Raw genomic sequence first — 57671 nt, forward strand, 5'->3', positions numbered from 1 at the left:
CTGCAAAGTCAGGACAAAAATAAATCTCTCGCAGTTCTGGAAACAGGTGAAGGGTGTATTGTTGTTCCTGAATACAATGCTGCATGGACTTGTGACCGGCTGCAACACCGCCCTGGTTAGTAATACCGACGATAATCCAATCTGGTGAATAGGAGCGAATTGCAAGATCAGCTCCAGGAACAATGTGCTGATCCTGAGGATATTGAAAGTACTGCTGACCGCTCAGGGGTTCACGGACTGTGCCGTCCAAATCCACCATCATTAAGCTCATGGCATTCCTCACAAAAAGAGACTGGAATGGCATTAATCCTTGCGCTCTGGATAATCCTCTGAGGATTTGGGATCTAGCTCCCACCGTCGATCGTCCCTTTCCTCCAGTAACTCGTTAATCCTAACGTCTGTGTGGTCATCAATTTCGACCCCCACTGCTGCGGCTAATTCCTCAACAACATCCTGGTCGGGCGTACCTGCCGTCCCACCAACTGCCTCATCCCCAACGGCACTTGCCTGTTCATAGTTGGCATCCACATCTCCCCCGGTCAGGACAGGGCTAGCATCGCTGTTGTTGAAATGATCGTCACTTCGTCGGGAAAATCTACCTGCTCGATCGCTCGGCCGACCCTGAAGTCCAGTGCCACGAGTCTCCGTCTGTTCCTGAGGCAAGTTACTGACCACCCCTGCATCATCCGGCTCAGATACCACACCGTCATCGTCAGCAGCAAAATTATCATCTGTGTCATCCACAGCAACCGTATCAATCACAGCCTGATCAAACGGCACTTCCTCTAAGCCGGTCTCAGATTCTAAACTTTCCACTTCAGGTGGATTTGCTTTTGTCCTTGCCTTCGATCCCGGTTCAGGATTCAGTTCTTCGGCATTTTTCCCAATCGTTTTGGCATTTGCGGTTGATTTGGAGTGCTGATTTTTGTCAAGCATAATCGCATATCCTGAAGAACATCAATTGAACAGTAAGGCGACAAATGATTGAATTAAAAAGTGAGATTTAGGCTCAAACTTTTCTTTTTTAAGAGACTGGGCAAATTTGTGGTCTTTAAAATTTTCTTATCTACACCGTAGCGAACGATCGATTCAATCAACTCTTCATCTGGATAGATATGAAAACTGATATAGCGTTCACAAATTGTTTGTGAACAAGGGGGTAGGGGCAACGCCCCCACACCAGGGGTTTACCCCTGCACCCCGTTCAAATCCTACGGAGGATAGCTATATAAAAATAGATATGAAAATAGATATGAAAGCTGCGATCGATTTTTACAATGCCATTATCTTTCTCAAAAGAGATACAGACAATTGAGGCGGGCAAGATGCCCGCCCTACAAGAGTGCTCAGAAACTACCGATGGGTAGTTAGATTGGTTTAACTTTGACTACACATCGCAATCAAAGACATCACTTCGCTCCGGCTGAGTTTTTCCTTACCTTCAATCAAAGCATCCAGAGTGGCGTGGGCTAGAGCCAGCGGAATACGGCAAAAGTCCAGGGCGGGCCCGTCCGGCAATGCCGCAGCATAGGCATCCGCCAGGGCAAGATTGCGTTGGGCGTAGCTATGCATTTGGGCGGCTCCCCACCCCTCTGGATAGAAGTTGACTCCCCGCTCCAGGTCATCGGTATGATTCCGCAAAATGTTAACCGCCTGGAGTCCGCGACCAAATCCAAGGGCCTCGGTGCGATCGGTCTGAGTCCCGTCGTACCAGGCCCACAAGTCCGACAGCATCAACCCCACTGCACCTGCCACACTGAACGTGTAGCGATCGAGATCTAATTCAGTTTGAATTTTCCAATTGACATCCGCCCAATTTGCCATCCGATCGGACATGGCAGCCGTTGCATCCCAAATCCGAGGGGCGATCGTACCGGGAGCTAGCAGGGCCCATTCTCGAACGCGCAATGAAACTTCAGGTAAAACATCCTGGTGAGGTTTGAGTTCTGCTTCAAAGGCATCTACCGCAAAGCCGTTTACTCCCGTCTGCATCGTTTGACTGATCGATCGCAAAATTTTCGCCTTGAGCGCGTTTTCCAATTCAGGATGGTCTTCCACTTCATCGATCGCCCGCATGCACAGGTAGGCGGATGCAACTGCCTCTTGCAATCCACGCGGTAGCCGACTGATGGGAATATAAAACGTCCGACTCGTCTCTTTAAGAATCTCTAGGGCATCTCGATATAAATCCATACGTTGCACTCCTCAACTTGCTGCTAGTTGTACTGTGAACCCCAGAAAATTACTGTAATTTAGGGGCTATAAATTGAAAATCCTCCTACACCGTACAAGAGAGTAGCTCTTTTTTAGATAGACGTTCCGTAGCTACCCCATGCACAGGAATATCGATCGATATCGCCCCAATGCAGTGAGGGGAAAATGTTGGCGGTAGAGATGATAATTCAGGTAAAAGTGACAGGGAAAACCCGTTCCCGTGAATTCAACTTCATCCCAACGCCCGTCTGCACTCTGGGTAGTGAGTAAATATTGCACACCCGCTTGAATAGCGGTCTCGGCATAATCTCCGATCGCATCTCCGGCAGACATCAACCCAATCAAAGCCCAGGCGGTTTGAGATGCAGTACTTACCCCCTGCCCCTTCAACGACGAATCATTGTAGCTGCGACAGGTTTCACCCCATCCCCCGTCTGGGTTCTGGCAACTGAGTAACCAGTTTGCACCCCGTTCAATAGCCGATCGATACTGTTGCGGAGCGACTAAAGCCAGAGCAGTCAAAGCTCCACTCGTTCCATAGATGTAGTTCACCCCCCAGCGACCAAACCAGCTCCCGTCAGGTTCTTGTTCTTGAATCAGGTAGGAAAGGGCGCGATCGAGGGATTGGGAAGAGAGAGAGGAGAGAGGAGAGAGGAGAGAGGAGTCAGGAGTCAGGAGTCGGGAATCAGGAGTCGAGAGGGAGGAGAATGTTTGATTCCCGATTCCTTTTAACCGTCCTACCATTTCCAGGACTCGTGCTGTGACATCAGCCGTATTGGGATCAATCATGGCTTTGAGATCGCCATAGGGCAGGAGGTTGAGCCAGTCCTGATTGTTATCAATATCAAAGGCGGCCCAGCCTCCGGGTTGGCATTGCATCGAAGCAATCCAGGCAATGGCCCGATCGATCGCTTGCTGCTTCAAGGGTTCATCAGGCAGTTGAACGGCGTTGAGGGCCATGACGACCACAGCGGTATCATCCACGTCCGGGTAGAAGCGATTGATAAATTCAAAGGCCCAGCCCCCCGGTTTGCCCTGACGATTTTTCACCGCCCAGTCGCCATAGTCGAGAATCTGCTGCTGGAGGAGCCATTCTCCTGCCTGAACCAGGGAGGGATGATCAAAGGCAATGCCCGAATCCACCAGCGATCGCATTACCAGGGCCGTATCCCACACTGGAGAAACGCAGGGCTGCACCCAGTAGGTATCCTCGGTTTCAACGGCGAAATGGTCGATCGCCTGAAGTCCACGCACCACGATCGGGTCGTGAACCGAATAGCCTAAACTGCGTAGGGCCAGCATCGAATTAAGCATGGCGGGAATGATGCCACCCCAGTCTCCAGTGACTTCCTGCCGTTCCAGCACCCACCTTTCTGCCGCTTGCAGTCCCTCATTGCGGAAAGGCACCAAGTTCAGGCTTTCAGCAAACTTAAAGGCGTGATCCAGCTCGACAAATAGATCCGTCCAGTCGCCATTTCGCGGCAGTTCATAGGTGCGCTGGCTACCCTCAACGTACAGTTCATCTAATGTAATCGCTGGATCAACCACATACACGGGCTTGCGATCGAACACAATGATTAGGGGAACCGTACTGCCCCTGGCCCAACTCGACAGCTCATAAATATTGAATGGAAATTGATCGGGCAACAGCATCAACCAGGGCGGAATGGATGGCAAACCGCGCCAGTCGTAGCAGCCAATCAACGCCAGATGAAACTTGGTAAAAATTCGAGTCTTGCTGATGCCCCCCCGGCTCAGGATAAACTCCCTGCCCGTTGCAAGTCCGGATCGCTGGCGGACACTCCCAGTAATCGCAGAGCCGTATAAGCTTCTACGGAGGTACTCAGTTCCCCGCCATCGCCATAGAACAGCTCCCATCCTCCATGTTCCCGCTGCTGCGATCGGAGATACTGTTCTGCCTTAGCCAGGGGACGAGTGGCATCTGTGCCCCAAATTTTGTGCAGCAAAACCACTTCTGCCGTAATGGTGGCATTGGACTCTAAATCTGCCCACCAATACCCCTCTGAATGCTGTAACGAAAGCAAATAGGCTTGGCTACGGACGATCGCCTCGTCGAGTTGGGCTGGGTCAAGTTGGGCTGGATTGGGTGCTGGACTTTCTTTGGCTGGTGTTCCTCCTGAACTTGAAGATGCTTTCGATTCATCGTATTGAGTCTGCATAGGATACCGTTCACTCACATCAACATTTGCGGCTTACCCTTGCGATTCCTCTACCCCTTTTCCCTAGTCCTTCATTGTTAAGCTTTGTCTCAAAGCTAGAATACTGTATTGTGCGTCATGCTCCCTAACCTTGGCAACACTCCAATGGGTCAAATTGATCTAGCGTTACTCCTTTTGTCATCTCCCTTCTTACTGATTTCTCTGCGATCGTTTTCCCTGCCATCCCTCATACTCTTGTTCCTCACTCTCCTCTCCCTGATTATCTGGCTCTATCTATTAGTCCTGCGTGGACAGTTCTGGCGTTCCGATCAGCAACTCGAATCCGCCTCCTTTTCGCTCCCGCCAACTCCCAACTCCCTCCCCTCCATCTGCGCCGTTATTCCGGCTCGCAATGAAGCTGATCTGTTGCCAGCCACAATCCGATCGCTCCTGACTCAGGACTATCCTGGAGATTTCACGATCATTGTCGTGGATGACCACAGCACCGACGGTACAGCTCAAGCAGCGATCGAGGCGGCTGAGTCCCTTCAACAGGCTCATCGACTTCAGGTGATGCAGGCTGCCCCGCTGCCTTCTGGATGGACAGGAAAGCTCTGGGCAATGGAGCAAGGGGTACAAAAAGCACAAGCCGCTGCTCCCGACTACCTTCTGCTCACCGATGCCGATATCCAGCATGATGCGCTGAATCTGTATCGTTTGAGCAGCAAAGCCGTTCAGGACAGTTTATCCCTCGTGTCCGTGATGGTACGGCTACGGTGTGACAGCTTCTGGGAGCGGCTATTGATTCCAGCCTTCGTATTTTTCTTTGAAAAGCTGTATCCCTTTCGATGGGTGAATGATCCCTGCAATCCTACTGCTGCCGCCGCTGGGGGCTGTATTTTAGTACGACGGGAAACCCTCAATGCGATCGGGGGTATTGCCTCCATCCGAGATGCTCTAATTGATGATTGCGCCTTAGCACAAGCCGTTAAGAGCCGTCCCCCCCTCCTGGATCCCGACTTCATGGGCACGTCGAAATTCGCCCCTACTTCCGACTTTATGGGCGCGTCGAAATTCGCCCCTACTTCCGACTTTATGGGCGCGTCGAAATTCGCCCCTACTGACTCCCCCTACACCCCCATCTGGCTCGGTCTGAGCGATCGCACCCTCAGTCTCCGTCCCTATTCTTCCCTAAAAAGCATTTGGGATATGGTGGCTCGCAGTGCTTACACACAGTTAGATTATTCCCCTTTGCTACTGGCGGGAACGGTAGTGGGAATGGCGATCGTTTATCTGATTCCACCCCTTAGCTTGATTCTGGGGGTGGGGATTGGCAGTTGGGAGATTGCCCTGGTTGGATTGGCTAGTTGGCTATTGATGACGATCGCCTATTTGCCAACGGTACAGTTCTACCAATGTTCTCCTGGGTATGCCCTCGCTCTACCTGGAATTGCTTTTCTGTACAACCTGATGACGATCGATTCTGCGTGGCGACATTGGCGGGGGCAGGGAGGAGTTTGGAAGGGAAGGGTATATGAGAGAGGAGTGAGGAGTGAGAAGTAGGGGCGCATTGCGATGCGCCCATAAAGTCAGAAGTAGGGACGAATTGCGATGCGCCCATAAAGTCAGAAGTAGGGGCGAATTTCGACGTGCCCACGAAGTAATTTCATATAATTCACCCCGTCGAGGGGACGAATTCCGTTTTCCATAGATTTGTGTCATTCCTGCGATTGCGATTCGTTCTTCAACATTCCCTCACATTTCTCCCCTAAGCTTGAAGTGAGTGAGGAGCGATCGAATTACGCGACAGGCAAGAATTGAGTGCCAGCAATAATGTCAATTCTTCTTGGTTTCACCCGCTGATTGCCAAAGGTTTAAGGAGAGCGTCATGTTTGAGAGAATTTTAGTTGCAATTGATACATCGACTGGCGACAGGCACGTTTTTGATACCGCTTTATCCCTTGCCCAACTCACCCAGGCCCGTCTTTTATTAGCTCACGTCTTGTCTGATTTAGACACAATGAATGATTCAGATACGCGCAGGCGTGGAGATGCTGAGGGAAATCCTCACTACGATGAAATGCCGAGGTTAGCAAATGCTCCCGCACACCATGCAAACGGTTTGGAAATGCTGCGACAGTTCCATGCGATCGCCAAGGCCTCCGGGATTGGAGCTGATATTGCCCAACCCCTTGCCAATCCGGGAGATAAAATCTGCAACCTGGCGATCGACTGGGGGGCTGATCTGATCGTGATGGGACGGCGCGAACCCGAAGATTTACAAACTTCAACCCAGAGCAGCGTCAGTGATTATGTGGTTTGCTCTACTTCCTGTCCCGTGCTGGTGATTCAGCATCAAAAGTGCGATCGTGCCAGCGGATACCGCAACCAGGTGGCAATCATGCATTGAGGCAAATCATGCATTGAGGCAAAAGGCAACAGAGTAGACGGTATGAGCGTCACTCCTCAGCTTCGATCGTCTCAATCTTTTTGCCACTGGCTGTAAAACTAGCTGTAAAACGGAGAGGGGGGGATTCGAACCCCCGTTGGGTCGCCCCAAACTTGATTTCGAGTCAAGCGCATTCAACCGCTCTGCCACCTCTCCGGGTATGGGGTATCTTTGCTATTCTACTCTGTCTAGTTAACGGTTTTGAGGGAGATTGGCAAACTGACCACGAATTAGGCAACCAGACGAGGCAGGGAAGCCTTAACTTGTCTCGTCTTCTCCTGAGTTAAACAACTCAAACACCTGACGGCAGAAAAGTTTTAGCTTTTCTTTCACCTCATCGGTGGGCTGAGTGTTACCCACAAACCGCCAGTTTTCGATCGTTGATAATCGCCACTGTTCCCCCAGGTGAGTAAATCCGGCTGCCTCCAGCCCAATTGCCCGTCGAGTCTGGGTCATGGGATCGGAGTAAAACCGAATTTGCACCAAAACACTGCGGCTCTGGAGCGATCGACTCCATCCTGGTAAATGAAATCCGATGTCGATCGAGTCTGGATCCATCCATTCCTGAGTATCCGGATCGTTGGCCCAGGGTTTGAGATCCGCCCTGGCATCCGGAAACTGAGCCTTAAATAAATTGACAACGGCAGCAATCCGGGTGGTTACTTCAAGTCCGATCGCCTGTTCTGCTGCATTCACTCGACTTTACTCCTGCAATTGATCTGGATTGTGCGTCAACCGGGACAAGGGATGAAACGGTTCGATCAATATTCTTCGTACCGTTATGTCCCACGGTCTGGCAGTGTTGGGTGATACGATCCAGCTTGAAATTACTGGAAGATGATCTTAACAAACCAGCCTCGCAGGGAAAAGCTGATTCAATGCGAGATCGCAGCAGCAAAACGCGGGTTGAGCCACCACGCCGAGACGTATCGTTCACATCGGATCACTGTTTTGGGCGATGATCTGTCAGGTCGATTCTCATCCAGTTCCAATTGGAGTGCTGCAATCTGCGCCCTGCCCCCTGCCTGCCCCCTGCGAAAATCTCCTTGATATTTTCAACAGATTCAGACAATCTGAGAACAGTTGCTCGATCGACTGCTGCGGCCCCTTATGCCAGAAAACTCCCTCTACTGGCTGGATCAGATTCAACCATCCCACCGGGCATCGGTCGGCGATAAAGCCTTTCACTTAGGATTTCTGGCACAGCGAGGCTATTCGGTTGTTCCTGGAATCGTGGTAGCAGCGGAAGTGTTTCAAGCCTCTTTAGAGCAAATTGAGTGGACAGAACCAATGTTCACCGATTTGCCCAATTCTTCCCTGTATCTGGATGTAGATAATCCGCGCCAATTGCAAGCGGTCGCTCAAAATATTCGGCAGACCTTACAATCCGCTATTCTACCCGACGGTTTGCTCGATCGCCTGGAGCAATATTGTCAGCAGTGGCACTCTCCCGCGTTAATCCTGCGACCGTCGCTTGCTTTACCGTTTGGACTGGATCCAACTGTGAGTTTAAAAACGACAGGCTTACTGGAGGCAAGGGTTTGCCCAGTGAACAAAGACGCGATCGCGCAAAGCCTGAAGCAGGTGTGGGCAGAGTTGTTTCGGGCGAGAAGCCTGCTGTACTGGCAGCGTTTGCACATTCAACTTCAGCAGATTCGCCTGGCGGTTTTAGTGCAACCCATGCGATCGGTGCTGGCCTCTGGAACTGCTCAACTGCATGATACTCAACTGGAAGTGCGCGCGGTTTGGGGCTTGGGGCAAGGGCTGGTGAATGGTGAAATTATGCCCGATTATTACTCCGTCGATCGCCAAACAGGAACCCATACCGATCAACCAGGCATCAAGACGATCGCCTATGATGTATCGCCACTTCTCAGTACCCCCCCGATCGGCACTGCAAACCGACTCCAGGGAACCTATCAAAGTCACCTGGTTGAGTTTGCACAGTCCACTGATCCGGTCTTGACCACAGCACAGTTGCAAAGTTTGGTGCAGCTTGTAGAACAAACGGCGACCGAACTGGGAACCTTGCTGGAACTGGAATGGATTTTGCTGGATCATCCGTCTGACCATGATGCCTCGGACTCAGAACCACAGTTTTGCCTGACTCAGGTGATTCCCCATTTAGGAGAACGGTTTCATCGGCCAACAGGTTCGGCTCAGAATTCCGCTTCAGTACCCACTGCATCCTATGTCGGGTTGGCTGCTGCTCCCGGACAGGTAGCTGCCACTGCCTGGGTGATGCCCCAAACTGCAATGGGTTCGCATCCTGCCAGGCAAAACGTGGAGATTCCGCCTGGCTGCATTCTGGTTGCTCCCACCATTACACCCGATTGGTTGCCCTGGATCAAAAACGCGGTGGGAATTGTCACCGAACAGGGGGGATTTACCAGTCATGGGGCTGTGCTGGCACGAGAACTGCGAATTCCAGCAGTGACAGGAATTGTCGATGCCACTCACCTGATTCAGACCGGTGAGAAGCTTCTGGTCGATGGCGATCGGGGGGAAGTCCGGCGAGGTAATGCGGTTGAAACGCAGGAAGCACCTACCTACCCGCAGGATAGATCAGGCACTCGAATGCCTGCCAAGCCATTATTCACCGCCTTTGATCTCGACCCCATTGAAGCAGCCTCGGCTCAGGTGGAAGAACTTTCCCAAACGCCAGCCACACAACTGTTTGTTACTCTTAGCCAACCCAATCTGGATCCCCTTGCCGATTTACCGATCGATGGAGTAGGACTGCTACGGTCTGAACTCATGATGCTAGAACTTCTGGAACAGCGGCATCCCCAGCAATGGTTAGCCCAGGGACAAAAAGCTGAGTTAACCCAGCGCATTGCCCAACGAATTCAGCAGTTTGCTCAAGCCTTCTACCCACGCCCCGTTTTCTATCGATCGTCCGATCTGCGCTCCCACGAGTTCATGCACCTGGAGGGAGGAGATGGGGTGCCGGAACTGAATCCTGCTTTAGGAATGCGAGGAACGTTAAATTATCAGGTCAACCCAGCCCTGTTTGAGGTGGAACTGGCTGCCCTCCGCCAGGTGCAACAGCAGGGAGGAAATAATGTCCATTTGATCTTGCCATTTGTGCGAACGGTGGAAGAGTTCAGGCGATGTCGCCAACGGGTTGAACAAGCTGGACTGCGCCAAAATCCTCATTTTCAACTGTGGATTATGGCAGAAGTTCCGTCGGTGTTGTTGCTGCTGCCCGATTATATTGAAGCTGGCGTGCAAGGGGTGTCTATTGGTAGTAATGACCTGACTCAGCTTTTACTGGGAATCGATCGGGAGCAACCCCAAATGGCCTTTGCGTTTGATTCTCACCATCCTGCGGTCATGCGAGCGATTCAGCAAATCATCCAGACGACTCGACGGGCCCAAATCCCCTGTTCCATCTGCGGGCAATTGACCAGCCAATACCCTGAAACGATTAACGCTCTTGTGCGCTGGGGTGTGACCGCAATTTCGGTAGAGTGGAATGAAATTGAACCCACCTATCAGGCGATCGTCCGAGCGGAACGGCGGTTATTGTTAGAGGCGGCTCGTCGTCGGTTGGAGGGAGGGGAATAGGGAATGGGGAGTGGGAATTGAGAATAGCAGCAGGCGTTAGGGAGAGGAGGGATTTGCGCTGGGAGAGAGGACAGGATCGGGGTCAGCTTCGGGAGAAGTGAACTGATTTTCGATCGCGTCTTCGTTGTCGGCAGTCGGCAGGAGGGGACGAACCACCAGAAAACCTGCACCGAAGGCACTAACCATAATGGCAATCACAATGAAGGTGAGCCAGAGTCCACTGAAGTCTCTTTTAGGACGGGGTGGAGCTTCCGGTTCGGTAACGGGTTGAGCAACTTCAGGCGATCGCAGTTGGGCCGCAACGGCCGAAGCGGCAGCAGTTTCTTCTAAAGTGGGCAACGTTGAGTAATCGCCCCCAGACTGAGGTTTGCCTCGACGCGGCTTTCCGGTTGGCGGATTTGCGGCCTGAGCAGTGGCTGGATGGGTTGCAGGCTGACCATTGACGGAGGATTGGGTTGGTTCAACCAGCACTTGCAGATTCATCGCAGCTTTGACAAATCGCTGAATTTCTTGCCGGAGTCGCTGATTTTGTAAGGTCAGATCCTGATTCTTACTATTCAAAGAATCCACCATTGCTCGCGTGGCCTGTAGTTCTGCGGCCAGTTCTCGATACACTGAAAGAGGAACAGAAGCGGATGGGGATTGTCCAGACGCGCTCGGAGTTCGGGTTACAGGATTGGAATTCGCTTTTGATTTCATTGCCTCGAACAGAGTTGGTAAATTACGGTACGAGTAGAAAAATATATGCCCATGAATCATAGTGGAATTTAAAATTTTTGACACCGATTCGTTCAAAAATCTTGTTTTTCTTTTCGATCGCCTGTTCCATATGACCTAGATGGCTCACTCTGCATTGATCTAAGATCTTTAATCTGTGCCTTGTCAGCAAATCACAATCAATCACACTTACTATGCAAGCTGAACGATCTTCTCAATTCCAGGATGCAGAGGTTATGACGCAGGCCGCCCCTGATGCGGATCTGAACGCTGCTGAAATGAAGTATGGTGAACGCCATATCGCTGAAGGGAAATTAATCACTTTCCCCAACCCCCGCATTGGCCGACGTTATACGATCGACATTACTCTGCCCGAATTTACCTGCAAGTGCCCGTTTTCAGGCTATCCTGACTTCGCCACCATTCATATTCAGTACGTCCCAAACGAAAAGGTAGTGGAACTGAAGGCCATCAAGCTATACATCAACAGCTACCGCGATCAATACATTTCCCACGAAGAATCCGTCAATCAAATTCTGGATGATTTTGTGGCAGCCTGCGATCCCCTGGAAGCAAGGATCAAAGGGGATTTCTCTCCCCGCGGCAACGTTCACACCGTGGTTGAGGTTTATCACCAAAAGGCAGAGTAATCTCCGTTGGGCAGGCAGCGTTCGACTGAGCGTTCGACCTGAGCTTACGCCGAAGTCTTGCCTGCCTATAAATCTGCATGTTCAAAGCATTTGTTTTTTCAACTAAAAACTTCAGTAGCGGGCAATTCACCCATTCCCCCTACTGCGATCGGTTGATTTGTGGCAATTCAACTGGCAATTCAGCTGGCAATTCAGCTGGCAATTCATGATTCCTCGGAGCATAGACATCTGGCTGCGATCGGTGATATTCCGGCGATTGATGGCATTCAGCGATCGAGTGACATAAGGGATCTGCAATCAAATAGCATCCCAATTTTAAAAAATCGACTGTAAGGGCGCACTGCTGTGCCCCCTAACGGGTATGTTATTTTGCCGCATCTCCTAAGGCCATTGACATCCGGTTTGATTAAGCTAGAACTAGATCAAAACCTGTATTAACATCCCTGTCTTAACCCTTATTCATACTGGAAATTCATACTGGAAAATGCCATGAAAATTATGATTGCCACGATCGCATCCGTCCTTCTGCCCTTGAGTTTTGCTTCTATGGGCTGGAGTCATGAAGTTCATATCGCCCAGGTGAATCAATCCGATGCCGAGGCTCTGGGAACCCAGGAGCTTGAGCGCAATACGCAGGACGGCATTGATACAGAACAGTTAGATACGCTGGCGACGCAGATTAATCGGGAAGTGAATGGCGATCCGAGTGAGCCGCAAGGCCCATCCGTGCATGAGCTTTTGAATTTGCCGCCTGGGCTGGTGATCCGAGGGACTACTTTAGGAGGTTTGGTGGTTGGCGGAGAGCTTTAAGATTGGACAGCTCCACATCGCTGAACCAAATCATCTATTGCGGATTCAGTCGATCGGGTATTCCCTCACAACCGCCAGGAATCGTCGATCGGGTGTTCCTGCCCCCCCATCGACAGCAATATTCTCGTTGCTCCGGTGAGAGTCGCTGGACGTTAGTGAAGTCGGCGTTTTCCACTACTGCCCCAGTAAATTCGCCAGTGGTGTAATTGGGAATATCGTGGGGGGTACGAGGCGTTGCGGTTTGGGCTGATCCATAGAATAACCGCGTCCCCATCAGGTCTGCCCCAGCAAGATTAGCCTCCAGCAGAACCGTGCGGGCTAAATTTGCCTTGACCAGATCACAGTTCATCAAGTTGGCACGGATCAGGTTAATGCCGCTTAAATCCGTCCAGCGCAGGTCTGTCCCTGAGAGATCCGCACCCGCCAGCATGATCCCCAGATCCACCACGCGCGTTCCATAATTTCGATCCTCTGCATATCCACCCAATCCGTCCAGAATGGCTCGTCCCAGCCGACCATCTCGCTTCAGGGGAGTCAGCAGGCGCGATCGAGACAAAAATCGCAATACCTTTGCCTTACCGTTGGCATCCACACTGCTTAAAATTGCCGCTGTGCGCCCCTCCGCAATGGCCCGTTCCAGGGGCAAATCTTCCAGCAATCCCTCTTCATCCAGCACCAGTTCCGAAATTCCCTGGAAAAAAGCATCGATCGTCTGCTGCTGCGTAATGATGTTTTGTTGAATGGTCAGATCCTTAGAAATGACGTACTGTCGCCACGCTACATACACCGCCAGAATTGCAATCAAAATTTGTCCAATCGCCCCAATCACTTCACCGGTCGCGCCGATCGCCTCCCAGTTCAGCCGATCTAACCAGCCGCCCCATCTGCGCCAGACTCCGCTGATTTGCAACAACCCAAAGAGCGCGGCAACAAACCCAATCAAGCTCATGGTCAGAGTGCGCTGTTGAGGAGACAATAACTCCACCACCACCGTTTGCACATCTCTCCAGATCACCCGCAGGGAAATCAGCAATGCCACCACTGCCCCAGCCAGCCCCAACCAGCCCAGATTTAAACTCAGTCCTACCAGCATGACCCCGATCGCAGTCAGGATCAGCAAGCCGTAGGGCGGAGACTTGGATTGAGGCGGATCAAAATTCACCGGCGATTTGGGCATAAACCCCCTGGAGTTTGGCAACTCTTGTTGGGGTTGGACAAAGGAGGGTTGAGTTCCAGAGAGTGAACGAGTCTCGACAACATCCGGCGAATGGGTTGAAATCAGACTTTCCTGGGCAGCCGATCGGGAGCGATCGGAACGGCTGGACTGGACTTCTGCAGAATTTTCTTCGGCAAGGGATTGAGGCTGATCAGAATCGGACATCATAGGCGTAGTTGGGTAGGGGGTTGGGGTTGCATCTGTAGGCAGGCTGAGCCATACCGGGACTCTAAGGAGTAATCCGAGCTAAATTATATAATTCGTATCCTATGGGATCTGAGGTAGTCCTATCGATCGCTCTATCAAATTGACGGGAATCAAATTGACGATGAAGTTGCAAATTTGCCTTCCGTGTTTTTTCGGTAGCTTAATTTTCGATCGCGGCAATTGAGTTTGAAGGGATAGATGACTCGATAAATTTACGCTTTGAATGGAAGAATCTTCCGCTTCAAACCACAGGAAAATTCAGAAGATTTGCGGTTTTGATGGATGGGGTACGTGTAACAAAATTGATGGTGAAAATTGAATTGCGTCAGGCACCTTGCTTATACCCTGTCGTGTCCGTCAATCCGTTGATTTTCCAACCTGTTGATCTTCCAACCCGTTCATTTTCTGACTGAGCTTCAAGCCTTGATTTCTTGCCGGGTGGGCATTGCTCACCGGGTGTATCCCACGTTTGCATTTGCCTGACGGATTGTTCACAGAGCGTTCACTGGCAGGCAAGATGCCTGCGCTACAGAAATCGATCATTTTGCAGCAATGGGATGCTGCCCGCGCACTGGCCTTGAGTCAGTGCCATTCAATCATCATTCCTTCATTCCCTTCACTTTCCTACTATGAAAAATTTACTTACGACCGGGTTCGCGTTGACGACAACCCTGGCAGGGCTTTTGTCCGTTGCAGCACCCGCAAACGCCTTTTCCTGGAATAATTCCTGGACTCAACCGACGGTTCAGACCAAAGCTGAAACTGGGTTTGATGACACACCCTTTCAACAGTTTGTTCAGGCAGAACGGGTGGCTTTGCCAAACATTGGACAGTTCGTGCTGAATCCAGAGAAGCTGTTTTTGAAGTTTGACCATGAGGTGATGGTTTACTTCATTAATGAAGGGGCTGGATATCGCAATCAGCTTGCCTTTGAAGCCACCGGAGCTACAAACGCCACTGGCTTGGTGTTCAACGATATTTCCTCGCCTGAGTCTATTTTGTCTGAAAGTAACGGGGCCCTGCGGAAGGGAGATGGGGTGAGCCTGGGAACGATTTCCGGCGGCACACAGCTAGACTTCTGGCTGCGGGCAAATGGTTTCAACGGTGGCACAAACATCTTTGGAACGCAAACTGAATCGAACCTCGATCGACTCCAGCACGTTGTGGCCTATGCCTACCAGAACTTCATTATTCTCGGCTTTGAGGATCTGTATGGTGCATTGGGAGCAACGGGAATTGATCCATTGACGGGCAAAATGAACGAGCGATCGGATCGAGACTTCAATGATGTGGTAGTGGTAATCGACATTGGAACCGCGAACCTGAATCACCTGATGGGAGTTCCTGAACCATCCACCGTACTGGCACTGACTGGTATGACGATCGTTGGCATTTTTGGGCTGCGTCGTAAGGCTAAACCCGCTTAGGAATGCAATTGAATAATCTGAGATTCTTGAGGGGTGGGCATCTTGCCCGCCCAAGCCAAAGTCAATCAGTCAACCTATCCCAGACTATCTTTGAGGGCATAAACCACTTGCTCTTGCTGACTGGCCTCTAGCTCTGGAAACATAGGTAGAGACAGCACTTCCTGTGATAGTTGCTCAGATATCCTCAACTGTCCTGCCCGATCGCCCAACTCAGCGTAGATGGGCTGAAGGTGAAGCGGTTTGGGGTAATAGACCATTGTTCCCACCTGCTGCTGCTGAAGCTGCTGACGGACGCGATCGCGGCAATTATGCGGCTCTTCAATGGTTGAACCTGCCTCAGGGGGAAGTACCCGAATCGTGTACTGATTCCAGACGCTTTGCCCGCCTTCCGTTTCCTGGGGAATCATAATGCCAGAAAGGGATTGCAGCAGCTCATGGTACCGACCCGCGATCGCCTGTCGTTGGGTATTCCAGCGATCCAGGTAGTGCAACTTGACGAGCAGAATGGCTGCCTGCACGGCATCCAAACGACTATTCACCCCGATCGCCTCATAGAGATAGCGTTGTTTTTGACCATGATCCCGCAGAATGCGGAGTTGATCGGCAATGGCGGCATCGTTGGTCGTAATTGCCCCTCCATCGCCGCAAGCCCCCAAATTTTTGGTGGGATAAAAGCTAAAGCAGCCGATGTGCCCAATGCTGCCGACTCGCTGCCCTGCCCAGGTGGCTCCCGTTGCCTGAGCGCAATCTTCAATCACCCAGAGTTGATGGGCTTGAGCGATGGACATCAGGCGGGTCATGTCTACTGGTTGCCCAAACAGATGCACTGGAATAATGGCCTTGGTGCGATCGGTAATGGCAGCTTCTACCTGGTTCAGGTCTAAATTATAGGTGTGCAGATCGGTGTCCACAAAAACGGGTTTCGCGCCAACAGCACTAATGACTTCAGCCGTTGCGACAAAGGTAAATGGAGTTGTAATAACCTCATCTCCTGCACCGATTTGGAGCGATCGTAATGCCAGAAACAGGGCATCTGTTCCAGAGTTACAGGCGATACATTCGGTTGTCCCCGTATAGGCAGCAAACTGTTGTTCAAACGTTTGAACCGTCGAACCGCCAATATATTGACCCGATGCCAGTACCTCTGAGGCGGCTGCCCGGATTTCATCACCAATTAGTTTGTATTGCTTGCTGAGATCGAACGACGGAATAGAATTCACTCTGTTACACCACACACTCTTCGATAAAGCGGACACTGACAGAACGGACAAGCAAACCCAATCATAATCGACAGGGATTTAGCCGTAGGGATTGGAATGCCAAAAACCCTGCCAAGGTTTCCGACAGGCAATTATTATACTCACAGTCCTAACCGCGATTCAGTTGTCAATAGCCACAATTTGCACCGCATCAAACTGACTCAGGCAAATTCACCACCGTTTGGTCTGCTTTTGCCATATTAAGCTGACCGATTTGCTTGAGTAAATCTAGGAACGCGAAAACGGCCGGAATGTGGAGGGAGTTTTCTAGAATAATCACCCCAATCACCCGCTCGAAGGGGATAGGCAGGCTACGCACTCGAATTCCGGGAGGCAACGGTTCGGCAGCCAAAAGGGGCAGAATCCCAACGCCTAACCCCTGCTTTACCATGCTGACGATCGTAGAGTCCTGGTTGATTTTGTGGACGATGTTGAGGGCGGGCGCAAAGGTGGCGAAGTGTTTGTAGAGATCCATTTCGCAGGGTTGGTCTTCTGGGGGCAAAATCAGGGGCAGTTGAGCGAGCTTGTCCCAGGTGAGGGAATCGGGCGGAGCGGCAGCAGCGGGAGTTAGAACCGGTGGCGGAAATAAAACCACGTATTCATCGCGCAACATCTCCCAGGCGGCAAATTCATCACTGGTGGGCAAGTAGGTAAAGCCGATGTCAGCCCGACCATCCCGTAGAAGTTGTTCAATATCCGTATGAACCCCGCATTCCACCAGGGTAGTAGCCACTCCTGGGAATTGGCTATGAAACTGAGCAATCACCGCAGGCAGAACGTGGGTTGCCACACTGCGGAAGGCAGCAATTCGGACTTGTCCCCCCTTCAGGCTTCTTTGGGACTGGGCTTCCTGCTGCATCTGATCGAGTAATTGCAAGACTTCACGGGCATAGTGGGTGATGCGTTCCCCAACCGGAGTTAGCGTTGCTCCATGCCGTCCCCGCAAAAATAGCGGTACGCCCAACTCTTCTTCCAGGGAGGCGATCGAGTGGCTAATGGTGGATTGAGTCAGATTCAAGGATAGAGCTGCTTCACTGAAATTACCGACCTCGGCGACTGCAACAATGGCTCGAAGCTGTGAAAGATTCATAGTGATACTGCTTCATCTCCTGCGTAGACAGCCTCCTGATCGATCGTGCCACTAGAAACGGTTGCCGCATTCCTCCAGGTGTATGAATTCCGTCGATAGCATCTATTGATGTAATAGTTTGTAAACCTTTGAGTGGCTGGATAGGGTGGAGAAGAGACGAATTTGGAGGAGTGTCGAAATGAGAACCTCTCATGTTTATCATCCAGTCCAGGCGATTCGGCGCTGGTTAACTCAGCGTTTGGTGAGCAGCAATGAGCTACAGGTCTGGCAAACCACCGATCGCGCTGGACAAACCTACTGGCACGCCTATGATCCGGTCACGCATGCCTCTGTTGTGTGTCAGTCTGAATCAGAAATGGCTACATGGATTGAGGAGGCATACTACACCACCCGATTTCACCCCTCGGATTATTGGCTCGATCGCCATCGGTTAATGCCATCCAGATAGGCCATTCCCAGGTCAGTCATTTCATCAGCCGGGCTATGCGGAACTTCTTTGCCGCAACTCCAGTCATATCCCAAACGATGCTTGTGATAGTCGATCGCCCCATGAAGCTAACTGAATTTACAGTCCAAGTGTGGCGAGGGCTGATAAGATCCAGCTAAATTTGAGATCTGCAATTTGACCCGGCTGACTTCCATGAATGACACCATCCTCGACGTTCGCAATCTTCAAGTGGAGTTTCTGACCAGCGAAAGCATCCTCACAGCCGTTGATGGCATCTCCTTTCAGGTGAAGCGGGGACAAACCGTGGGAATCGTAGGGGAATCGGGGTCGGGGAAATCTGTCACCTCCCTGGCGGTAATGGGCCTGGTTCCCAATCCGGGACGAATCAGCGGCGGTGAAGTTTGGTTTCAGGATACGGAAGATCAGGAACCGATCGACCTGGTGAAGCTTCGCCGGGGACAGATGCAGCAATATCGAGGCGGGCGGGTGTCGATGATTTTTCAGGAACCGCTCAGTTCGTTGAACCCGGTTTATACCTGCGGCTTTCAAATCATGGAAGCAATCCGGCAGCACGAACCCAATATTTCTCCAGCAGCAGCCCGTCGTCGTGCAATTAATTTGCTCCAGGAAGTCAAGCTCCTACCCAGCGATGAGGATTTGCAGCAGCAATATCGAGATCAGTGGCAAAAGACTCATCCGACCAAAGCCCTGTCCGATCGAGAGCTATCGAAGCAGGTGAGTGAACACAAACACGCCATTCTGAAACGCTATCCCCACGAGCTATCTGGCGGACAAATTCAGCGGATCATGATTGCCATGGCCATCTGCTGCAATCCCTCTTTGCTCATTGCCGATGAGCCAACTACTGCGCTGGATGTTACCGTTCAGGCTCGCACCCTCGAACTTCTGCGGGAATTGCGCGATCGGCGAGGGATGTCGATTATTTTCATTACCCACGATCTGAGCATTATTGCTGAAATTGCCGACTGGGTGGCAGTGATGTATCAGGGCAAAATCGTCGAGTATGGTTCGGTCTGGGATATTTTCTCTAATCCGCAGCATCCCTACACTAAAGGACTGCTCGCCTGCCGACCGCAACCCGATCGCCGTTTGCAGTATCTCCCCACCATCACTGACTTTATGGAAGTCACGACAGACTCCAATGGTGAAATGCTCATCCAGGAAAAAGAGCTATCTGTGGAGCAAGCCCTGCGGATCAACTCAGAAATGAGCACCGCTGATTCCAGTCAGCGCATGGCAGATCTGGAGCAGAACGCTCCCTTGCTCTCAGTTGAAGATCTTCAGGTGAGCTACCCCATTCGCGGCATTTTTGGGCGGACTCAACGGTATGTGATGGCGGTCAATGGCGTTTCGTTTCAGGTGTATCCGGGGGAAACCCTGGGATTGGTGGGTGAGTCGGGCTGCGGTAAGACGACGTTGGCGCGAACCCTGCTGCGCTTAGTGAAGCCCACGCGAGGCAAGATTGTGTTTGAAGGGGTTGACATTGCCCCGTTGAGTAACAATCGACTCCGACAATTACGCCGGGATATGCAAATTATCTTTCAGGATCCCTTCAGCTCGCTGGATCCCCGGATGACGATTCAGGAGGCAATCACGGAACCCCTGAAAATTCACGGTATCAATATGAGTCGGCGTAACCGGGCCGAACGAGTGGAATATTTACTCGATCGCGTCGGCATTAATCCGAAGTGGGCGAACCGTTATCCCCATGAGTTTTCGGGCGGACAGAGACAGCGGATTTGCATTGCCCGTGCCCTGGCTCTCAATCCGAAGTTTATTATCTGCGATGAGTCGGTTTCTGCGCTGGATGTATCGGTGCAGGCGCAAGTTTTGAACCTGTTGAAAGAATTACAGCAGGAGTTTAACCTCACCTATATTTTCATCTCCCATGATCTGAGTGTCGTCAAGTTTATGAGCGATCGAATTGTCGTGATGAATCGAGGCAAGATTGAAGAAGTGGGCCCCGCCGAAAGCATTTACTTGACCCCTCAACAGCCCTATACTCAACAATTGATCGCGGCTATTCCCAAAGGCTCACTGGATTCTATCCGCGAGCGACAAACCCAACGAGGTTTCTTAGTCAGCTAAGGAGTATGCGGAAAAATAATGTACCCGGTAGGGAACGCATAGCAGTACATCCTGACAACAGATTTCTGCAAAGATTGGGATGCTGTTCTATGGCAGATTCTTAATTGCAGGGTGGGTAAGTCGTGAGAAACGGGGACAAACGAGCGCCTGTCCCCATTAGAAAACCCCATTAAAAAGTAGACCCGTTGAAGAGTAAAAAACCAAACAACGCTATACGCCCGGATTTTCTGACTTGTCCACTTCAGGAACAATATCAGGACGTTCCTTGCCTTCCCAACCGGGTGGACGCTTGGAGTTATACCAGGCAATAGAACCGATCGTAACCGCAGCGATAAAACCAATAATAAGAACCGCAGTGTACGCGATCGGAAAACTGGGTGCTTGGGTGACAGGGTCTGCAACTAATAAGTTCATCATAATGAACCTCTCATAGATTTCACGTCGTTATCCACATCACCCTACCAATCCATAGAAGGGTACACATCTGCCTTTTTATGGAGACAGACTTCACCCCACCGAAGTAAGTCTGGCTGACCCAACGAACCTATCTCTTTAGAGCGAAGCAAAACCAATTGCCAGTCTTTATTGTGGAATCATAATTGCTTGGTGTTGTCTTTGCCGAATGCTCATCAAAGCAGTGAGTTCAAGGGCGTAACTCGTCAACTGCTCAGTCAACTCAATGACACCGCTTCGTTTCGTTCACTGTTCCTCGGCGAATTGACCCAGCAAGCTGAGTACGACTGAGTTGAATGTGTTGACTGATGAATATACGCGGTTACTGAAGCTGATTCGTCAACCGAATTGGATAGCCAGAACCTATGCAGACATTAGGAGGAATTACTGTGATCAGAACAAATGGCATGAATCGAGTGCGGGTAGCAGTTCTCATTGAAAATTCGTTTGAAGACTCAGAATTTCAGGTTCCATATACTGCTTTGAAGCAAGCCAATGCGGAAGTCACGGTGATTGGTTCGCGCATGAATGAGGAATATCACGGCAAGCAGGGTAAGGTTTCCATTCGTCCTGATGCCACTGCCGCCGAAGTGCGAGCGGAAGATTTTGAGGCGATCGTCATTCCGGGCGGAGGCGCACCGGATCTGATGCGCACCAACCCCAATGTGGTTCAATTAGTGACAGAAGCGATCGCGCAGGACAAGGTAATCGCAGCCGTTTGTCATGGTTCCTCAGGTGTTGATTGAAGCAGATCAGCTTCGAGATAAGCAGGCGACCGGCTATCGGGCCATTCGTAAGGATATGGAAAATGCGGGAGTCACCTATGTTGACGAACCCGTTGTTGTAGATGGTAACTTAATTACAGCCCGCCAACCCAGCGATTTGCCCATGTTCACTGCAACCTTACTGGGTCGGTTGGGGTTAGCGATCGAAGGCATGCTATTACCTGATCCCAGCGATCGGATGGTGGAATGGTGGCAGTTTGCCGAACGGTGGGGCGGATCAAGCCGTCAAGACATTCTCAACGCGCTGAACACGGCGATCGTTGGTGAGCGATATACGTTAGCTTCCTTTAAACACTACGCCAACCGAGTCACTGATCCAGAACTTAAGTTGGTGCTGGAGGAAATTATTGCCACCAAAGAACGCCATACGGTGCTGTTGGAAGAACGGCTCAACCTGTTTAGTGAACAAATTACCTGGCAGGCAGCGGGAAGTGAAGCCTATGCTACGCTGCAAAGCTGGTTGCTGCAAAATATTGATGATACGGCGATTTTGCGACGTGCTTTAGGCGATATTCAAACCGGGCTGGTTGATGCCAATCATTTAAGCAGCCAGATTACCGACCCAGTTACAACAGAGCTATTTACCCAGATTGCTCAAAACTTGCACCGTTGCGAACTTCGGTTAGTAGAGCTATATCGTGCTCGACGGGGAGAGCAGGTTGAACCCCCGTTACCAACGACGATCGCAGCCAGCTAGCCCCCTGAGGTTGAAAGGCGATTCATCAGCAATCGCCTTTTTTTTGCTTTTACGAGTGCGCTTTTACGGGTGTGCTTTCACGGCTTTGATTGCGGCTCTATCCCCCTCCCCATCACACCCCGACTTCTGCCAGCAGTTGGTGCATTTCTTCTGCCGATAATCCCTGCTGAATGTAGCGAGGAGATTGGGGAGTGTAGGGGCTTTGTAATCGATCGACGGTCATTATTTTTGCCGTTGCAGGTAATACGGGAATATCCGGATCAAAGTCTGTCGATCGCATTAAAGAACTGGAAAAGCCCTTAAAGATAGCAATCTGATCCGTGTCTCCTTGATCCTCGATCGTCACGAGTAACACTTCCTGCGGTCGCTTCAAGGTGTATTGTTCCAACCGCCATCCTAAAGACTGTCTGTCACTCATTGCTCCATTGCTGTGCGTCCCTGCCGCGCCAGTCGAAAGATGACAAAGTGACCCAGGTAGAGCAGATAAATAATCAGCCCTGCAATCCCCAAAAATCCTAAAAATCCAGGGGTGTAGTTGGGATGGAACGCATTTTTAAACCCAAAGGGCGGATCAAGCCAAACCTGACAAAAGGGGGTAGTAAAGGCCTCGCGGGAGAAGGCGCACTGTAGAAACGGAATCGATGCAATTACGCCTAGTACGCAGTACACCGTGGTTGCCCATCGCCAGGACGTAAAGGCCAGTTTGAGTTGATTCCGGGGTTGATCATCAATCTCCTCATTGATATCTGCCCAAAACCACAGTCCGATCGGAATCAGCACTCGCGCCATGACACTGGTGAGAAAGCTGAAGGGAAAGCCGCCAATCATCAAATACACGGTGATGGCTAACAGGCTGGATACGCGCCAGTAAATGATGAGCAATCGCTGCATGGCTTCCACTCGTTTGAATAAAGCCCAAATCAGCAAAACCAGGGGAAGGATAACGGTGAAGACCACTGCCAGACGGTAATCCATCCAGACTAGCGATCGCAGCAATTCTTGGGACATAGTAGGAGAGTAGGGAATGGGTTTAGACCACTCTCTATATTACTTAAGATTATTGAGAAAACGACTCCGGTCACGAGTTCGTTGCATCATGTCGCTTGTTGACCAGGGTGGGGAATACTGCGGGCACATGAACTGAGTTAAACCTTTTCCTGGACAAGGGTACAGAATTGGTCATCACCTGACCCATTTACCCCACCCTACAGGCTTCAGATGCGCCATTTCCATCTACAGTCCACTGATCCGGCTGTACCAGCGTAGCAGCACCCTGGCCAGGCGATCGGAACTGTGGCGCACTAACCCCTGCTCATCTTCATCCATGACATTGGCTAAAATGGCGCGTCGTCCCAGTTGCCGGACGGCTTCCCGATCGAAATATACGGGGTGAGAGCTTTCCTGGGCATAGCGGATCATTGATTGGGCCGAGGGTGAAGTTTTCTGTACCAGAACCACATCAAACAATTGCCCACCGCAGACTTCATCGATCGTGCGAATGTGATCAGATACAGTGAAACCGTCGGTTTCGCCCGGTTGGGTCATGATGTTGCAAACGTAAACTCTGGGCACCTGAGAGCGGGTAATCGCCTCTGTGATTTCGGGAACCAACAAATTTGGCACAATGCTGGTATACAGGGAGCCAGGGCCAATAATAATAAAATCTGCCTCTTCGATCGCCTGCAGGGCTTTAGGGAGCGCGGGGGGATTCGCCGGAGTGCAGCCAATGCGCCGAATTTTACCGTTGGCTTCAGTGATATGAGACTCTCCCTCAATCCGTCGTCCATCGGTCAGTTCCGCCCACAGGCGCATATCACTCAGGGTGGACGGCAACACCTGTCCTCGCACCGCCAAAACACTGGAACTGGCAGCAATCGCTCGCTCCAAATCGCCTGTGACTTCACTCATCACGGTTAGGAACAGGTTGCCGAAGCTATGCCCCACTAATCCATCCCCTGCCCGAAACCGATACTGAAATAGTTCCGTAATCAGCTTTTCTTCATCCGCCAGAGCTGCCAGACAGTTGCGAATGTCTCCCGGTGGTAAGACACCAATCTCCCGCCGCAGTCGCCCTGAGGAACCGCCATCATCTGCCACCGTGACGATCGCCGTAATATTTGCACTGTAAGTTTTTAATCCTCTGAGCAGGGTTGATAAACCCGTTCCCCCGCCCAACACCACAATTTTGGGGCCGCGATGCAAACGACGGTGGGTCATGAGGCGATCGACCAATTCCCCATTCCCTTCTGGCATTAAAACTTCAGTAATTGCTCCCAGGCTGCGGGTTTGCCCCCACAAAATCAGCAGAATTCCAGTCAGGACGGCGATCGGCCCGCTGACATAGTTGGGAATGAGTTGCGTCAGTGTTCTCAAAAATGCTCGAATCAATTCGCTGAGATAGAAAATTGGGGTTAGATTTGACCATGTTGCCAACCCCAACCCCACAAAAACAACTCCGATCGCACTGATAAAAAGCCAGCGTTTGATCAGCAAGCCAGGAGCCAGCCACTTAAACCATTGATTAACGCGGGTAGGGGTACGGTGGCGTGATTCCTGCTTCAGTATTTCCAAAGCGTGTTTAAGAAGACCAATTGACATGACGACTGGGCAAAAGATGAAAAACAATAATAATGAAAATCGAACTGAAGGATCTTGGGTTTGACGATCCAACGACGTACCCCTTACGTATATAACTGGAGAGGATCCTTAACCGCTACTGCACCTGAGTAACTTTAGCAAGTCTTTAGTCAATTGGTAACAGGGTATAGATTTCACTTTGGATTCAAATCCAAATTAGATCGCCTGGCTGGATATCAGGGAGCTTACCTGTGGGGGAGATTTGAGCCAAAATGGCTTCTTTTCACGCAGGTTGAAGTCCCTCTTTTTAAGGGGGATTTAGGGGGATCAACCCCAGGGTTCACTGTAAAATGAACCCATTTTAGATCTACCCAAATTGCCGAGTGTTAAGAATTGGTTGAAGTAACGGTCAGTCAAGATATCGAGTGTATTCCACGGTAAAACTGCCCATCAGGAAAATCAAGGCGATCGCACCGACACAAGGACACAAATTTAATATTTAACTTCCATAAACTTGCGCCAAATTGTCCGGATCAGTTCCCCGATTGGATGCCTAAGTTTAAGGCAAGCTGTGTCAAAGGAAGCCAAAATGCAAACCCGGATAGGGCGAATCCAGTTTTTCCTTTGTAGGATGCTTCACAACCAGGCAGGACAATGCGCTATAGAGCAGAATCGACTGGGATAGTAGGAGCAACGCCCCAACTCGATCCAAACAAGATTCTGTCCACTTGGGCCAACCCGATTTCACTCGATTTAAGCTACAACTGAACCTGTAGCAGCAAATTCTTCATTTGTAGTAACCCTTGTCAGCAGAAACGAACCTCAGCCCTACAGAACAGATTCTATTCCAATCGGGTTCGGCTCGATCGTTCAATTTTTCCATTGCTCCTCGTTGTGTCATCGTCGTTGTAGAATGCTTACTTCCCAGCCTGCCTTTACTCAAGCGTCAAATTCCAGTGTCATGGTTGAGCCACTGATCGAACTGAAAGGAGTAAGTAAGGCATTTGGCAGTCATGTGGTCCTAGATAATGTGGATCTGGCGATTTATCGAGGGGAAGCTCTGGGAATTATTGGCCCATCAGGAACAGGAAAATCCACCATCCTGCGGCTAATTGCCGGGTTATTGGAACCGGATGCTGGGGAAATTTATGTTGCTGGAAACCGTCGCCAGGGGTTAGTTGAAGATCAAACAGAAGCGATCGGCATTAGTTTAGTGTTTCAAAATTCTGCGCTGTTTGATTCGCTAAACGTGGATGAAAATATCGGCTTTTTACTCTATCAACATTCACGGTTGCCTCGTAAACGAATTCGTCAATTGGTGGAAGAAAAACTGGAAATGGTTGGACTTCCTGGCATTGCGGATCTCTATCCAGCGGAACTTTCTGGCGGGATGCGAAAGCGGGTCAGTCTGGCCCGAGCCGTGATGCAAAATCCCGAAGATCAGGCGGCAAATCCAGAGGTTTTGCTCTACGATGAACCAACGGCAGGACTGGATCCGATCGCCTCAACAGTGATTGAAGATTTGATTCGAGATTTACAGCACAAGCAGGGAGGGTGTGGCACCTATGTCATGGTGACCCACCAGCACAGCACCATTCGCCGGGCAACCGATCGAGTTATCTTTCTCTATCAAGGGAATGTACAGTGGGAAGGCAGGGTGAACGACATTGAAACGACCGAGCATCCCGCAATCAAACAATTCTTTAGTGGTAGTGTTGATGGGCGAATCCAGGTGGCCCCTTAGGGAAGGCAAGTCATGCGCTCACGAACGATTCGAGAAGGCTCAGTTGGATTATTGATTTTGTTGGGATTGGGCCTGCTGGGGGGGCTGATTCTATGGATTCGTGGGTTTGATCCAACGCGGCGAGGTTATCGCTTCATCATCGAATTTCCCAATATCTCCGGCATGGAGGTGGGAGCACCCGTCCGATACCGAGGGGTCTCCGTGGGTCAAACCACTGCGGTGCAGCCAGCAGCGAATGCGGTAGCCGTGGAGGTAGAAGTTCGCCCAGCAACTCTGGTGATTCCCAAAGATGCCCTGATTCAGGTGATCCAGAGTGGTTTGATTGGCGAAAGCTATGTAGACATTCTCCCAGAACGGTCTTTATCTGAAGCTGCTCTGGCAACGGCTCCTTTGGCGACGGATTGTGACCCTAGCCTGATCATCTGTAGTGGCGATCGGGTTGTGGGAGAAGCGGGAGTCAGTTTTAGTGAATTGGTCGGCTCCATGACTCGGTTTACGAACCTGTTCTCCGACCCAGAAATTGTGGCAGAAATTCGCACCCTCACCCGCAATTCAGCCAGTGCCGCCGATGGTATCACTGAACTCAGTCAGGAAATGACTAATCTGTCGCGATCGGTTCGCCAGGAGCTAGGACAGATCTCTGATGCTACCTCCACGACTGTGACTTCCGTGGGGCAAGCAGCCAATAGTATCGCTTTAACGGCGGGACAGGTGGATGAACTGATTACTTCCAACCGTACTGCCATTGTCACCACTCTAGACAGCATCAGCCAAACCAGTCGGGATGTGCAGCTATTGGTCAGCGGGATTTCTCCAATGCTGACCGAGTTTGAAGAAAGTGAACTCCTCCAAAATCTGGAAACCCTATCTGTGAATGCAGTCGAAGCATCGGTGAACTTACGATCGCTGACGGAGGCGATCGGCGATACTGAAAATCTGCTGTTATTGCAGCAAACCCTGGATTCAGCCCGGGCCACCTTCCAAAATGCCCAAAAAATCACGGCCGATCTGGATGAACTGACGGGTGATCCCGTTTTTCGGGACAACTTGCGAAATTTGGTAAATGGATTAAGCAATCTGGTTGCTGCCAGTGAGCAATTGCAGGAGCGAACTGAATTTGCTCACGCTTTAAACTCAGCAGAAATTGCCCTGCACTCCACCAATCAACAGGTGATTGAATTAGAAGACCTTTTGCCGATGCCTGCAATGCCAGAAGAGACTCTTCAGTCGCCTTAAACCCATACTCATCAGACTTTTCTAGCTTTTAGAAGGGCCTGTGATCTCTCCTCAAAACAGTAGTGTTGCCGATCGAGCGTTCTAATAAATTAAATTTTTCGCAAAAAAAATCAACAACGCTAATTCTGGGGGACAGCCTCTCAGATCTCCCCTCATCTTCTCCACATCTAGATCGATCGGTGATTATAGCGCAAATTTACGGAGATACTGCATCTAGCGTATTAGGAATTTCCGAGAGAAAATAAAAATTAAACAAAAGTAATCATGACCATTTCACCTCTGGACTTCCTTTGGACTTCCTCTGGATTTCTACAGTGGAGCCAGGCAGAAATGAAAAAAGCAAAAGCCCGATGGATCAGATCGAGCCTTTGCCCATGAGTTACTTGAGTCTCAATTAACACAAGCAAACTGAGCGAGGAAACCCATGAAATTGCCAAGGTTTACTCACTCTGCCGAACCAGGCAGAGACCCAAGTGTACCTCCTAAACTGAAGCCATTTAATTCGCTGACTGGGAAATTGTCAAGCGTTCTCTGGAAGGGAGCATTAGTCCTGATCGCAGCCACCGCTGTGTTTAGCGTGGACATTGCTGCTGAAGCTTCAGGAATCTACCTTCGCAGAGGCATGGCTGGCCCAGAAGTGGCTCGCCTCCAACGCGCATTGGGGATTCGGGCCGATGGATTATTCGGGCCTCAAACCAAATCAGCCGTGATTGCCTTCCAGAGAGCTTGCGGTTTAGCGGTTGATGGCGTTGCCGGGCCCCAAACCCTGAGCGCGCTCCATTCTGGAACCTGTCATCCTGGAGGCGGTACCGTTGTTTCCCATCCTTCTCCTGGCCCAGGTACGACTTGCACTTCCAGTGCGTTTGATAGCGGTTTCTCGCTACAACCCAGATGTGGTCGCTATGTGGTGGTGATTCCAGGTAATGAACCGGAGTTGTTATCTGAGGTCAGACGTTTTATCCCTAGAGCTTTCCTGGATGCAACTAACGCGGGACCCTTCGTGAATGCGGGTGAATTTGATAACCTATCAGATGCCACTCGAATTTCCAACCGTCTGCGTGGAGTCGGGTTTGATGCTCGGGTAGAGCATATCGGCATCGGGTAAGGCTCTGGTTAATATCCGATATCGCTACGATGAAGCAGATAGCAGCATCGATCGCACCATTTGAGCCGTTGCAGGGGCGAGCAATACGCCGTTGCGATAATGGCCGGTGGCAAGCAAAACGTTAGCGTAGCCTGTCATCGGCTCAACAATGGGAGCGGGTCGGTTGTGAGGGCGAGGTCGTACCCCTGACCAGGTGCTGAGAAGGGTCGCTTGTGCCAGTTCCGGGCAGAGGGCAATCGCTCCCTGCCATACAGTTTCCAGGCGATCGGTCTTCATGGCTTCCTGCTTCATGGCTTCCAGAGTGGCCTGGTTAGATTCGGCTGGAAACTCCACCGTTGCCCCAACCCAGTATTCTGCCTGCCCCAACGGCACCACGTGAATATCTTCTCCCGTAATCACGGGCTGAAAGGTGCGATCGCCCATTGGCTCAGGAAGCTTCACCCGCATCGCCTGACCCAGCACAGGTTGTAGGGCGATCGGATGCTCCATCGTTTGCGTCAACTCCGTAGACCCCAAGCCTGCCGCAACGATTACCCAGTCGGCAGAGAGCGTTTCGTTTGCCAATTGCATCTGTACTCCAGGAAATTGCCCCATTGGATTAGAATGACTTGCAAACCGAGTCACCTGGGCATCAAAGCGAAATGTCACCCCATTGCGTTGGGCAGCAGTGACTAGAGCTTGAGTTAAGGCAGTGGGATTCACCTGGCGATCGTCGGGGGAATAGACAGCACCCGTGACTCGCGGATTCTGGATCTGGGGACAGTGCGATCGAACCTGCTCACAGTCCCACAGTTCCAACTGCCAGCCCTGGGATTGCCGAATCTCAGCCAATCGCTGCCACTTTGCCCGATCGTCTGCCTCGAACAGCAGTTTCAAAATCCCTTGTCGATTCCAGGGGATCTTTTGCCCTGTCATCCCTTCTAGCTCAGGAATTAACGTCCCATACCGCTGCATACTGGACTGCCGCATCGCCCAGGCTCGACCCTTCAGCTTCTGACTGATAATTCCCATCAACACGCCCAGGGCCGCCCCTGTTGCTTCCTGAGCAGGCGGCTGGCGATCGAGCACAGTTACTTGAAATTGCGGCTCTCGGCTGAGTTCATAGGCGATCGAGGCTCCAATTATGCCACAGCCAATGATGATGATATGGGGCATTAAACCGGGATCAGCTAGACGGAATCAAATCAAAGAAAGCATCCAGATCCTTCAGGACTTCATTGTAATTGCGCAGGGCTTTGGTGGTATCACGGGCATCGGCCGATTCGTCGATCAGAATCAAATGTTCAAAGACATCCTTAGCAGCAACCTGGGCCGTTTTCTGAACCTTGGGATCTAAGGTGCGGGATAAGCGGAACATCTTGGTTCGCAGTTCACCCAACGGCCCGTGAATAAAGGTTTTGACATCAATCCATCGCTGTTGCTGAACCAATGTTGGAATTTCCAGCATTCGATCGCGTAATTCTTCCACGTCGTCGGTGTAACGCTGGATTTGCTCTAGTTGTGCAGGAGTATAAACGTAGGGTTTGGCCGATCGCGCTGCTGCGGCTGGGCTGCCCCAAAACAGGAGAATGCTTGCAACGATCGCTAAAACCATTGCCAGAATAGACCGAAAACGTACCATAACAGAATTCACAGTATCAACTAAGGGTTGGACTCAGAGCTTAATGTGAGAAATGGGCTAACACCGCCAAACCAGCAACAAATTGAATTCGCCAGATCATGCTGTCCCCATGTTGGCCAGACTACGCTAGAAGTCTCAATCTGTTGCTTTGAGGCACATCGCTCAGAGCTACTATACCGGGTTTTCGCAGGACTCGTCACGGCTATGGGTCTATGCCACCCACACGATTTGGTGGCCAAAAGCGAAATACCGCTCGGCCAATGATATTTTCCTGAGGCACTGGCCCCCAGAAATGGCCATCACAGCTATTGTTACGGTTATCTCCCAGGACTAGATAGCTCTCTTCTGGAATTACCTGGGGAGCCATTTGATAGCTGGGTGGAGCACTGATGTAGTCTTCCTGCAACGGTTCATTATTGATCAACACTTGTCCGTTGGTGACCTCTATGGTTTCACCCGGTAAGGCAATGATCCGCTTAATGAAGGCATCCTTTAACTGACCATTTTGAACCTGCAACCCGGAACATTCTCGTCCTGCCGCTTCCGGTGGCATGAACACAATAATGTCACCCCGTTCCGGCTCAGTCAGGTGATAGCTAACTTTTTCAACGATGAGGCGATCGTTGATTTCCAGCGTGGGAACCATCGATTCAGAGGGAATGTAGCGAGCCTCTGCCACAAAATGCCGAATTCCCAAAGCCAAAACCAGGCTCAGTCCCACTGTCTTGAGGGCTTCAACCCAGGGATTTTCAGTTTGTTTCGGTGGAGGATTGGATGGCATGGAGGGTGGATGCTTTGAAGGATTGGAAGGTGCTGTGGAATGAGGAGTGCCAGGTGTTGGCTTTGAAGCGTTTCCGGGCTTGGACGATGTCGAATTTTGATCAGGGTTAGACATGAGTTAGGTTAGGCTACCAGCCCCATCATGGGGGTGAATATGAACGAAAAGTTTACAAAATTAGCAGACGCTCCTAAAGGGGGCAATGCTCTCCCTGATGGGAAACACAGAGTGGAGTTAGTTCGTGACCGTAACAGGTGATTGATCATACCCCAAAGGACGGAGATGAAGATAACCGCTTATGTAGCATAGAAATGCTTCTCATAAATTCTATCCATTATGGCTGATCCTCTTCCTTGCTTGTACATTCGCAATGCCCGAATTCTGATGCCCGATGGTCAGTTCATTGCGGGAGATGTGCAAGTCCGTGATCACCTGATCGCTCAAGTTGCTCCAGAATTACCTCCTCCTAACAATCCCCTGGCAGATAAAGAAATCGACGCAAAAAGGCTAACTTTGTTGCCTGGTGTAATTGATCCCCAGGTGCATTTTCGGGAACCGGGGCTGGAGCACAAAGAAGATTTGTTCACCGCAAGCTGTGCCTGTGCCAAGGGTGGGTGACTTCGTTTTTGGAAATGCCGAATACGAGTCCTTTTGTTTTGTTGAAAGGTTTAGATGACTGGGCGGGCAAGATGCCGACCCCACAAGAATTGGGACTATTTGGATTAAAGGTTCCCTGATTGGCGGGCATATTGCCCATCCATCAGTCATTCTCCCTGACTGACAATTCCCGACCACTGCACCCGCTTCTGCCGTTCTCGGCGATAGGAGAAAAATAAATCCGCATTTTGGTACGTGCAGTAAGGGGCGATCGCAATTTGCTCTGGCGAAATGCCCATTTGTTCGAGCTGAAGGACATTGACCCGGCGCACATCTAACCGCGATCGACCGGGTTGGGGATCATCCAGTACGGGGGAGTTGGGTAACTGTTGGACTGCCTTGAGAATTTCGTTGGGTTCAATTGGGGTGGGCTGCTCTAACTCAGAAAGAGAAGAGGCAAGAACCCCCGCAGGTTGTTTGACGATCGTTGCTGCCACCTGAGCTGCAACGGTTGTGGAAACCTGATACACTTCTCCAGCGATCGCCGGGCCCATTGCCACCCGCAATTGATGTAGTTGACTCCCCTGAGCCAACAGACGTTCGATCGCCTTTGGCACAATGCTCAGAGCCGTACCGCGCCATCCAGCATGAACCGCTGCCACCTGTCCCGTCGCTTCATCGGCAATGAGCACGGGCGTACAGTCTGCCGAACATACCCACACTGCCTGATTTGCCAACTCAGTCAACAAGCCATCGGCATCGGGAAAGAGGGGCGATCGGTATCTCCATCTTCCTCCGTTGCCATCAGTCCTTGTTCAGTGGCGCGATTGATTTCGGAAGAGCTGAGAACCGTATTACCGTGAACTTGCTTGACTCGGTAAATGTCCGCCGTTGGCTCAAGGATTTCCACTAGATCGGCAGGAGTCCGCGACCAGAATTGCTGAGTAAAAAAACCGTGTTTCCACTCACTCAACAAGTCGCAGGTGAAATAAGGAAGTCCTTGCCAGGTTTGCAAGTGCCAGGTTTGCATGGTGGGGAAGGGGAGATAGGGAGTGGGGAGTAGGGAGTAGGGATTCGGTCTTTAAGCTCTCCGCTCATGCTAGCGTACGCCAAAATCCTGTAGATTTGTGAATCTATAGCCAGATTTCACATCTCCTTGCTAATTTTCGTTGTGGATTTTGATCTTCAAATTTTAGAAAAGGCTCTACAGCACGATCGCTTTTCGCAGTTAGCGGCACGCATTCCTCATCGATCGCCCACTTTACCCGATTTGCCGGAATTTCAGGTACATCTGTTTAAGCAGGTTGCCTCAACCAATGCGATCGCCTGGGAGTTGCTGCGTCAGGGAGCACCGGCTGGGACGGTAGTGATTGCTCTGGCACAAACTGCGGGGCAGGGACAGTGGGGACATCAGTGGCAGTCTTCAGGGGGTGGCTTGTATCTGTCCCTTGGAATTAAACCAAACTTACCCGTTGAGCAGGCAGGACAGCTCACCCTCAGTAGTGCCTGGGGGGTGGCAATGGCGTTACGGGACTGGGGCATTCCGGTGCAGATCAAATGGTTTAATGACCTGGTGATTCCGGATCGGGGCATGAACGATCGAAGTAATTCCGATCGTCTGATTATGCGAAAGCTGGGCGGTATTCTGGCGGAAACTCGCATTGCTCAAGGGCAGATTCATCAAGCGGTGATCGGAGTTGGGCTGAATTGGCAGAATGCTGTACCTGAGGTAGGAATTAATTTGAAGACGGTTTTAGCCACTCTAGCCCCCCAATCATCAAGCTCCACACCCTCGATCGATTCCCTTGAAATCCTGGCTGCGATCGTGCTTCAGGGTTTGCAGTTGGGCTACACCTACTGGCAGCGAGTTGATCCGTTCGTCTGTGCGGCTGCCTATGAAAAGCTGTTAGTGAATTTGGGACAATCGATCGCCTTTGAGGGGAAGCGTGGTGTGGTTATGGGCATTACTCCAACGGGGCAACTCCGCGTTCGGGTGGAAGATGCGATCGGTTCTGAGGTTTGTTTGGCTCCGGGGGCAGTGAGTTTGGGATATGGAGACACGAAGGGAAAATGATTTTTTCCCAGGAACTAATGGTCGTGAGTTCAATCAGGCAGAAGTTTGCATCAGCTCATAGGGTTGAATCAGAATTTCGGCTGGGATTCCCAACTCTTGATTCAGCTTCCGAATCATTTCCAACGTTAAAGGACGTTTGCGGGACAATACCTCAGTCACATTGGCTCGACTGCCAAGACAGGATTCCAGATCATGACGAGACCAACCACGGGTATCCATATAGTATTGAATGGCTTCAATTGGATCAGGAAGTTCGATCGCGCAGTGTTCTTTCTCGTAAGCTTCCACTAAGGTACTGAGTACATCTAAGCGATCGGATTCAGGCGTGTTGGGTGCGGCGTTAAATAGCAACTCGATCGCTTTTAGCGTTGCCTGATAATCTGCTTCAGTTTTTATCGGACGTAATTTCATATATCCACTACCTCCCATCTCAATTCGCTTTAATATGAATCCCAGAACCACTGAAGATCCAGAACAAAATTCGGCAGAACCGCTTCACCCGCTAGACGACTTGGGGCAGATAAGGTTTCAACCGCTTGCTGCCCACGATAAATTTCGACTTGCCGATCGCGCCGATTGATCAGCCATCCTAGCTTGACACCATTTTCCATGTACTCTTGCATTTTGGCTTGAGCAGTTTCCAGAGTATCGCTAGGCGACATGAGTTCCAACACAAAGTCAGGGGCGATCGGCGGGAATTTCTCTTTTTGCTCAGATGTGAGGGCATCCCATCGCTCTTGCTTGACCCAGGCTACATCAGGAGAACGAAAGCTCGCAGAGCTGACTTCGCCAACAGCCCCATTCGGCAATTTGAAGCAAGTGGAGGAATCAAATACTTTGCCCAACTCGGTTTGGCAGTTCCAAATGACAAAATCCGCATTAATCTCTGAGTTGCGGTTTCCAGTTTCTCCCCCCGTCGGTGGCATCAGGATTAATGATCCATTGGCATTCCGTTCAATTCTCAAATCAGGATTTGCCCGACAAAGATCGTAGAATTGTTCGTCAGTTAAGGGCGCAGAGGCAGGCAGTTGAACCGTAAGAACGTCCATACCAAATCTCAGTGCTTCAAGCTTGCTGTGATGGTTATCATAACTTTTGAAAGAAATAAGTTTCATTAAATTTCCTGCTGCATCCTTCCCAAAGTCACTTCCCACACTAAGCGAGGTTGGACGAACTGAAGCAAGTACCGTCGCGCATTTTCCAGGTGTTTGAGCTGTTCAGGCTGTCCCTGGGTTTGCCAGTAGTGGTGTTGCAGGTAGGTGACAAGCCACAGTTGGGCTTCGGTATCCAGGGTTTGAGCAATACGACGCGCCAGATCCAGCACACCCCGCAAAGTATTTGGTAGTTGAGTGGTTTCACTCAGCAGTTCAGGGGAGATGGCTTGAAGTTGTTGCCAATGGACGATCGCCTCTCCGGGGCTGCCCTGAGCCAGTGCCAAAATTTCTGGATGCTCTAACAGTTCGGCGTGTCCGGCTTGATTTAGCACCTGGGCAACCGCTTCTGTGCTGAGGCGTTGAAAGGGAATCCGTTGACAGCGAGAAACCAGTGTGGGCAACAAGGATTCGGTATTGGGTGCAAGGAGAATAATCGTAGCCTTCCCCGGTTCCTCCAGGGTTTTCAGTAAGCCATTGGCAGCGGCTTCCGCCATACTATCTGCCTGTTCCACTACCACAACCGATCGGGGTGCTTCCAGGGGCGGACGGCTGAGAAATCGGGCAATTTCCCGGACTTGCTCCAGGCGAATTTCTGGGGGAGATTTGCGCTTTAATCCTAGCTCTACTGCTTCGGCTGCTGAAATTCGCTTGCCCTGATGCAGATAGGTGGGTTCGACCCAGAGAAGATCGGGATGGTTGCCCTGGTGGATGCGTTGGTGGAGTGAGGAGGGGGGAGTAGGAAGTGAGGAGGGGGGAGCGAGGAGGAGTTCGGCGAAGCAACGGGCGGCGAGGCTGCGGCCAATGCCGGGTGTCCCTGCGAAGAGGTAGGCGGGAGCGATCCGATCTTGAGCGATGGCGCGAGTCAGGAGTTCAACGGCCTGGGGTTGTCCGAGCAGGGGGAAGAAGGGAGACATAGTCACAATTGAATTAAATTAGGAAGGGGTTTGAGTCCACTTGAATGGACTTTCACTTCATAATCCGCCATTCATTCGCGGAGGATTCATCGGATGAGCTGACCCATTGAAATTTATAGTTCCTGATTGCCGGTATCATATTTGACTACCATCATTCCCTTTTGAGTGCCGATCGCCTTGTAATTAAACATTCACATCCTATCCGCTAACCCTTTCCACCACTCACCTTCGCCTTATAGCCCATCTGAGTTAAAAGCTGGACTAACTTTTGAGCATGATCCCCCTGAATCAGGATTTCGTTCTCCTCGATCGTCCCTCCAGCTCCGCACTGAGTCTTCAGCTTCTTCAGTAAATCCGCCAGGGTTTCGGGTTTTGCCTGAAAGCCGCTAATCACCGTCACCGTTTTTCCCTTACGCCCCTTACGACTTGCCTGAACGCGCAAGTTTTGCTGATTGGGAGGGAGTTCAGCGATCGGCCGTTCCAGAGCGGCATTGTCATGATTGCCAAACTCCGAGTACACCACCCGATTACTTGCTGATCCCGGCTCACCAGATTTACGTTTACCCATCACCAATTCCTCCTACAGACCCATGCTGGCAGGCAAAATGCCTACGCTACGGAATGACTTCTCAATCCCCCATTCGATCGCTGGCAGGCAAGATGCCTGCGCTACGGAAACCCACTCCCCACTCCCTACTCCCCACTCCCGTATAATAAAAACTATTCAATCATCCCAACATGTTTCATCTCACTGAAGTCTAATGCTGACCACTGACTCCCAAGCTAATTCTCCCGTTGTTCAAGTTCCTGATGCCCAGGGTCGCTTCGGCCAATTTGGCGGAAAATACGTCCCTGAAACATTAATGCCTGCTCTGAGCGAGTTAGAAGCAGCATTCTACCAATACCGCAATGATTCAGATTTCCAGGAAGAATTTCAAGGACTACTGCGGGACTATGTGGGACGACCCAGCCCATTGTACTTTGCGGAGCGGCTGACTCAACATTACGCGCGATCGGCTGGTAGTGGCGCACAGATTTACCTGAAACGAGAGGATTTGAACCATACGGGAGCCCACAAAATTAACAATGCCTTGGGGCAAGTTCTGTTAGCCAAGCGCATGGGCAAGCAGCGGATTATTGCTGAAACGGGAGCTGGACAGCATGGTGTGGCTACCGCAACGGTTTGTGCCCGCTTTGGGTTAGAGTGCATCATCTACATGGGCGTTCACGATATGGAACGGCAAGCCCTGAATGTGTTCCGGATGCGGTTGATGGGGGCAGAAGTTCGTCCCGTTGCAGCCGGTACAGGAACGCTGAAGGATGCCACTTCAGAGGCGATTCGGGACTGGGTGACGAATGTAGAAACCACCCACTACATTCTGGGATCGGTGGCAGGCCCCATCCTTACCCCATGATTGTGCGGGACTTTCAGACGATTATTGGACAGGAAACGCGGCAACAATGCCTGGAGAAATGGGGCGGTTTACCGGATATCCTGCTGGCTTGCGTGGGCGGTGGTTCCAATGCGATGGGACTATTTCATGAGTTTGTCAAAGATACCAGTGTACGGATGATTGGCATTGAGGCAGGCGGTGAAGGCGTTCAGTCAGAAAAACACGCCGCAACGCTGACACGGGGACGGGTCGGGGTGCTGCATGGAGCTATGAGTTATTTGCTGCAAGATGAAGACGGACAGGTGATTGAACCCCATTCCATCAGTGCCGGACTGGATTATCCCGGTGTCGGGCCAGAACATAGCTATCTGAAGGATTCGGGACGGGCTGAGTACTACAGCGTGACGGATCAGCAAGCCCTTGAAGCCTTCCAGCAGCTCTCTCGCCTGGAAGGAATTATTCCAGCCCTGGAAACGGCGCACGCGATCGCCTATCTCGAATCCCTTTGTCCTCAGCTAGAGGGCAATCCTCGCATCGTGATTAATTGCTCCGGTCGCGGCGATAAGGATGTTCACACCGTAGCAAAATTTTTGAATCCAGAGGAGTAGGTGCACGTAGAAAATAACGTACCACCTGGTAGGGGCGCACTGCTGTGCGCCCTAACTCCGCGATCGAGGGTTAGTAATTAAATCGTAAGAGTTGTCTGAACAGGAAGCCCACAGAGTTGTCTGAACAGGAAGCCCACCCCATCAGCAGTAGGGATTCAACACTACCCAATCTTTACCTATGGGACAAACACCAGCAGGCAAGATGCCTGCGCTACGGAGTCATTCCCCACTTCCCACACCCCACACCCCACACCCCACTCCTCACTCTGTATGTACAAATCAAATTGGAGAAACCTTGCTTTAGCCCTTGCTTTAGCATCTTTACTGGGGGGCTGCGAGATCCTGGAGCAGTTTGACCTTCCGCCCATCCTGACGGGACGTAGAGCCGATCGCCAGGTGGAATCAGATGTTCCCACTGGAGACTATGCTGAACTAGAGCAAATTATCTTTGAGCAAATCAATCAGTATCGGGCGGAGCGGGGCTTGCCTGAACTATTGCTGAACGCAGAAATTAGTGAGCAGGCTCGGCTACACAGTGAAGAAATGGCAGCCAGCCGTAACCTCAGTCATGATGGATTTGAAGAACGGGCAGAAGCGATTTCCCAAGCTATTCCCCTTCGCAGTGCCGCAGAAAATGTAGCATTTAATCGGGGGTTTACTGAACCAGCTGTGCAGGCCACCGAGGGATGGATTGATAGTGACGGACATCGGGACAATATCGAAGGAAATTTTGATCTCACGGGGATCGGAGTGGCTCAAAATGCAGAAGGAGAATATTACTTTACCCAACTATTTGTTCGCCGTCGCTAAGGAGCTGTGAGAATAAATTATGGCATTGAATGATTTTCAGGTATGCGATCGAGACTTATCAGAAGAGACACTTGCTGCCTATCTCTCGACCGATGCGATCGCGGTCGATACGGAAACGATGGGATTATTGCCCCAGCGCGATCGGTTGTGTCTGGTGCAATTGTCTGATGCTCAGGGGCATGTCACAGTGGTGCGAATTGAAATTGGGCAAAATAGCGCACCGAATTTACAACAGCTTTTGGAATCATCATTAGTTCAAAAAATCTTTCACTTTGCCCGGTTTGATTTGGCTACGATGCGCTATCACCTGGGGATCAAAATTACACCCGTTTTTTGCACCAAAATTGCCAGTAAACTGGCCCGAACGTACGCACCCAAACATGGCTTAAAAGACGTGGTAATGGAATTGGAGCAAGTCGAACTCGACAAATCAGCGCAAAGCTCTGATTGGGGTAATCCCGCTAACCTCACCGATGAACAACTCCGCTATGCCGCAAACGATGTCCGCTACCTGATCAGTGTCCGATCGAAACTCACAGCGATGCTGCAACGGGAAGGACGATGGGAGTTAGCTCAACGCTGTTTTGCTTGCCTACCGACGATCGTGGAGTTGGACTTGCTGCAATACCAAAATATCTTTGAACATTGATTGAACGGGGAGCATCCCGCTGATGCAAACCCATCCCCAATACACATCTATTACTCCGGCAATATTTGAGAAGGCATTCCCTAAAGTTGCCAGGATAATCACCTGCCCTGGCAAAGTTTTTGCTCAATAGCGAGAAAGGAGGAATGGATGAATAGAATAGTAAGTTAACAAACCACCGTAATCGATCGCTTAATTCACCCACTCGCCCACTCACCCACACATCCACACACCTACACTTTAGTTCGCAGCCCTGGCCACTAACCGGGTTGGGATCACCGTCAGGGACTGCGTTTGAGGGCGTTGGTTAAACCAGTTCAAACCAATCACTGTGTAGCTTTGAGCACTGCTTTCAAACGTATCTCCAACAGCGAACGTTTTGTCGCTTTTCAGAGTGCCAAGGGGACGTTGATGGGTGTCGATTAGTAAGTACTGCATGGGAAACCTCTAGGATGGAATTTTGTCAGTGAATTTGCAAGAAATAAGCCCTAATTACCCTAAAACAATTGAACTAATGGTCTGCTAATTTGCTAATTTGAACCGGCACAAACCGAGCCGAAGCCGCCTCACAAGAGCAAACAAATCAGCAAGATACTTTCCCTAGAAAGGGACTATCTAAGATGAGTCAGATCCAGAGTTTTAGAGTAATTCGGTTTGAAGATCAGACCGAATTCGCAATTAAATCTCTCTTCCCAAACTGCTGCTATTCAGCATCAGGGCAGTATTGCAACTCCAGTACAACCCCCATCTTAAGGTCAAATCTTTATACAACCTTAATCAGGATACTGCCTGCCTCGCAATAAGAGTAAGAGCTTGAACGATTGGTGAGTGAATGGATAGCTAAGGAGCTTCAACGCAGTAGAACACCATCATAAATCAAATGTAATTTGTGTACTGGCGGAACTTCATTAGCCTGTCCAAATCAATCACTTAATTGCTTCCCCATCCTTATAGCACGTCTTTTTTGAAATTGACGAAGGTTAAGAAAATTAAATTGTGTTTTCTGGTTTTTCATAGAGCGTCAAAATCGTTTGCATGGTTTTTGTTGCGATCGGTTCAGGGCGATCGGTTCAGGGCGATCGGTTCAGGGCGATCGGTTCAATCAAAAAACGACGTTCCTGATCGGGAACGGAGGAGGGATCAGGGGCGGATTAGTCACCGCTTAGGGAGTTGCAATCAAATGGCATCCCAATCCTTGAAAAAATCGGCGGTAAGGGCGCACAGCAGTGCACCCCTAACGGGTGTATGTTATTCTGCTGCATCCCCCTTAGTCACCGCTACAAAAGTGGGATGCGTGCTCGCTTGCACCGGATATCACACCGGCCATCCATTGCAGGCTAATCACTGAAGCCCCTTGATGGGGGTTAGTTAAAAATCTCAAGAACGCGCTTTTGGCTCAGTCTCCGGCTCAGTGGCAGAATCAGCAGCAGACGGAGCCTGCTCCTTATCGATCACCATTCGCAGGGACTTACCGGGATATTGGAATACCGCGGGCAATTCCGTACTCCTTTGAGCCAGTTGGGGCCCCTGAAGCATTTGAACTAAAGCCTGCTCCAGCGCAGTTCCCGGATCCATCACGACCCAGCCTTCTTGAGTCAGCTTGCGGAATTCAAAGTGAAGGTGTGGCCCGGTTGACAGACCTGTACTACCGACTCGACCGATCGCCTCACCCTGCTTCACTGTTTCCCCAGGTTTAACAAACAGTTCGGACAGGTGAGCGTACAGTGTTTGTTCCGTCCCCTTATTGTGCTGAAGGACGATCGTTAAGCCATATCCCCCTACAAAGTCAGCAATCTCCACCTTGCCATCAAAGGCTGCCAGCACCGGAGTTCCCTGAGGAGCCGCAATATCCGTTCCAGAGTGGAAACGCATTTCACCTGCGATCGGATGAACGCGCCAACCAAAGGCAGAACTGATGACTGCCGGAATGGACAGTGGGAACAGCAGATTCACATTGCCGTTACTGAGGCGGGCCGGTGGACGCACCGTCAGATTATAAAAACTGCGAGCTGAGGTCGTTGGGTTGCTGCCCAGGTTGTACACACTGTATCCACCCGCTGGGTTGTATCCCCCTCCCTGCCCGACCACACCCGCCGGTAGGTTTGCAGGTGGACAAATGCTGGATGGAGCCGTATCACCGGGTTTGAGCACCGACTGACAGCCCGTCGATCGCTCAGATAAAACAATATCGGGCTGGTTCGTCTGAGTCGCGCCCAAATCATAAGGTGTGGAATCAATATAGGTTCCCGTTCCAAAAGCGGCCGAAGCATCTTCTGAAAGGTTGGGGGAAACAAGATCCGCTGGAGTTCTGCCATTAGATGGGAGCGGGGTTTCCGTCAGAACAGGTTCAGGGGCGGCGGGAGCGGGTACAACCAGCTCTACTTCAGGGGCCGCGATCGCTGGGGGGATCCAGGGTTCTGGACTCGCCGATTCGATCGGATCTGGCGCAGGGGTAAAGTTAACATCCGATTGAAGCAGGTCTTGGGCACTGGGAACATAGAGTTCAGGAGTAGCTTGAGCGAAGGCCGCCCCCGCACTAAGCAGACCGATCCCACTCAGACAACTCAGCCCCTTGGCGAGCAGGTGATGGGGGATGGAGAAATCGTTAGCTGGGGGTGAATTACGTTTCTGATTCATCACTGCATCTTCGACGGGTCCTAACCGAATATAAGGCATTTGAAGGAGTAGAGCGTTATCCTACCGTCCATTTGTGTTCGCTGATCATGCGAATGCCCGTAGCTATCATAAAGCAGATAATTGGAACTTCGATCACCAGCAGAGCGCAGCCAAACATTTGCACTACTGAGCGGACACTGATTGGGCAGAAGTTTAATCAACTAATCAACAGCAGCGAATCAACAAACCAGGAACCATGACCTACTTACAGAGCAGTAGGAAAACTTGTGCCGACATCAAAAAGCCGACCCCATAAATACTGACAGCTTCTTCCCATGCAATCCATATACGCTCCCTTAGCAAGCAATCAGGATACGCACTGTTTGATAACACCGATGACACCCTGGAAATCTGGCAAAAAATAAAACCAAGTTTTGCCTCAATCAAGCATTATTCTGCCATTTTCAAGTCTTTTTTGCTATCTCGTCTCGTATTCTACCCACCTTCGCGGGCAAAGTTGACTGAAGCAAAAGGGCATTTCAAAAGAAAGCGTTAAATTTTAATAGGGGCTACTCTGGAGGGCTTGATGGGATTTTTGCAGCAGTTACCGAAAATTCTGTTAATCTATGCCACAGTGTTCCTTAATCTGAATTTAACGACCTGCTTGTTTTCGCTCAACAGTACGTCCGATCGGAGTGGATTGAACCAGTCATAAACTCGCTCACCCTTATTTTCCTATGCCATTGTCCCGTATCCTCAGTGCTATCGTTGCCATCCTGCTTGCCCTGGGGATGACGCTTCTCGGTGGGTGGTACTTCACCATTTGCCTGGGGGTGATTGTTTACCTGGGACAGCAAGAATATTTTGATTTAGTTCGCGCTAAGGGGGTGGCTCCTGCGGCGAAAACAACGCTGGTGGTTAGCCAGGTTTTGCTGGTTACAGCAACGATTTCTTCTTCCCTGGCAGATGCTCTGATGCCGATCGCCGGAACGCTAATCTGCTTTTACCTTCTGTTTCAGCCTAAGTTCGCCACGATCGCCGATATCTCTTCTTCAATTCTGGGCTTGTTTTATGGGGGATACCTACCCAGTTATTGGGTGCGCCTGCGGGCGATCGGCAATGCTGAAGTCAGTAACCTGCCTCTAGAGGGCTATTTCCCCACCAGTCTGCCGAATATTGCAGACCTGCCCGTTGGACTAACCACTACCCTGCTGGCTTTCTTTAGCATCTGGGCAGCAGACATTGGGGCATATATTTTCGGGAAGATTTTTGGACGGACTCGCCTGACGGATATTAGTCCCAAGAAGACGGTAGAGGGAGCTGTGTTTGGCGTGTTGGGCAGTGTTGCGGTGGCGACGGTGGGATCATGTTACTTGAACTGGCAGGGGGGCCTTTGAGCGGGATGGCTCTGGGTTTGATGATTGGCATTGCCAGTTTGTTGGGCGATCTGACTGAATCGATGATGAAGCGGGATGCAGGGGTGAAGGATTCTGGCCAATTAATTCCTGGGCACGGGGGGATTCTCGATCGCGCCGATAGTTATGTGTTCACCGCGCCCCTGATCTATTACTTCATGACGTTGCTTCTACCACTGTTGCCGTCCTGATGGTGTGATCTCATTCAATTTTTACTGAAGTTAGTATCTAAATTATCAAACTGAACGATAGAATCTAGGCAAGTCGTGGCATTTCCTCTGGCTCGGCAAGTGACCGGAGCAGGTCTTTAGAGCCATGAAGGTTAGTAGTAACGGCGATTTTGGTGCGCCGCTTTGGGCTGCACGCTCTGCCGATCCTGTATTGCTACCCCCGAACACCTGGATGGTTAACTTAATCCATAAAACTAAAGACCAAGTCCTGAATGCTCTGAATTCTAATGCGGAGCAGGATTGTATTCTCGCTGCCATTGATGTAGGAACCAACTCCATCCATATGGTGGTGGTGAAGATCCAGCCGAGCTTTCCAGCATTCACGATTATCGATCGAGAAAAAGATACGGTGCGCCTGGGCGATCGAGATCCAAAGACCGGACGACTCACCCCAGAAGCGATGGAGCGGGCCATCAATGCCCTGAAACGCTGTCAGGAGATTGCCAAAAGTTTAGGGGCGCAGGATTTAATTGCGGTGGCAACCAGTGCGGTGCGAGAGGCTCCAAATGGGCAGACATTTTTACATCAAGTGGAGCGCGAAACCGGGCTAACGATCGACCTGATTTCGGGGACGGAAGAAGCTCGCCGGATCTATCTGGGTGTGCTGTCGGGCATGGAGTTTCAGGAACAGCCCCATGTGATTGTTGACATTGGCGGTGGCTCTACGGAACTGATTTTAGGCGATGGACATGAACCGCGTACCCTCAGTAGTACCAAAGTGGGAGCAGTGCGGCTGACGGCTGAGTTTGTTAAGACCGATCCCATTAGCAACAGTGAATTTCACTACCTGCAAGCCTATATTCGGGGAATGCTGGAGCGATCGGTGGAGGAGTTGCGCAGCCACCTGAAGCCAGGGGAAACGCCGCGAATGGTGGGGACATCGGGGACGATCGAAACGCTCGCTGCAATCCACGCCCGTGAAAAGCTGGGGATGGTTCCTGACCCGCTCAATGGCTATCAGTTCAGCTTGAAAGACCTGCGAGAAATCGTTAACCGTCTGCGTAAGCTTGACTACTCTGAACGCTCTGATATCCCAGGTATGTCCGATCGCCGCTCCGAGATTATTGTTGCCGGGGCGGTGATTTTACAAGAAGCGATGTCTTTACTGGGGCTGGAAAGCATTACAATCTGCGAGCGGGCCCTGCGGGAAGGCGTGGTGGTGGACTGGATGCTGACCCACGGCATGATTGAAGACCGCCTGCGCTATCAGGGATCTGTCCGGCAGCGTAGCGTGATTAAAACAGCCCAGAAGTATCACGTCAACCTGGAGCATAGTGAACGAGTGGCGAAGTTTGCCCTCAGTTTGTTTGATCAAACAGGGGGAGTTTTGCACGAGTGGGGCGACGATGCGCGCGAGTTACTGTGGGCGGCGGCGATTTTGCATAACTGTGGTCACTTTATCAGCCATTCTTCCCACCATAAGCACTCCTATTATCTAATCCGTAATGGGGAGCTGTTGGGATATACCGAAGTGGAAGTCGAGACGATCGCCAACTTGGCCCGCTATCACCGCAAGAGCAGTCCTAAAAAGAAGCATGAGTGTTATCGCAGCATCAGCAGCAAAAAGCATCGGCGGATGGTCGATCAACTACATCCCCTGCTGCGGCTGGCGGTTGCGCTCGATCGGCGGCAAATTGGGGCGATCGAAAGTATTCGCTGTGAGTATCAGGCAGAATCCCAGAGGTTACACCTGCATTTACAAGCCGCTAATCCCAGGGACGACTGCGCCCTGGAGCTATGGAGTCTGGATCTGAAAAAGGGCAATTTTGAGGCGGAGTTTGATGTGAAGTTGGAGTTGATGTTGGAGGGAGTGGGGAGTCAGGAATAGGGAGTCGGGGCGAAGCGTGATCCAATAGTCAAAACGTAGGGGCGCATTGCAATGCGCCCATGCAGGGAGCCTGCGGATAGGTTATTCGTTTGCTGGAAGGAGTCGGGAGTCGGGAGTCGGGAGTCGGGGCGAAGCGTGATCCAATAGTCAAAACGTAGGGGCGCATTGCAATGCGCCCATGCAGGGAGCCTGCGGATAGGTTATTCGTTTCCGGTCAAGGTGGGGACGCACAGCAGTACGCCCCTACAGTGCATCCTGAATTAGAGGGTCATCGATCGCACATAAATCCGCATGATTTCACCGGGTTCTTTGGTGGTGGCCTGCTGGATTTGCGAGAAGGGTAGGGGTCTTGACCAATCCTCGACGCGGCAAAAATCACATTGATACAGTCGGGCAATGATCAGTTCCACATCATCAGGTTGACCGATCATCAGAATCTTGACCGATCGACGGGCAGCAGAAAAGGAACGATCGCCCATAGGAGGCTGACCGAAAAATTTGTCGGACATAGTTTATGAATCTCCTTGTGTTCCAGGGTTTGAAGAAACCCTAGAGACTAGCCCTCAATGTCAGACAGGGCAAGCAACAGGCATCGGGTGTTATCATACACCCTAGCCTGGACTAGCCACGATAGTCTGGGTCAGGAGGTTGGGCGTGTTAGCTCGTCAGGCAACGCTTGACCTCCGCAGAGAATTCGCCTCCAGGTATCCAGTCATCTCCTCCGTTTGGTTAACTTAAAAGATAACTATAGTTGTTGAGCCTATCACCAATGATCAGGGAAATCAAGTCAAGATTGATACGATCCTTGATACGAACTAATGATTCTAAATCGATCGCTCACCGGATCATCATCAGCTTGACTCAACGGTTTCTGAAGGAAGTGCAAAACTTTATTCAAGTGGATGCCACACCAGAGGAATCGGCTTTTGCCGCTTCAAAGAACCCTCAACCCGATTGGCTCAATCGCCAAGGAGTCGAAGCCCTCACCGATCGAGAACAGCAGATTCTGGAACTAATCGCGCAGGGACTCAGCAACACTCAAATCAGCGAACAGTTAGTCCTCAGTCCCAAAACGGTGAAAAATCACATTACCCACATCTTCAGCAAAATGCAGGTGAAGTCTCGTGCAGCCGCGATCGTGCAGGCCCGGGAAGCTGGTTTTGGAACACCGAAAGAATTACAGTCCTAATCCAATCAGGTGATGTCCTAGCCCGATCGGGTGAGAATTGCCGCACGGTGGTTTGCCAAAGTTGGGACTCTGGCCTCACGACGGTCAGGGATAGCATCCGGCAAGATAGAACTATGCAAGCGAGACAACTGAACGCCAGGTTCTAACCTGGTTAACTGACAAATCTTTTCCCGTAGGTTGGGTTGAACAACGTGAAACCCAACACCAGCCTATGTTCCTTTGGGTTACGCTATCGCTAACCCAACCTACGGGAGAATCAGGGTTTCAGGAGTTTTGTCAGTCAATCAGGGTTCTAACACCCCTTGCAACACTCAGTTTTTAAGCAATGTAATTTGATCGCATCGATTCAAATGAGCCGATCGCAAGGCAATTCTGCTTTGTGATACAGGAATCCTTGTCTTTAAAGCTGACTGGATGCTTTGTGGATGAATCACGGACGTTTTCAGGACTCATTGCTGAATAACCTGATATCAGAAAACACAAAGAAGTTTTCCCGTACCGATACAAACCCTATCAACTAAAAATAAGGAGACAATCATGGCACACACCTGGAGAGGCACAAACGGTAATGACAATAAGAGAGCGCATAGAACTTATTTAGGATTACGCTGGGAAGAATGGAGAATGTATGGCGGAGCTGGAAATGATACGCTATACGGTGGGCCACTGAATGACACTCTGTATGGCGAGAGCGGTAACGATCGACTATTTGGCGAAAATGGAAACGACCTATTGTTTGGTGGAGAAGGCGATGACTATTTAGACGGTGGTAATGGCAACGATACGCTGTACGGTGGAGCCGGAAACGATACGCTCATCGGGGGAGCAGGTGATGACTACCTGGATGGCGGTGCGGGTGGAGGAATTAACCAACTGTTCGGCGGTTCTGGCAACGATACCTATGTGGTTTATCACCGGGAGCGAGATCTAATTTACGAAGGCGTAAATCAAGGAATTGATACGGTTCTCAGCTACGATAACAACTATGTTCTGGGGGCAAACCTGGAAAACCTGAAGCTCCAAGGAACCACCACTCGTGGACAGGGCAACAACCTGAATAACGTGATTCACGGTAATCCTATTCGAGCCAGTGTGCTGTACGGCCAGGATGGCAACGATATTATCTATGGCGGTAATGGTAAAGATACGCTGTATGGTGGACGGGGGAACGATCGCCTGGTGGGTGATGATGGCGATGATGTCCTGATTGGATATGGTGGCAACCTCAACGAAATCGATACCCTGATGGGTGGCAGAGGCGCGGATGTATTTGTTCTGGGTAGCGCAAAAACGGAAACCCAGGCTCCTGTAGGACTACATTATCGGGGAACGGGTTACGCCATTATTAGCGATTTCAATGACTTTCAGGGCGATAAAATTCAGGTTTCTGCAACCGATCGCAGTGGATACCGATTAGCCCATAGCAACTTAATTGGCAGTGCAACCCTGGATACTCAGATATACCATCGGGATAACTTGATTGCGATCGTCCAGGATACGGTTGATGTGGTCATCGCCAGGGATTTTGTCTTCGTTTAGAGCCGGGTAGAGGCAGGTGGACGCAATGTAGACGTTCTCTGGACGCTTTCTGGACACCCTCCTTAATAGAGTGATAGCAGAGAAGAAATGATTCTCTCAAACCGATCCCAAGTGCCAGGAGCCTCCATCATGGTGAAACACCGATCGACTGCAACAGCGTCCATCTTTTCTTCTCCTCAAGCAAGTTTTTTATTCTCTCACACACAGATCCTTTCAACAACAGTCAAACAATTGAGCCAGGCAATGACAAACCAACCTACCCAAAATGAATCAAAAGTTCATTTCAATAGACGCAAAAGTGGAACGATCGTTTGGTCTATTGATGATTCTGCCACACATCAACCCAACTGGTTCCCTACCGATATGGAAGCTCGATATTGGTTAGAACGACGGTTTTTTGAGTAACGGTTTTTTGAGTAACCGTTCTGGCTAAATCCCTCAAACCCAGGAGGTGATCACAATGCAAGTGAAATGGAAAACATTAATTACTAAGGTTTCAGTTTGGCTCCTGCTCGAACTTTCCCTCAACCTTCTGGGTGTAGACCAATTAGCAGATTACAGCGAATTCCTATCCCATCCTGCTTCGGTTCACCCCTACGGAGCAACGATCGCCTTAGCAGAATCCCTTTAATCCCGTTTCTACCTCTGGAGCAATACCATGATCTCTGACTCAGATTCCTTCCCTGTGACAACAACTGATTCCCATGTTCGTAATCACCAGTGGCTGCAAAAGTTGACTAAATACCTCGATCGCCTGGAATGTGCAATGATTCGGTTCTTCACGACAGATCATGAACCCAAGATTTCCTATCGTATTCGTCGGAATGGACAAGAACGCTGGATCATTACCGATCCCGACTCCCATCAGCGCATCGTTTGTACCTCTGAGTCGGAAGTCCGATTCTGGCTCGATCAACGGTATAACGTTCACTAAATAAAACCTACTGATTTTGGACAACTGCTCAACGATTCTCGGACACTTTCAGGACGGTACCTAGAATACTCTAACCATAGAAGCAAGGAATACATGCTGTAAGTTTTTCTTCTGAAATCAATTCCTTTGTAAACCTTAAATTCAAATCATCCTAAGGAGAACATTCAATGACTGCAATTATCAGCAACAACCAGAGCTACAAACAATCCCTCGATCGCGCAGCTAAGGTCAATTGGCGAATTGAAGATATCATCGGCGGAGACAAGCGTTTAGACTTTACCCGACGGTTTATGCCAGAAGCACTGGCACAAGTGAATGAGATTTCTTGTCTCAATGATATGGAAAAAATCATTCTCAACCAAATTCGCGGCAACAGCTATCTACACTTATTTGGATTAGTGGAAGAGTTTATCGTCCCCTGCGTGATCAACCATGTTAAAACTACAGGCTTAGAGAATATCACTGCAACCCAAGCTCTGCTGCACTTCGCAGAAGAAGAAAGTAAACATATTCGTTTATTCCGTCGCTTTTCTGAAGAATTTGAACTGGGTTTTGGTCGTCGGTGTGAAGGGATTGGCCCGGTGCAAGACATTGCAAACGCCGTTCTGGAGCATCATCCCCTCGGTGTAGTGATGATCATCCTCTACATTGAATGGATGACCCAGTATCACTATCTAGCCAGCATCCGCGATAACTTCCGCGAAAGCCTTGATCCCCAATTTTGCAGTTTACTCAGGAATCATTGGCTGGAGGAAGCCCAGCACACAACGCTGGATACTTTAATAGTGGAGCAACTGGTGCAAGAGCTAGAGCCATCTGAAGTCGAGGCAGGGGTGGAAGACTTCTTCAAGCTGATTGAGTTCCTCAACGGGGGGCTGATGATGCAGGTGCAGCTCGATCTGGAAAGCCTGGCCAGGACGATCGATCGCAGCTTCACAGAAGCCGAACGGCAAGAGATTCAGTCCATTCAGGCAGCCTCCTATCGCTGGACATTTATCGGTTCTGGACTATCTCATCCTCAGTTCATAGCCACCTTCAAGCGAGTCTGTCCTGCCCAACAGATGCGGCTCCTGGAAGTGACCGGGATCTATAGCCGTTAGTTGCGTTAATCGCTAATCGATCGCACTTTTTCCCAACTCCTATCCTTCCCAGGTTCTCCCTGGGATTTTCTGATTCAGGACAAGTCCTTCAACGGGTGTATCCAAATCAAATTAACTGTACCCATGAAATTCTTGTGGGGTGGGCATCCTGCCCGCCCAGTCAACCAAGCATCCCAACAGCACAAGTGCTTTGCCCCACTCCTCACTCCCCACTCCCTATTCCCCACTCCCCACTCCCCACTCCCCCCTATGTCTTCCATCCCCCTTACCCTCACAACCCTCCTGGCTCTGTTCGCCTTTGCTGGCAACTCTTTACTCTGTCGCCTGGCCCTTCAGCACACCTTAATTGATGCATCCAGCTTTACCTCCATTCGCTTGATATCGGGAGCTGCGATGCTATGGCTGATCGTTCGATGCCGGAATGGCTACGTTCGTCAGGCGGGAAATTGGACTTCTGCTCTGGCATTGTTTACCTATGCCGCTTGCTTCTCGATCGCCTATGTCAGCTTACCCGCAGCAGTGGGAGCCTTATTGCTGTTTGGTGCAGTCCAAATCACGATGATTGGCTATGGTTTGTGGACAGGTGAACGGTTGCGGCGGTTGCAGATCGTTGGGTTGGTCAGTGCGTTCATTGGATTAATCGGGCTGCTGCTGCCGGGGCTGTCTACTCCACCCCTTCAGGGTTCTGTGCTGATGCTGGGAGCAGGTATTGCCTGGGGAATTTATTCTTTAAGGGGGAGAAGAATGAATCATCCCGTTCAGGCGACCGCAGGTAATTTTGGGCGGACAGTTCCACTGGTGATGATTTTGAGCTTGATGACCCAAACAGATTTTACCTGGGATAGTCTTGGCGCAGGATATGCGATTATTTCGGGGGCGATCGCATCAGCCGGTGGCTACGTGCTTTGGTACAAGGCTTTACCGCAGTTACACGCAACTCAGGCAGCAACCGTTCAACTGAGCGTCCCCATCCTGGCGGCGGTGGGGGCGATCGGGGTTTTGAATGAACCCATCACACTGCGCCTGGGTTTAACTTCGATCGCGGTGCTGGGTGGTATTGCCCTGGTGATTCACCGGGGACGAAACGAAGTCTACTCAGGACAACTCCAACCCCAACCGCTTAAAAATAACCAGAATTACCGCCTGGAAATAAAGTGAACCCAGAAGTTACCATCGGGAATGCATAAGCGACGGATTAAGTTATAGGAATAGTGAATATATTTTCCTTTTTCATTCTTAGAGCCAGGAATATTGCGATCGTATCCCCAGGTATTCCACTCCCCGTACGGATCGTGAACCAGAAACCCTTTCTCGTCATAACCTGCTAGCACCACAATATGACCAAAGGAAGTGAAATAACCGTGAATCACAGCCGGATTGCGCTCGGCCAGCCAATTCTGCACCTGTTCGATCGTGGCGTTAGTTCGGAAGTCATCTCGACAGCCATAGTGCTCAACAATCACTGCCAAATCGTGGGGATCGTGGCGGCTCAACCCTTTGTTAAGGGCATAGCGGTATAGTTCATCTTCAAACTGCCCCCAGCCCGTGCGGCGTTTGGCTCCCAGGTATTCCAGACACATGGCCAGGGAAGTAACATTGCAGGAACCATCGGGATTTTCAGCATTATCTCGTTGCGACTTGTAGGGAATCGGTAACTTGATTGACTGCGGACGGGGCTTGGGTAAAACGGGCCGACCGTCTCGGACAATCTCAACATGGGGTGCGTACACGTACCAGGTGTTGAATCCATTGAAGAATTCATTAGCGAATGCCACTCGGATATGATCGCGTTCTGGAGCGTAGGAATGTAACTCAAAAACCTGTCCGGCTGCGATCGGATGTTTTTCAGGATCGCGTAAGTCTACAGACTGAATCGGTTTCTGTTTGAGCATGGTGGCACTGGAGGTTTTAAGTAGGGTTTTAGTCATATAAATTTCCCTGATGATTGGGGTTTTACCCGTTGGAGTAAAAGCGTGAATTGGTTTTAGAATGCCCTGCCTGCGATTGGGACTAACGCGGCTCGTTGGCTGCAACCCGGTTGCCGTACCAAACCTCCTAAAATGGGGAGATGTTGTGATGCACAGATAAGCAGGACAGAACCATTGGCTAAGACAGAAAGGGCGCATCCCCTCGTTCGATTGATTCGCTATGGACAGGCATTTCGACGGCAGATTTGGTTCGCCGCCAGTTGCTCTGTGATGAATAAAGTATTTGACCTGGCTCCCCCTGTTTTGATTGGGGTGGCAGTGGATACGGTGGTTGAACAGCAGAACTCGCTGCTGGGACGACTCGGCATTGAGGCGGTGCAGACTCAGTTCATCGTGCTGGCCATTCTAACCTTCGTGATTTGGGCGTTGGAGTCTCTGTTTGAATATGCCTATGCCCGGTTATGGCGAAACTTAGCTCAACAGGTGCAGCACCATTTACGATTGGATGCCTACAGCCATCTTCAGGAGTTGGAGTTAGCCTACTTTGAGGAGCGGAGTACGGGCGGATTGATGGCGATCCTGAATGATGACATTAACCAGTTAGAACGATTTCTGGACTTTGGCGCGAATGAAGTTTTGCAAGTACTGACGACCGTGCTGGTGATTGGAGTCGGATTTTTCGTCGTAGCCCCCAGCGTTGCCTGGATGGCGATGTTACCCATTCCCTTTATTTTGTGGGGATCGTTTAGCTTCCAGAGGTTGCTCGCTCCCCGCTATGCCGAGGTACGGGAGAATGTGGGACTACTCAACAGCCGCTTGTCCAACAACCTGAGCGGTATTGTCACCATTAAAAGCTTTGTGACGGAAGCCTACGAAGTCGATCGCCTCCATGCGGAAAGTGATGCCTATCGTCAGAGTAACCGTCGAGCGATCGCCCTCAGTGCGGCCTTTACACCGTTGATCCGGATGATTATTTTGCTGGGGTTTACGGCGCTCCTGGTGTATGGCGGGTTGGCTGCCGTTGCTGGGACGCTGGCAGTGGGAACCTACAGTACGCTGGTGTTTTTGATTCAACGATTGCTGTGGCCTCTGACGCGCCTGGGCGAAACCCTGGATCAATACCAGCGGGCAATGGCTTCAACTAATCGAGTCATGAACTTGCTGGATACGCCGATTGCGATTCATTCGGGGGAGTTGCCGTTGGTGAGGAGAGAGGAGAGAGGGGTAAGGAGAGAGAAGGGAGGAGAGAGGAGAGAGGAGTTGGGAATCGGGAGTTGGGAGTTGGGAGTCGGGAGTCGGGGAACTGGGCTTTCGGGGAAGGAGGAGAGCCAATTGCCGGTTAATCCCTATCCGATCGAGGGTGAGTTGTACCTGAAGGATGTGACGTTTGCCTATGAGGGAACTGCTCCGGTGGTGAAAAATCTGTCGTTGCATATTCCGGCGGGAAAGACGATCGCCATTGTCGGTTCAACGGGATCGGGTAAAAGTACGCTGGTGAAGTTAATCCTGCGGCTCTATGAGGTACAGTCGGGGAATATTCTGCTGGATGGACTGGATATTCGAGAGTTGCAGCTTCAGGATTTGCGACGGGCGATCGGTTGGGTCAGTCAGGATGTGTTTTTGTTTCACGGAACGGTGCTGGAAAATATCACCTATGGCAGTCCAACTGCGACGTTGAAGGAGGCGATGACTGCGGCCCGGATTGCCGAAGCTCACGAATTTATTGAGCAATTGCCCAGGGGATACGACACGATCGTGGGGGAACGGGGACAGAAACTATCGGGGGGACAACGGCAACGGCTGGCGATCGCCCGGGCGATTTTGAAAAATCCGCCCATCTTGATTCTGGATGAAGCGACTTCTGCGGTGGATAACGAAACGGAGGCGGCGATCCAACGCTCCCTGGAACGAATTACTCAAAACCGGACGACGATTGCGATCGCTCACCGGCTTTCTACCATTCGCAATGCCGATCGAATTTATGTCATGGAGTATGGGCAGTTGGTGGAGCAGGGCACCCACGAGGAATTGTTGGAGCGACAGGGGGTGTATGCGAATTTGTGGCGGGTGCAGATGGGGATGAAGTGAAGCGGAATTGGGTGAGGTCAGATCGGCTGTGGCTGACCTTTCCCCACCGTTTGTTCAGGCGACAAATTTTCCTGGCTTGATGCTGCGTAGGGCAGGCAAGATGCCTGCCCCGTCTGAATGCACCGACGTTTTAGACCGCAGCGTTCTAGACCGCAGAGGGTTCAGGGGATTGGCTGTCCTGCTGGGCCAGTTCCTTCAGCTTCCGAATCCGATCTTCAGTGGGAGGATGGGTCAGGAAGAGGGACTGCAACCCCTGAGGGTTCAGCGGATTGACAATAAACAGGTGGGAGAAGGCAGGATTACCCTGTAAGGGCATCTGTTGCTTCAATTCCTCCAGCTTTTGCAATGCACTGACCAACGCCAGGGGATTTCCTGTAATTTCCGCTGAACCTTGATCCGCCGCAAACTCTCGAGTTCGGGAAATCGCCATTTGAATCAGGGATGCGGATAGGGGAGCCAGCACAATCAAAAACAACACTCCTAGCGGATTTCCCTGCCGTCCTCGTCCACCTCCCGCACCGAAGAGGGCCCCAAAGGTCAGAATCTGTCCCAGGTAAGTGATTGCCCCTGCCAGCGTTCCTGCAACAGCCTGAATCAGAGTATCCCGGTTTTTCACATGGGTCAACTCGTGGGCGAGTACCCCGTCCAGCTCGTCCTTAGACAATAGTTTGACGATTCCCTGTGTCACGGCAATTGTGGAATGATCGGGGTCACGACCAGTGGCAAAGGCATTGGGGGAGTCCGTTGGAATCACAAACAGCTTTGGCATAGGGATGCCGGCCCGATCGCTCAATCGCTGTACGGTGTCGTATAGTTCTGGGGCCTGATCACGGGCGATCGGTTGGGCACGGTAGGTTGCCAGAGCCGCCTGATCTGAAAAGTACCAGGAGCTAACCGAGGTGAATGCCGCGATTACCAGCCCGATCAGCAGTCCTGTTTCATTACCAATTAAGTAATAGCCCGCCAGAACGATTAAGCCACTCAGCAATCCTAATAAAGCAACGGTTCTAAGTTGATTGATTCCGAACATATGATCTCAAGTAAAACTAAAAACTTAAGATTAAAGTACGCGGATTTTTCAGATAAAGTCTCTCCCAAACGAGTGAATTTGTCTCACCCCAAAGCATGAACTCTTGAAAGCGATCGATTTGGATGCGGCCCTGCTTAATTGTTCTGCCCTCTCCAGGGAATCTCTTTGAAGCGTGATTCAGCGTTATATAATTGGCTTAAGCACTCAGTACTCACAAAGTATACAAACTCCAGTCTTTTAAATACTTAGTTGACATTAGTCTCATTGTGTTGGTCAATCGGATTTTGAGTTGATTTTTCTTTCTCAAAGTTCAGTGATTACAGATGATTAAGAAAACGATGAATCAACCTCAAGTTGGGTCAGTACCAGTTCGTGTCCACGTCTTCATCTCTGGAAGGGTGCAGGGAGTGGGTTATCGCTTTTCGACTCAAGATATGGCGGTCTTGCTGAAGATTAACGGTTGGGTGCGAAATTTGCGCGATGGTCGAGTAGAGGCGGTGTTTGAAGGTTCCCAGGAGAAGGTGGACGAAATGCTCCGTTGGTGTCGCAAAGGCCCTCCAGCAGCGAATGTGATCGATCTGGAAGTGAGCTACGAACCACCGGAAGGATTAGCTCGATTTGAAATGATTCGATCGCGCTGAAGAATGCAAATCTAATTACCTGCAACTCTTGTGGGGTGGGCATCTTGAGGGCAGTCGTTTCAATGACCAGCTCACGCAGGCATCTTGCCTGCGCTACGGTCTCCTTGGGGAAATCGCACGACCCACCAGCCTTAAAATCCAAAGTGGGCGAATAAGAGCTGGATCAGCTTCTGGTTTTGTTCATCCGTACCCACCGTGATCCGCAGTTTGTCACTCAGTCCTGGCTGCTTAAAGTAGCGAACCAGAATCCCCTGCTCCTTCAGCGTCAAGTAAATTGTTTCAGCATCCCCCATGGGAGGCTGCACCAGTAGAAAATTGGTTTGGGAATCCCAGACGCGGAAACCGAGTTGTTTCAGTTCCAGGGCCAGTTGAGCCCGGGAAACCTTAACCTTTTCAGCACAGGCATTCTTGTAGGCTTGATCGCGCATGGCGGCGGATCCCACCAGACAGGCGATCGCATCGATGTTATAGCTGTCTTTGACTTTGAACAAACCTTCCAGCAGCCTGGGTTGAGCAACCCCAAAACCGAGCCGTAACCCCGCCAGGGAATACCCCTTCGATAGGGTACGAATCACGATCACATTTTCAAATTCCTGTACCAGGGGTAACGCTGTTTCATCAGCAAAATCAACGTAGGCCTCATCTACGACTAAAACTCCCGACAGTTGGGCGGCAAGCTGGCGCAGATCGTTCGTTGGAACCACATGACCCGATGGACTGTTGGGAGAGGCAATGAAGGTAATGGCAGCATTTTCAGCGACTAATTCTGCGATGGGCAGTTGGAAATCCTCACCATAGGGAATTTCAACGGTTTTAGCCGGTTGAATTTCAGCCAAAGTCCGGTACAACACATAGGTCGGCATGGGATACGCCACCCGACGATCGCCCTCTCCACAGGCTCTCACAATCACATTCAGCACATCATCGCTGCCATTCCCCACGATCACCCAGTTCGCTGGCACATTTAAAGCTTCGCTAACCGCCTGCCGAAATTCATTGGCATAGGGATCGGGATAACGACGGAGCCATTCGCTGTCTAAAGTCTGCAATACCGCCATCGCCGCTGGGGAAGGGGGATAGGGGTTTTCGTTGGTATTGAGCTTAATAATGGGCGTACCGGGCTTGGGTTGCTCTCCCGGAACATACCCAGCCATCGATTCAATATTGGGACGGAAGAAGGAGGTCATGGTTGTCAGCACTTTTTCAGCAGGAAAGACCCTTTATTTTAAGACATTGCCAAGGGCCTTTCGACTGCCTGATTGCAAATGCTAGGGTGTGGTAGCCTGATTGCCCAGCGGTTTCGCATCGCGGGAAAGGTCAGGTTGAGGAACAGCGGGTTTAGCAGTCAGGGGATCAAGGCTAAAGTCATAGCGATCGGCGATCGGCGTTTCCCCCGAAACAGATGGCAGGGGGGGGAGAAGACCACTCCAAAGCACGACTCACATCAACGGGAAGCTGGGGGGACAGGGGGGTTGCCATTGGCTCAAGGGCAGGTGGGGCAGGATACGAGGTTGGAGCAGGCAAGGTGGTCGGAATGGCCGAAGCAGTAGGCAGATTCGCAGACGCAATTTGCATCAGGCGTTCATCCGGTCGGAGCCGATTGCTAATAGATTCC

At 50.8% G+C, this 57671-nt stretch carries 53 protein-coding genes, 1 tRNA gene and 5 pseudogenes (2 of these 59 only partly in view); 30 read left to right on the forward strand and 29 right to left on the reverse strand.

All coding sequences use genetic code 11. From position 1 onward, the window contains the following. The 4 genes and pseudogenes from ACM1PF_RS06145 to shc all read right to left on the reverse strand — a co-directional run. Nucleotides 1–271, reverse strand: the 5' end (the start) of a protein-coding gene (locus ACM1PF_RS06145) for an HAD hydrolase-like protein (RefSeq protein ID WP_416673178.1). Its footprint begins 320 nt before the window's first position; the window shows 271 of its 591 coding nt (coding positions 1–271); the start codon lies at nt 269–271; its stop codon lies off the left edge, out of view. Between the two features lie 32 nt (nt 272–303). After that, nucleotides 304–936: a DUF6335 family protein gene (locus ACM1PF_RS06150; RefSeq protein WP_416673180.1), complete on the reverse strand. Its 633-nt coding sequence runs from the start codon at nt 934–936 to the stop codon at nt 304–306. Nucleotides 937–1377: 441 nt separating this feature from the next. Continuing rightward, a complete protein-coding gene (locus ACM1PF_RS06155) occupies nt 1378–2193 on the reverse strand; it encodes a squalene/phytoene synthase family protein (RefSeq protein ID WP_416673182.1) in 816 nt (271 codons plus the stop codon). Between the two features lie 132 nt (nt 2194–2325). Further along, nucleotides 2326–4280, reverse strand: a pseudogene (gene shc, locus ACM1PF_RS06160) (squalene--hopene cyclase). Nucleotides 4281–4538: 258 nt separating this feature from the next. Between shc and ACM1PF_RS06165 the strand changes: the two are divergent. Beyond that, complete coding sequence (locus ACM1PF_RS06165; protein WP_416673183.1) at nt 4539–5936, forward strand: glycosyltransferase; 1398 nt, start codon at nt 4539–4541, stop codon at nt 5934–5936. A 325-nt stretch (nt 5937–6261) separates the two neighbouring features. Further along, nucleotides 6262–6783 carry a universal stress protein gene (locus tag ACM1PF_RS06170; RefSeq protein WP_416673186.1) on the forward strand — a complete coding sequence of 174 codons (522 nt, stop codon included), beginning with the start codon at nt 6262–6264 and terminating at the stop codon, nt 6781–6783. Nucleotides 6784–6893: 110 nt separating this feature from the next. On the opposite strand, the gene ACM1PF_RS06175 is transcribed toward ACM1PF_RS06170, so the two are convergent. Both ACM1PF_RS06175 and ACM1PF_RS06180 read right to left on the reverse strand, forming a co-directional pair. Continuing rightward, nucleotides 6894–6978 (reverse strand) — tRNA-Ser (locus tag ACM1PF_RS06175). Nucleotides 6979–7080: 102 nt separating this feature from the next. Further along, nucleotides 7081–7518, reverse strand: coding sequence for a hypothetical protein (locus ACM1PF_RS06180; RefSeq protein WP_416673188.1), 438 nt, complete (start codon nt 7516–7518; stop codon nt 7081–7083). Between the two features lie 414 nt (nt 7519–7932). On the opposite strand from ACM1PF_RS06180, the gene ACM1PF_RS06185 reads away from it, so the two are divergent. After that, on the forward strand, nt 7933–10392 hold the full coding sequence (locus ACM1PF_RS06185) for a putative PEP-binding protein (RefSeq protein WP_416673190.1): 2460 nt from the start codon (nt 7933–7935) through the stop codon (nt 10390–10392). A gap of 36 nt (nt 10393–10428) precedes the next feature. On the opposite strand, the gene ACM1PF_RS06190 is transcribed toward ACM1PF_RS06185, so the two are convergent. After that, complete coding sequence (locus ACM1PF_RS06190; protein WP_416673192.1) at nt 10429–11091, reverse strand: hypothetical protein; 663 nt, start codon at nt 11089–11091, stop codon at nt 10429–10431. Nucleotides 11092–11345: 254 nt separating this feature from the next. On the opposite strand from ACM1PF_RS06190, the gene queF reads away from it, so the two are divergent. Together queF and ACM1PF_RS06200 are read left to right on the forward strand one after the other, a co-directional pair. Further along, nucleotides 11346–11759, forward strand: coding sequence for a preQ(1) synthase (gene queF / locus ACM1PF_RS06195; RefSeq protein WP_416676581.1), 414 nt, complete (start codon nt 11346–11348; stop codon nt 11757–11759). 489 nt (nt 11760–12248) lie between these two features. Further along, nucleotides 12249–12569, forward strand: a complete 321-nt coding sequence (locus ACM1PF_RS06200) for a hypothetical protein (protein WP_416673195.1) — start codon at nt 12249–12251, stop codon at nt 12567–12569. 34 nt (nt 12570–12603) lie between these two features. Here the strand turns inward: ACM1PF_RS06200 and ACM1PF_RS06205 are convergent, their stop codons facing one another. Next, nucleotides 12604–13953: a pentapeptide repeat-containing protein gene (locus tag ACM1PF_RS06205; RefSeq protein ID WP_416673197.1), complete on the reverse strand. Its 1350-nt coding sequence runs from the start codon at nt 13951–13953 to the stop codon at nt 12604–12606. A gap of 668 nt (nt 13954–14621) precedes the next feature. On the opposite strand from ACM1PF_RS06205, the gene ACM1PF_RS06210 reads away from it, so the two are divergent. Further along, nucleotides 14622–15419 (forward strand): DUF4114 domain-containing protein, encoded by a 798-nt coding sequence (locus ACM1PF_RS06210; protein WP_416673199.1) that lies wholly within the window; start codon nt 14622–14624, stop codon nt 15417–15419. A 74-nt stretch (nt 15420–15493) separates the two neighbouring features. Here ACM1PF_RS06210 and ACM1PF_RS06215 read toward each other — a convergent pair whose 3' ends face one another. Both ACM1PF_RS06215 and ACM1PF_RS06220 read right to left on the reverse strand, forming a co-directional pair. After that, nucleotides 15494–16639, reverse strand: a complete 1146-nt coding sequence (locus tag ACM1PF_RS06215; RefSeq protein WP_416673200.1) for a DegT/DnrJ/EryC1/StrS family aminotransferase — start codon at nt 16637–16639, stop codon at nt 15494–15496. A 190-nt stretch (nt 16640–16829) separates the two neighbouring features. Further along, the gene (locus ACM1PF_RS06220; protein ID WP_416673202.1) at nt 16830–17768 is read right to left on the reverse strand and encodes a LysR family transcriptional regulator; all 939 of its coding nucleotides are present in this window, start codon (nt 17766–17768) and stop codon (nt 16830–16832) included. Nucleotides 17769–17946: 178 nt separating this feature from the next. On the opposite strand from ACM1PF_RS06220, the gene ACM1PF_RS06225 reads away from it, so the two are divergent. Further along, nucleotides 17947–18216: a hypothetical protein gene (locus tag ACM1PF_RS06225; protein ID WP_416673204.1), complete on the forward strand. Its 270-nt coding sequence runs from the start codon at nt 17947–17949 to the stop codon at nt 18214–18216. A 192-nt stretch (nt 18217–18408) separates the two neighbouring features. Continuing rightward, on the forward strand, nt 18409–20325 hold the full coding sequence (locus ACM1PF_RS06230) for an ABC transporter ATP-binding protein (RefSeq protein ID WP_416673206.1): 1917 nt from the start codon (nt 18409–18411) through the stop codon (nt 20323–20325). Nucleotides 20326–20535: 210 nt separating this feature from the next. On the opposite strand, the gene psb35 is transcribed toward ACM1PF_RS06230, so the two are convergent. Then, nucleotides 20536–20739: a photosystem II assembly protein Psb35 gene (gene psb35, locus ACM1PF_RS06235; RefSeq protein WP_416676582.1), complete on the reverse strand. Its 204-nt coding sequence runs from the start codon at nt 20737–20739 to the stop codon at nt 20536–20538. Between the two features lie 201 nt (nt 20740–20940). Here psb35 and ACM1PF_RS06240 point away from each other — a divergent pair, with 201 nt between their 5' ends. Both ACM1PF_RS06240 and ACM1PF_RS06245 read left to right on the forward strand, forming a co-directional pair. Then, nucleotides 20941–21069: a hypothetical protein gene (locus ACM1PF_RS06240; protein ID WP_416673208.1), complete on the forward strand. Its 129-nt coding sequence runs from the start codon at nt 20941–20943 to the stop codon at nt 21067–21069. Nucleotides 21070–21167: 98 nt separating this feature from the next. Next, nucleotides 21168–22260: pseudogene (locus ACM1PF_RS06245) on the forward strand (DJ-1/PfpI/YhbO family deglycase/protease). Nucleotides 22261–22372: 112 nt separating this feature from the next. Here ACM1PF_RS06245 and ACM1PF_RS06250 read toward each other — a convergent pair. From ACM1PF_RS06250 to ACM1PF_RS06260, 3 genes are all read right to left on the reverse strand, one after another. Beyond that, complete coding sequence (locus ACM1PF_RS06250; protein WP_416673211.1) at nt 22373–22678, reverse strand: DUF7734 family protein; 306 nt, start codon at nt 22676–22678, stop codon at nt 22373–22375. Further along, nucleotides 22675–23268, reverse strand: coding sequence for a DUF3177 family protein (locus ACM1PF_RS06255; RefSeq protein WP_416673213.1), 594 nt, complete (start codon nt 23266–23268; stop codon nt 22675–22677). Before ACM1PF_RS06255 ends, ACM1PF_RS06250 begins: the two co-directional genes overlap by 4 nt. Nucleotides 23269–23493: 225 nt before the next feature. Further along, complete coding sequence (locus ACM1PF_RS06260; protein ID WP_416673214.1) at nt 23494–24858, reverse strand: gluconeogenesis factor YvcK family protein; 1365 nt, start codon at nt 24856–24858, stop codon at nt 23494–23496. A gap of 940 nt (nt 24859–25798) precedes the next feature. Here ACM1PF_RS06260 and ACM1PF_RS06265 point away from each other — a divergent pair. The 3 genes from ACM1PF_RS06265 to ACM1PF_RS06275 all read left to right on the forward strand — a co-directional run bounded on the left by ACM1PF_RS06265 (nt 25799) and on the right by ACM1PF_RS06275 (nt 28922). Further along, the gene (locus ACM1PF_RS06265) at nt 25799–26581 is read left to right on the forward strand and encodes an ABC transporter ATP-binding protein (protein WP_416673215.1); all 783 of its coding nucleotides are present in this window, start codon (nt 25799–25801) and stop codon (nt 26579–26581) included. A gap of 12 nt (nt 26582–26593) precedes the next feature. Then, entirely contained in the window at nt 26594–27817 is a 1224-nt protein-coding gene (locus ACM1PF_RS06270) for an MlaD family protein (RefSeq protein WP_416673218.1), read from the forward strand. A gap of 517 nt (nt 27818–28334) precedes the next feature. Continuing rightward, nucleotides 28335–28922 (forward strand): peptidoglycan-binding domain-containing protein, encoded by a 588-nt coding sequence (locus ACM1PF_RS06275; protein WP_416673220.1) that lies wholly within the window; start codon nt 28335–28337, stop codon nt 28920–28922. 24 nt (nt 28923–28946) lie between these two features. Here ACM1PF_RS06275 and ACM1PF_RS06280 read toward each other — a convergent pair whose 3' ends face one another. The 3 genes from ACM1PF_RS06280 to lepB form a co-directional block, all read right to left on the reverse strand. Further along, nucleotides 28947–30077, reverse strand: coding sequence for an NAD(P)/FAD-dependent oxidoreductase (locus ACM1PF_RS06280; protein ID WP_416673222.1), 1131 nt, complete (start codon nt 30075–30077; stop codon nt 28947–28949). A 10-nt stretch (nt 30078–30087) separates the two neighbouring features. After that, the gene (gene psbQ, locus ACM1PF_RS06285; RefSeq protein ID WP_416673224.1) at nt 30088–30543 is read right to left on the reverse strand and encodes a photosystem II protein PsbQ; all 456 of its coding nucleotides are present in this window, start codon (nt 30541–30543) and stop codon (nt 30088–30090) included. A 202-nt stretch (nt 30544–30745) separates the two neighbouring features. Next, nucleotides 30746–31324: a signal peptidase I gene (gene lepB, locus ACM1PF_RS06290; protein WP_416673226.1), complete on the reverse strand. Its 579-nt coding sequence runs from the start codon at nt 31322–31324 to the stop codon at nt 30746–30748. 333 nt (nt 31325–31657) lie between these two features. Between lepB and ACM1PF_RS06295 the strand changes: the two genes are divergently transcribed. Beyond that, entirely contained in the window at nt 31658–31939 is a 282-nt protein-coding gene (locus ACM1PF_RS06295; protein ID WP_416673227.1) for a dihydroorotase, read from the forward strand. Between the two features lie 146 nt (nt 31940–32085). On the opposite strand, the pseudogene pgeF reads toward ACM1PF_RS06295, so the two are convergent. Beyond that, nucleotides 32086–32948: pseudogene (gene pgeF / locus ACM1PF_RS06300) on the reverse strand (peptidoglycan editing factor PgeF). Between the two features lie 141 nt (nt 32949–33089). On the opposite strand from pgeF, the gene ACM1PF_RS06305 reads away from it, so the two are divergent. Next, nucleotides 33090–33992, forward strand: a complete 903-nt coding sequence (locus ACM1PF_RS06305; RefSeq protein ID WP_416673230.1) for a biotin--[acetyl-CoA-carboxylase] ligase — start codon at nt 33090–33092, stop codon at nt 33990–33992. 33 nt (nt 33993–34025) lie between these two features. Here the strand turns inward: ACM1PF_RS06305 and ACM1PF_RS06310 are convergent, their stop codons facing one another. The 4 genes from ACM1PF_RS06310 to ACM1PF_RS06325 all read right to left on the reverse strand — a co-directional run bounded on the left by ACM1PF_RS06310 (nt 34026) and on the right by ACM1PF_RS06325 (nt 36628). Then, a complete protein-coding gene (locus ACM1PF_RS06310; RefSeq protein WP_416673231.1) occupies nt 34026–34403 on the reverse strand; it encodes a helix-turn-helix domain-containing protein in 378 nt (125 codons plus the stop codon). 29 nt (nt 34404–34432) lie between these two features. Next, nucleotides 34433–35041: a Uma2 family endonuclease gene (locus ACM1PF_RS06315; protein WP_416673233.1), complete on the reverse strand. Its 609-nt coding sequence runs from the start codon at nt 35039–35041 to the stop codon at nt 34433–34435. A 65-nt stretch (nt 35042–35106) separates the two neighbouring features. Then, nucleotides 35107–36060 carry a DNA polymerase III subunit delta' gene (gene holB / locus ACM1PF_RS06320; protein ID WP_416673236.1) on the reverse strand — a complete coding sequence of 318 codons (954 nt, stop codon included), beginning with the start codon at nt 36058–36060 and terminating at the stop codon, nt 35107–35109. 205 nt (nt 36061–36265) lie between these two features. Further along, nucleotides 36266–36628, reverse strand: coding sequence for a translation initiation factor (locus ACM1PF_RS06325; RefSeq protein WP_416673238.1), 363 nt, complete (start codon nt 36626–36628; stop codon nt 36266–36268). Nucleotides 36629–36821: 193 nt separating this feature from the next. Between ACM1PF_RS06325 and trpB the strand changes: the two are divergent. From trpB to ACM1PF_RS06340, 3 genes and pseudogenes are all read left to right on the forward strand, one after another. Continuing rightward, nucleotides 36822–38062 (forward strand): annotated as a pseudogene (trpB, locus tag ACM1PF_RS06330) (tryptophan synthase subunit beta). Nucleotides 38063–38332: 270 nt separating this feature from the next. After that, on the forward strand, nt 38333–38872 hold the full coding sequence (locus tag ACM1PF_RS06335; RefSeq protein ID WP_416673240.1) for a CAP domain-containing protein: 540 nt from the start codon (nt 38333–38335) through the stop codon (nt 38870–38872). A 19-nt stretch (nt 38873–38891) separates the two neighbouring features. After that, nucleotides 38892–39521, forward strand: coding sequence for a ribonuclease D (locus tag ACM1PF_RS06340; RefSeq protein ID WP_416673242.1), 630 nt, complete (start codon nt 38892–38894; stop codon nt 39519–39521). A 237-nt stretch (nt 39522–39758) separates the two neighbouring features. On the opposite strand, the gene ACM1PF_RS06345 is transcribed toward ACM1PF_RS06340, so the two are convergent. Beyond that, nucleotides 39759–39956 (reverse strand): hypothetical protein, encoded by a 198-nt coding sequence (locus tag ACM1PF_RS06345; RefSeq protein WP_416673243.1) that lies wholly within the window; start codon nt 39954–39956, stop codon nt 39759–39761. Nucleotides 39957–40549: 593 nt separating this feature from the next. Between ACM1PF_RS06345 and ACM1PF_RS06350 the strand changes: the two genes are divergently transcribed. Beyond that, entirely contained in the window at nt 40550–40684 is a 135-nt protein-coding gene (locus ACM1PF_RS06350; protein ID WP_416673245.1) for a hypothetical protein, read from the forward strand. Nucleotides 40685–40895: 211 nt separating this feature from the next. Here the strand turns inward: ACM1PF_RS06350 and ACM1PF_RS06355 are convergent, their stop codons facing one another. Then, nucleotides 40896–42155, reverse strand: a complete 1260-nt coding sequence (locus ACM1PF_RS06355) for a M23 family metallopeptidase (RefSeq protein ID WP_416673247.1) — start codon at nt 42153–42155, stop codon at nt 40896–40898. A 716-nt stretch (nt 42156–42871) separates the two neighbouring features. Here ACM1PF_RS06355 and ACM1PF_RS06360 point away from each other — a divergent pair. After that, a pseudogene (locus ACM1PF_RS06360) lies at nt 42872–43740 on the forward strand (phosphatidate cytidylyltransferase). A 211-nt stretch (nt 43741–43951) separates the two neighbouring features. Next, nucleotides 43952–45607 carry a Ppx/GppA phosphatase family protein gene (locus tag ACM1PF_RS06365; protein ID WP_416676583.1) on the forward strand — a complete coding sequence of 552 codons (1656 nt, stop codon included), beginning with the start codon at nt 43952–43954 and terminating at the stop codon, nt 45605–45607. A gap of 260 nt (nt 45608–45867) precedes the next feature. Here the strand turns inward: ACM1PF_RS06365 and ACM1PF_RS06370 are convergent, their stop codons facing one another. Continuing rightward, the gene (locus tag ACM1PF_RS06370; protein ID WP_416673248.1) at nt 45868–46116 is read right to left on the reverse strand and encodes a hypothetical protein; all 249 of its coding nucleotides are present in this window, start codon (nt 46114–46116) and stop codon (nt 45868–45870) included. Between the two features lie 296 nt (nt 46117–46412). On the opposite strand from ACM1PF_RS06370, the gene ACM1PF_RS06375 reads away from it, so the two are divergent. The 7 genes from ACM1PF_RS06375 to ACM1PF_RS06405 all read left to right on the forward strand — a co-directional run bounded on the left by ACM1PF_RS06375 (nt 46413) and on the right by ACM1PF_RS06405 (nt 51527). Continuing rightward, the gene (locus tag ACM1PF_RS06375; RefSeq protein ID WP_416673251.1) at nt 46413–46796 is read left to right on the forward strand and encodes a response regulator transcription factor; all 384 of its coding nucleotides are present in this window, start codon (nt 46413–46415) and stop codon (nt 46794–46796) included. Nucleotides 46797–47333: 537 nt separating this feature from the next. Beyond that, nucleotides 47334–48335 carry a calcium-binding protein gene (locus ACM1PF_RS06380; protein ID WP_416673254.1) on the forward strand — a complete coding sequence of 334 codons (1002 nt, stop codon included), beginning with the start codon at nt 47334–47336 and terminating at the stop codon, nt 48333–48335. Nucleotides 48336–48578: 243 nt separating this feature from the next. Further along, a complete protein-coding gene (locus ACM1PF_RS06385) occupies nt 48579–48740 on the forward strand; it encodes a hypothetical protein (RefSeq protein WP_416673257.1) in 162 nt (53 codons plus the stop codon). Between the two features lie 55 nt (nt 48741–48795). Beyond that, nucleotides 48796–48966 carry a hypothetical protein gene (locus ACM1PF_RS06390; protein ID WP_416673260.1) on the forward strand — a complete coding sequence of 57 codons (171 nt, stop codon included), beginning with the start codon at nt 48796–48798 and terminating at the stop codon, nt 48964–48966. Between the two features lie 54 nt (nt 48967–49020). Then, on the forward strand, nt 49021–49269 hold the full coding sequence (locus ACM1PF_RS06395; protein ID WP_416673263.1) for a hypothetical protein: 249 nt from the start codon (nt 49021–49023) through the stop codon (nt 49267–49269). Between the two features lie 167 nt (nt 49270–49436). Next, nucleotides 49437–50369: a hypothetical protein gene (locus ACM1PF_RS06400; protein WP_416673265.1), complete on the forward strand. Its 933-nt coding sequence runs from the start codon at nt 49437–49439 to the stop codon at nt 50367–50369. A 249-nt stretch (nt 50370–50618) separates the two neighbouring features. Continuing rightward, nucleotides 50619–51527: a DMT family transporter gene (locus ACM1PF_RS06405; protein ID WP_416676584.1), complete on the forward strand. Its 909-nt coding sequence runs from the start codon at nt 50619–50621 to the stop codon at nt 51525–51527. On the opposite strand, the gene ACM1PF_RS06410 is transcribed toward ACM1PF_RS06405, so the two are convergent. After that, nucleotides 51506–52297, reverse strand: a complete 792-nt coding sequence (locus ACM1PF_RS06410) for a C39 family peptidase (RefSeq protein ID WP_416673268.1) — start codon at nt 52295–52297, stop codon at nt 51506–51508. The two genes, ACM1PF_RS06405 and ACM1PF_RS06410, sit on opposite strands and share 22 nt — an antisense overlap. 132 nt (nt 52298–52429) lie before the next feature. Between ACM1PF_RS06410 and ACM1PF_RS06415 the strand changes: the two genes are divergently transcribed. Further along, nucleotides 52430–54385, forward strand: a complete 1956-nt coding sequence (locus tag ACM1PF_RS06415; protein WP_416673271.1) for an ABC transporter ATP-binding protein — start codon at nt 52430–52432, stop codon at nt 54383–54385. A gap of 145 nt (nt 54386–54530) precedes the next feature. Here the strand turns inward: ACM1PF_RS06415 and ACM1PF_RS06420 are convergent, their stop codons facing one another. Continuing rightward, entirely contained in the window at nt 54531–55415 is an 885-nt protein-coding gene (locus ACM1PF_RS06420) for a M48 family metalloprotease (protein WP_416673274.1), read from the reverse strand. A 338-nt stretch (nt 55416–55753) separates the two neighbouring features. Between ACM1PF_RS06420 and ACM1PF_RS06425 the strand changes: the two genes are divergently transcribed. After that, nucleotides 55754–56056: an acylphosphatase gene (locus tag ACM1PF_RS06425; RefSeq protein ID WP_416673276.1), complete on the forward strand. Its 303-nt coding sequence runs from the start codon at nt 55754–55756 to the stop codon at nt 56054–56056. A 131-nt stretch (nt 56057–56187) separates the two neighbouring features. On the opposite strand, the gene hisC is transcribed toward ACM1PF_RS06425, so the two are convergent. Together hisC and ACM1PF_RS06435 are read right to left on the reverse strand one after the other, a co-directional pair. Next, nucleotides 56188–57243 (reverse strand): histidinol-phosphate transaminase, encoded by a 1056-nt coding sequence (gene hisC / locus ACM1PF_RS06430; RefSeq protein WP_416673279.1) that lies wholly within the window; start codon nt 57241–57243, stop codon nt 56188–56190. Nucleotides 57244–57421: 178 nt separating this feature from the next. Then, nucleotides 57422–57671 carry the 3' portion of a hypothetical protein gene (locus tag ACM1PF_RS06435; RefSeq protein WP_416673280.1) on the reverse strand. Its footprint extends 671 nt past the window's final position, so the window shows 250 of its 921 coding nt (coding positions 672–921); its start codon lies off the right edge, out of view — the gene reads right to left on this strand; it ends in the stop codon at nt 57422–57424.

This window comes from Egbenema bharatensis FJBBOT/2019, assembly GCF_048077055.1.
GTDB lineage: Bacteria > Cyanobacteriota > Cyanobacteriia > Elainellales > Elainellaceae > Egbenema > Egbenema bharatensis.

Bases quoted from the DNA above. Each gene is read 5' to 3' on its own strand.
- ACM1PF_RS06150 (WP_416673180.1), bottom strand. From the start codon at position 936: ATGCTTGACAAAAATCAGCACTCCAAATCAACCGCAAATGCCAAAACG.
- ACM1PF_RS06155 (WP_416673182.1), bottom strand. From the start codon at position 2,193: ATGGATTTATATCGAGATGCCCTAGAGATTCTTAAAGAGACGAGTCGG.
- ACM1PF_RS06165 (WP_416673183.1), top strand. From the start codon at position 4,539: ATGGGTCAAATTGATCTAGCGTTACTCCTTTTGTCATCTCCCTTCTTA.
- ACM1PF_RS06170 (WP_416673186.1), top strand. From the start codon at position 6,262: ATGTTTGAGAGAATTTTAGTTGCAATTGATACATCGACTGGCGACAGG.
- ACM1PF_RS06185 (WP_416673190.1), top strand. From the start codon at position 7,933: ATGCCAGAAAACTCCCTCTACTGGCTGGATCAGATTCAACCATCCCAC.
- ACM1PF_RS06190 (WP_416673192.1), bottom strand. From the start codon at position 11,091: ATGAAATCAAAAGCGAATTCCAATCCTGTAACCCGAACTCCGAGCGCG.
- queF (WP_416676581.1), top strand. From the start codon at position 11,346: ATGACGCAGGCCGCCCCTGATGCGGATCTGAACGCTGCTGAAATGAAG.
- ACM1PF_RS06200 (WP_416673195.1), top strand. From the start codon at position 12,249: ATGAAAATTATGATTGCCACGATCGCATCCGTCCTTCTGCCCTTGAGT.
- ACM1PF_RS06205 (WP_416673197.1), bottom strand. From the start codon at position 13,953: ATGATGTCCGATTCTGATCAGCCTCAATCCCTTGCCGAAGAAAATTCT.
- ACM1PF_RS06210 (WP_416673199.1), top strand. From the start codon at position 14,622: ATGAAAAATTTACTTACGACCGGGTTCGCGTTGACGACAACCCTGGCA.
- ACM1PF_RS06220 (WP_416673202.1), bottom strand. From the start codon at position 17,768: ATGAATCTTTCACAGCTTCGAGCCATTGTTGCAGTCGCCGAGGTCGGT.
- ACM1PF_RS06225 (WP_416673204.1), top strand. From the start codon at position 17,947: ATGAGAACCTCTCATGTTTATCATCCAGTCCAGGCGATTCGGCGCTGG.
- ACM1PF_RS06230 (WP_416673206.1), top strand. From the start codon at position 18,409: ATGAATGACACCATCCTCGACGTTCGCAATCTTCAAGTGGAGTTTCTG.
- psb35 (WP_416676582.1), bottom strand. From the start codon at position 20,739: ATGAACTTATTAGTTGCAGACCCTGTCACCCAAGCACCCAGTTTTCCG.
- ACM1PF_RS06250 (WP_416673211.1), bottom strand. From the start codon at position 22,678: ATGAGTGACAGACAGTCTTTAGGATGGCGGTTGGAACAATACACCTTG.
- ACM1PF_RS06255 (WP_416673213.1), bottom strand. From the start codon at position 23,268: ATGTCCCAAGAATTGCTGCGATCGCTAGTCTGGATGGATTACCGTCTG.
- ACM1PF_RS06260 (WP_416673214.1), bottom strand. From the start codon at position 24,858: ATGTCAATTGGTCTTCTTAAACACGCTTTGGAAATACTGAAGCAGGAA.
- ACM1PF_RS06265 (WP_416673215.1), top strand. From the start codon at position 25,799: ATGGTTGAGCCACTGATCGAACTGAAAGGAGTAAGTAAGGCATTTGGC.
- ACM1PF_RS06270 (WP_416673218.1), top strand. From the start codon at position 26,594: ATGCGCTCACGAACGATTCGAGAAGGCTCAGTTGGATTATTGATTTTG.
- ACM1PF_RS06280 (WP_416673222.1), bottom strand. From the start codon at position 30,077: ATGCCCCATATCATCATCATTGGCTGTGGCATAATTGGAGCCTCGATC.
- psbQ (WP_416673224.1), bottom strand. From the start codon at position 30,543: ATGGTACGTTTTCGGTCTATTCTGGCAATGGTTTTAGCGATCGTTGCA.
- lepB (WP_416673226.1), bottom strand. From the start codon at position 31,324: ATGCCATCCAATCCTCCACCGAAACAAACTGAAAATCCCTGGGTTGAA.
- ACM1PF_RS06295 (WP_416673227.1), top strand. From the start codon at position 31,658: ATGGCTGATCCTCTTCCTTGCTTGTACATTCGCAATGCCCGAATTCTG.
- ACM1PF_RS06310 (WP_416673231.1), bottom strand. From the start codon at position 34,403: ATGAAATTACGTCCGATAAAAACTGAAGCAGATTATCAGGCAACGCTA.
- ACM1PF_RS06315 (WP_416673233.1), bottom strand. From the start codon at position 35,041: ATGGACGTTCTTACGGTTCAACTGCCTGCCTCTGCGCCCTTAACTGAC.
- holB (WP_416673236.1), bottom strand. From the start codon at position 36,060: ATGTCTCCCTTCTTCCCCCTGCTCGGACAACCCCAGGCCGTTGAACTC.
- ACM1PF_RS06325 (WP_416673238.1), bottom strand. From the start codon at position 36,628: ATGGGTAAACGTAAATCTGGTGAGCCGGGATCAGCAAGTAATCGGGTG.
- ACM1PF_RS06335 (WP_416673240.1), top strand. From the start codon at position 38,333: ATGTACAAATCAAATTGGAGAAACCTTGCTTTAGCCCTTGCTTTAGCA.
- ACM1PF_RS06340 (WP_416673242.1), top strand. From the start codon at position 38,892: ATGGCATTGAATGATTTTCAGGTATGCGATCGAGACTTATCAGAAGAG.
- ACM1PF_RS06345 (WP_416673243.1), bottom strand. From the start codon at position 39,956: ATGCAGTACTTACTAATCGACACCCATCAACGTCCCCTTGGCACTCTG.
- ACM1PF_RS06355 (WP_416673247.1), bottom strand. From the start codon at position 42,155: ATGAATCAGAAACGTAATTCACCCCCAGCTAACGATTTCTCCATCCCC.
- ACM1PF_RS06365 (WP_416676583.1), top strand. From the start codon at position 43,952: ATGGTTAACTTAATCCATAAAACTAAAGACCAAGTCCTGAATGCTCTG.
- ACM1PF_RS06370 (WP_416673248.1), bottom strand. From the start codon at position 46,116: ATGTCCGACAAATTTTTCGGTCAGCCTCCTATGGGCGATCGTTCCTTT.
- ACM1PF_RS06380 (WP_416673254.1), top strand. From the start codon at position 47,334: ATGGCACACACCTGGAGAGGCACAAACGGTAATGACAATAAGAGAGCG.
- ACM1PF_RS06385 (WP_416673257.1), top strand. From the start codon at position 48,579: ATGACAAACCAACCTACCCAAAATGAATCAAAAGTTCATTTCAATAGA.
- ACM1PF_RS06390 (WP_416673260.1), top strand. From the start codon at position 48,796: ATGCAAGTGAAATGGAAAACATTAATTACTAAGGTTTCAGTTTGGCTC.
- ACM1PF_RS06400 (WP_416673265.1), top strand. From the start codon at position 49,437: ATGACTGCAATTATCAGCAACAACCAGAGCTACAAACAATCCCTCGAT.
- ACM1PF_RS06405 (WP_416676584.1), top strand. From the start codon at position 50,619: ATGTCTTCCATCCCCCTTACCCTCACAACCCTCCTGGCTCTGTTCGCC.
- ACM1PF_RS06410 (WP_416673268.1), bottom strand. From the start codon at position 52,297: ATGACTAAAACCCTACTTAAAACCTCCAGTGCCACCATGCTCAAACAG.
- ACM1PF_RS06415 (WP_416673271.1), top strand. From the start codon at position 52,430: ATGGGGAGATGTTGTGATGCACAGATAAGCAGGACAGAACCATTGGCT.
- ACM1PF_RS06420 (WP_416673274.1), bottom strand. From the start codon at position 55,415: ATGTTCGGAATCAATCAACTTAGAACCGTTGCTTTATTAGGATTGCTG.
- ACM1PF_RS06425 (WP_416673276.1), top strand. From the start codon at position 55,754: ATGAATCAACCTCAAGTTGGGTCAGTACCAGTTCGTGTCCACGTCTTC.
- hisC (WP_416673279.1), bottom strand. From the start codon at position 57,243: ATGACCTCCTTCTTCCGTCCCAATATTGAATCGATGGCTGGGTATGTT.